The organism is Streptomyces sp. NPDC031132 (assembly GCF_055570595.1).
On record NZ_JBVIGX010000039.1, the window covers coordinates 1 to 54,796 of the forward strand.

Below are 54,796 nucleotides of genomic sequence, written 5' to 3' on the forward strand. Positions count from 1 at the left end.
GGGTGATTGTGTGTCGTCGCGACTCCCTCCCCCCCCATCCCCCCCCCCCCCCCCCCCCCCCCCCCCCCCCCCCCCCCCCCCCCCCCCCCCCCCCCCCCCCCCCCCCCCCCCCCCGCCCTGGATACGTCGTCAGCCGACCGGAACGGCAGCGGACTCCGGGGCGGACAGAGCGAGTTCGGCCCGGCACGCGGGCGAGCCCGCCGGGTCGAACCGGGGGATGCGGTGCGCGGGCACGATCCCCGGGAGCAGGAAGTTCCACAGGTCGACGACCCGGGTGTGCAGGTCTTCGCGGCCGGTGCGGACGTGCGAGGTGACCTGGATTCCGGTGAACGAACCGACGAGGAGCGTCGAGAGGTCGTACACGTCGAGCGCCGGGAAGAGGTCGCCGCGCTCCTGGGCCGGCTTCAGGCAGCCGTGGGCGGTGTCGATCCAGGCGTTGTACGGGGTCGGGTCCGGATTGGTGAAGGAGCCGAACTCGATGACCAGGCGGATTCCGGCGCGGATGCGGACGTTGGCGCACAGTCCGTGAGCCATCTGGTGCGTCAGGTCGATGACGGTCTGCAGGCCCGGTTCCTCCACGGCGGGGACGCCTGCGGCGACCTGGAACTGCTCGTCCATCAGGGCGCGGGCGAGGGTTTCCTTGGACTGGAAGTGGAAGTACAGGGCGCCCTTGGTGACGCCGGCGTGCTTGACCACGTCGCTGAGGCTGGCGCCGCCGAAGCCGAAGCGGTCGAAGGCGATGGCTGCGCCGTCGAGGATCGCCTGCCGCGTGATCTCGGCGCGTTCCTGGCGTGCCCTTGCCATGGTGTCTCCCTGCAGCTTGCTTGCCGCCCGCAGTTGCCTGGCGGTTGGTGCCTGTTGCCGGGGTGCGAGCTGTGGTCGTCGCTGCGGCGGAGGTCGTACAAGGTCAATCTAGTGGGGCGGCGGTAAAAAAAACCAGTCGACAAGTACTTTTTAGCGGAGGGGGGACCGTTAACGGCGTTAACGCCGTTAACGGTCCGCGGGGGTGGGGGTTAGGACCAAGGGGTGCCGGCCTGCTGGCGGGTGGCCAGGTTGAGGCGGTTCCAGACGTTGACCGTGGAGATGGAGAGGATGAGGGCGGCGAGCTGCTGCTCGTCGTAGTGCTTCGCCGCCTCGTCGTAGACCTCGTCCGGGACCGCATTGCTGCGGTCCGCGACACGGGTGACGGCCTCCGCCAGGGCGAGGGCGGCGCGCTCGGCGTCCGTGAAGTAGGGGGTGTCGCGCCAGCCGGCGATCGCGTGGATCCGCTCGTCGGTCTCGCCGAGCTTCTTCGCTATCCGGGGGTGCATGTCGAGGCAGACGCCGCAGGCGTTGATCTGGCTGGCCCGGATGTGGGCGAGCTCGAGGGTGCGCTCGCTGACGCCGGTGGCGACGACGGCCTTGCCGATGGCCGTGAGGCCGGCCATGGCGCCGGGGACGACGAGGGCGGGGTTCCCCATGCGTGCGGTCATTGCGTTCTCCCGTGGGTGGGTGCGGTGCTGCGCGGTTGGCTTCGCTTCGTTGTCTTCACTGCACTGACGGATGGGCGGACGGAAGTGTGACCGGCTCGGGGAAATTTCTTTCGGCGGCGGGCTCGCGGCGTTAACGGCGTTAACGGTGTGGACGCCGCGACTCCTGGAAGTGTGGGGCGGTTCGTTGCCGGGGCGGCGGCCTCGGCGGAAGCCTGTGGCGGTGGGAGCGTCACGTGATCCGCTCGGAGCCGTGCTGATTGCCGTACCCGTCGTCGTTCTCGCGTGCGGTGTGGCGGCCGGCGTGATGCGCAGGCTCGGACAGACGGCCGTGGTCGGCGAGATTCTGGTGGGGATCCTGCTGGGGCCGTCGCTGCTGGGGCGGCTCTGGCCGGCGGGGAGCCGGTGGCTGCTGCCGGGCGAGGTCCTTCCGTACCTGGAGGTGCTGGGGAACCTGGGGCTGCTGGTGTTCATGTTCCTGGTAGGCCTGGAGCTTGATGTCGGGCTGCTGCGGGGACGCGGGCGGGCCGTGGTGGTGGTGAGCCAGGCGAGCGTGTGGATCCCGCTGGGGCTCGGGAGTCTGCTGGCGCTGGCGATGTACGGGTCGTTCGCGCCGGAGGGGGTCGGGCGGGCGGAGTTCGTGCTGTTCGTGTCCGTCGCGATGAGCGTGACGGCGTTCCCGGTGCTGGCGCGGATCCTGAAGGACCAGGGGCTGTACGGGACGCCGGTGGGGGCGCTGGCGATGGCGTGTGCGGCAGTGGCCGACGTGGTGGCGTGGTGCCTGCTGGCGTTGGTGGTGGCCATGGCGCAACCGCTGGGGGGAGGGGGCGGGGGCGCTCGGGGGATCGTCGGGATGGGGGTGCTGACCGGGGTGTTCCTCGCGGGGATGTGGTGGGGGGTGCGGCCCGTGCTCGGGTGGGGGATGGGGCGGTGGGGCAGCGATCCTTCCGCCTCCGGTGCGGGTGCCGGTGCCGGTGGGGTCGTGGGGTTGTGCAGTGGGGTCTGCCTGGCGGCGTACACCACCCATGCGATGGGCGTGCACGCGCTGTTCGGGGCGTTCGTGTTCGGGGCGGTGGTACCGAGGACGGCGGTCGTCGAGCAGGCGGCGGAGCGGATGCGGGAGTTCGCGGTGCCGGTGCTGCTGCCGCTGTTCTTCGTCGGGAGCGGGCTGAAGACGGACGTGGGGCTGCTGGGTGGCGGGACAGCGTGGTGGTGGGCGGGGGCGGTGCTGGTCGTCGCGGTCGCCGGGAAGTGGGGCGGGGGGACCGGGGCGGCGTTGCTGGCGGGGCAGCCGGTGCGGGACGCGGTGGCGCTGGGCGCGCTGATGAACTGCCGGGGGGTCACGGAGCTGGTGGTGCTGAACGTGGGGCTGGGGCTCGGGGTGATCGGGGCGGAGCTGTTCACGGCGCTGGTGCTGATGGCGTTGGTGACGACGGCGGTGACGGGGCCGGTGGTACGGGCGTTGCGGGAGCGGGAGGGCAAGGGGGCGGTCAGCCTTCGGCGTTAACGGCGTTAACGGTCTGCCGCCGGAAGGGCGGTGGGCGTTGACGGCGTTAACGGTCCGCCCGGGGTGGGCGTCGGCATTAACGGCGTTAACGGTCCCCGGGCCTCGGGGCGGCGTCCGGGCGTAACGGGCCTCGCGGGGTCGGGCATCCGGCGTTGACGGCGTTAACGGTCTGCGCTCGGGCCGGCCCCGGGCATTAACGGCGTTAACGGTTCAGGCCCCGGGTCGGGCCCTTCGGCGGTGAGGGTGCCCGCTGGGCTCGGCGGCTCCGACCGTTAACGGCGTTAACGCTCGGGCGGACCCGCGCCGGGGCGTTAACGCCGTTAATGGCGTGGGCCCTCCGGGCGGGGCGCCGGCGTTAACGCCGTTAACGGTCCGCCCGGAGTGGCCGTCGGCATTAACGGCGTTAACGGTGGGTGGGCTTGGCATGCCCGCCCGAGTGGTTTTGGGGAGTGGGCGCAGGCGTCTCGGGTGGATGTGGCCGAGCGGCTGGATCGGGTGCGGTGGCCCGATGAGCTGCCGGGCGGGGGCGGGCTTGCGGGATGCCGCTCGGGGGACCGGGACCACCGGGTCTGCCGCGCGGATCTCCTACGAGCGCGCGCATGCGCCGCCCGAGGTGTCGGCCACGCCGACTGCCTTGGCCGACTTCCCCCGGGACCACTCCATTCCGCTGCGGCACGTCGCCGCGCGCACCGGCGCCGTCGTGCGCTGGACCTCGTACGACCGGGGTGGGTACTTTCCCGCGATGGAGGGGCCGGAGCTGCTGGTCGCGGACATCCGGGCGTTCTTCCGGGAGCTGCGGTCCGGCATGTGAAACTGCGGGTACGGGAGACCGTACGGCTGTGATCATCGGGCGATGATCGATGAACAGCGGACCCGGCCCGTGCTGGTGGGCGACGAGCGCGCCACCCTGACCAGCGTTCTGCAGTGGCAGCGGGACACCCTGATGATGAAGTGCGCGGGGCTGACGGACGAGCAGTTGCGGCGCAAGGCCGTCGCACCGTCCGGGCTGTCCCTGCTCGGGTTGGTGCGGCACCTGGCGGAGGTCGAGCGGGGCTGGTTCCGCAACGTCCTGAACGGCGAGGACGTACGGAGCTACTTCCCGAAGAACGAGGCCGGGGAGTGGACGGACTTCCACGTCGAGGACGCGGACCCGGCCGAGTCGTTCAAGGTCTGGGAGGAGACCTGCGCGCGGTCCCGGGCGATCGTGGACGCCGCCGGTTCGCTCGATGTGACGGGGCATTACGGCGACGAGGCGTACTCGCTGCACTACGTCCTGGCCCACATGATCGAGGAGTACGCCCGGCACAACGGGCATGCGGACCTGCTGCGCGAGGCGATCGACGGCGTGACCGGGGAGTAGCCGGCGCCCTCAGGAGGTGTGCGGGGCGGTCACGGCGTCCAGGGCGGTGAGGGCCAGCGGCCACGGGAAGTGGGACGGGGCGTCGGGGCCGGCCGGGCCGGGAACGAAGCCGTCCTCGCCGTAGAGGACGCTGACGCCGGCGCCGCGCAGGGTGGCCAGGGACTGGTCGAACTGAGGGTGCGCGGCGAGAGCGGCATTCGTGCAGGGCATGGTGACGACGGGGGTGCCCTTGCCGATCGCCTCGGCGGCGACGCCGACGGCGAAGCGGTCGGTGAGGCCGAGGGCCCAGGAGTTGAGGGAGTTGAAGGTCGCCGGGGCGAAGAGCAGGGCGTCGGCGGCCGGCCATACGTCGGGCTCGCCGGGGAGCTTGTACTGCCAGCGCACGGGGTGGCCGGTCAGCGCGGCCAGGCCGTCGAGGCTTCCCGCGAGCCAGTGCGCGGCGGTCGGGGTGAGGCCGAGACAGACGTCCCAGCCGCGGGACTGGGCGTCCTCGATGACGTGGGCCACGTCGAAGACGGGCGGGGCGGCGGAGCAGAGCAGGTAGAGCGTCCTCGTGGGGGTCATACCGCCATGTGATCACATGAGTTGATCTCGACCATAGTTGAGGTGACGCGATCGGCCATGTGAGCGAATCTCGGAAGGTTGTTCCGATGGTCGTTCAAGTGGTTGTTCCACAGCTTTTTTGGCCGCGGGCGATGAGTTTCGGGCGGGGCCGGCGTCTACCTCTGTGACAGCGAAGCACGACGTACGGACGAGGAGCACCACAGACATGAGCGAGCCGGTGAAGGGCCCCGCCAGCTACTTCCCTTCGATCGAGAAGAAGTACGGACGCCCCGTCGCGGAATGGAAGGACCTCATCCGGTCCTCTCCGCTGACCAAGCACATGGAGCTCGTCTCCTGGCTCAAGGCGGAGCACGGGGTGGGGCACGGCCACGCCAACGCCCTGGTCGCGCACACCCTCGGCGAGGACGCCGGGCGGGCCTGAGGAACAGGCCGCCGGTGGACGTACGCGTATGGAGCTGAGCTTTTCGGCGATGTTCCGTCTCGCGGCGCCGGGCTTGACTGGAGGCATGACACAGACACCGCAGAACACGAAGCCCGCCGGCCCCGCCACCCTGGTCATCGGGGGCAACGGGAAGACCGGCCGGCGCGTCGCGGAGAAGCTCCGGCTCCAGGACCGCCCGGTCCGGATCGGCTCGCGTACCGGAGCCCCCGCCTTCGACTGGAACGCCCCCGTCACCTGGGGCCCGGCGCTGGAGGGCGTCGACCGGGCGTACGTGACCTACTACCCCGACCTCGCCTTCCCCGGGGCCGCCGAGCAGATCGGCGCGTTCTCGCAGGCGGCCGTGGCCGCCGGGGCGCGCCGGCTGGTCCTGCTGTCCGGCCGGGGCGAGGAGGCCGCGCAGCGCGCCGAGGAGAGCCTGAAGGCGTCCGGGGCCGACTGGACGGTCGTCAGGTCCAGCTGGTTCAACCAGAACTTCGACGAGAGCTTCTTCCTGGAGCCCGTACGGGCGGGGGAGATCGCCCTGCCGACCGCGGACGCCGTGGAGGCCTTCGTCGACGCCGACGACATCGCGGACGTGGTGGTGGCCGCGCTGAGCGACGACCGGCACATCGGCAGGACGTACGAGCTGTCCGGGCCGCGGCTGATCAGCTTCACCGACGTCGCCGCCGAGCTGTCGAAGGCGACGGGGCGCACGATCGCGTACGTCCCCGTCTCCCAGGAGGCGTACCGGGCGGTGCTGCGCGAGCACGGCCTGCCGCAGGAGTTCGCCGATCTGTTCACGCTGATCCTGGACGGGCGCAACGCGCATCTGGTGGACGGGGTGGAGGAGGTGCTCGGCCGGAAGCCGAAGGACTTCGCCGAGTTCGCCCGCGAGGCGGCGGCGACCGGTGCCTGGGACGTCTGAGTCCCTGTTGCGGGGCAGGTCGCCGGGAGAGGATGGCCCCATGGACACGCTGAGCGGCCTCCTCGAAGGCCCCAAGGCCCGGGGCGCTTTCCTCCTCAAGTCCGTCTTCAACCCGCCGTGGTCGGTGCGGATCGAGGACCGGGCCCCGCTGTCGGTGGTCACGATGGTGCACGGGGACGGCTGGCTGCTCCCCGACGGGGGCACGCCGGTGCTGATCGGCCCCGGGGACGTGGCCGTCGTACGGGGGCCCGAGGCGTACACGCTGGCGGACGCCCCCGGGACGCCGGTGCAGATCACGGTGGATGCGGAGCAGCGGTGCAGCACGCAGGCGGGCGAGGACGTCAGCGAGACCATGGCGCTGGGCGTGCGGACCTGGGGCGCGGAGTTCCAGGACGCCGGGTCGGCGGTGATGCTGAGCGGCACCTACCAGGCGCCGAGCGAGATCGGCCGCCGGCTGCTGGGCGCGCTGCCGACGGTGCTGGTCCGGCCGGCGGCGGCCGCGGACACCACGCTGATCGGGCTGCTCGCCTCGGAGATCTCCCGGGACGAGCCGGGCCAGGAGCTGGTCCTGGACCGGCTGTTGGACCTGCTGCTGATCGGGGTGCTGCGTACGTGGCTCGCGGACCCGGGGTCGGGGGCCCCGGGCTGGTACCGGGCGCAGGGCGATCCGGTGGTCGGGCGGGCGCTGCGGCTGCTGCAGGAGAACCCGGCCCACGGCTGGTCGGTGGAGGAGCTCGCGCAGAAGGCCGGGGTCTCCCGGGCCTCGCTGGCGCGGCGGTTCACGGACCTGGTCGGGGAGCCGCCGATGGCGTACCTGACGGGGTGGCGCCTGGCCCTGGCGGCCGATCTGCTGCGGGAGCCGGACGCCACGGTGGCGACGGTGGCCCGACGGGTGGGCTACGGCTCGGCGTTCGCGCTGTCGACGGCGTTCAAGCGGGTCCGCGGGGTCAGCCCGCAGGAGTTCCGTACGGGGGCCGCCGCCCTCGTCGCCGCGCCGGCGGGCGCCGGGCCCCCGCGCACGGTGGTCCTGCCGGACGGGACCTAGGCACCGTCCGGCAGGTCCAGTACGCCGACGGTCTGGCCGCCGCTCAGTTCGCCGGTGAGGCGGAAGCCGAGGCCCCGGTAGAACGGCTCGGGCGTGCCGGGGCCGGGCTCCCAGGTGACGTACGCGCGGTCGGCGCCGCGGCGCCGGAGCTCGGCGGTGACGGCCCGGACCGCGAAGCGGCCGTAGCCCTTGGCCTGGTGGGCGGCGCCGACGTTCAGGCGCCAGATGCCCGAGCGGATGTCGGCCGGGTCCCGCTCCGGGGCCCAGGCGATGTCGACGAAGGCCATGACGAAGCCGACGACCTCGTCGCCGTCGACGACTGCGCGCGGCCAGGCGGTGTCCCCGTGGACGTAGGCCTCGGCCAGGGACTTGACCACGGGGGAGACGAGGTGGGCCTGGTCGGGGCGGACCTGTACCGCGCACACCGCGTCGAAGTTGGCTGCGGTGACCGGCTCCAGGCGGAGTGCGGAGGTGCTCATGGCCGCACCCTACCGAGGGCGTGTCCTGCGCGGACACCGGAAATTTCGAGATCAGACCAGAACCTGTGGCAGTACGTCTCCAGCTCGACCACATCGACCGGATCGACCAGATGGGAGCCTCTCGTGCAGACGAACACAGCCGGCGGCAGCAACCGGATCGCGACCGTCCTGCTCATGGTCTCGACCGTGCTCGTGGGCCTGATGGCGGGCCTGTTCTTCGCCTTCGACGTCTCGGTGATGCCGGGACTGGCGCGGGGCGACGAGCGGACGTACGTCACCGCGATGCAGAACTTCAACGCGGTCATCGACGGGAGCGGGCTGTTCGGCACCGCCTTCGTGGTGGCCCTGCTCGCCGCCGTCGCCTCGGCGGTCGTCGAGTACCGCAAGGGCCGGCGCGGGGTGGCGGTCTGGGTGGCGGCGGCGGCCGCCCTCTACCTCGTCGTGCTGGTGATCACCTTCACCGTGAACATCCCGCTGAACAACGAGCTCGCCGACGCGGGCGATGCGGCGAAGCTGACCGACTTCTCGATCGTGGACAAGTTCAAGGGGACCTGGGTGACCACGAACATCATCCGTACCCTGCTCTGCACGGCGGCGCTGACGGCCCTCGCGCGGGCGCTGGTGCTGTACGGGCGGGCCACCGCGCGCTGAGCCGCAGCGGCCGCAGCGGCCTCAGAGGCGTCCGTGCAGTACGAGGGCCCAGGCCAGACAGCCCAGGGCGATCGTGCACAGCAGCGTCCGCCAGCGGTTGGCCGGCACCCAGCGCGAAGCGAAGGCGCGGCGGACGGCGGCCGGATCGGCGATCCGCTCGACGGGGCCGGCCTGGTCCAGGGCGTTGTTGAGCGGGATGTTGACCCTGCCGGTGACACCGAGCTGGAGGGCGTACGCGACGAGCGCACCGATCAGCGGCGGCGCCACCTCACCTGCGCCGGAGGCGAGGTACAGGGCCAGCGCGAGGCCCGTGAAGAGCAGGGAGCCGAGGAAGCCGGTCATGAACCAGCCGTTGATGATGGCGACGTTGACGCGCTGCATGACCGAGATGAACGTCCGGTCGTCCGAGCGCCCCAGCGCCGGCATCACCGAGACGTCGAAGGCGAAGAACAGGCCCGCCATCAGGCCCGTCGTGATCGTCGCGGCGATGAGCGAGACGAGCCCTGCGATGTCCACGTCCGTTTCCCCCTGTTGGTGGTCTGCGCATGGTCTGTTCGCGCTCATGCACGGGTCATCGAATCGTCAAGGCTGCCGATCGTAGGGGCAGCGTGGCCACGTGTCGCGGGGGATTCGCGAGGATTCACGGGATGTGCGCCGTCCGGGGAACGGAACCGCTCCCCGGAACGACTCCCTCAGCAGGCACCATGCACCTGCCGTCGTTTACGCACCGCGCACTCCCTGGAGGGACACACGTGAAGGACTCGAAGGACAGGCTGGAAGACCTGCGGGCCGAGATCGAGCGCCGCAACCCCGCACAGCCCGAGTTCCACCAGGCGGTGCGGGAGGTCCTCGAGACCCTGGCCCCCGTCTTCGCCGCCCGGCCCGAGTACGCCGACCCGGCCGTGGCCCTGGTGGAGCGGCTCACGGAACCCGAGCGCCAGATCCTCTTCCGCGTCCCGTGGCAGGACGACCGGGGCCGCGTCCACGTCAACCGCGGCTACCGCGTCGAGTTCAACAGTGCGCTCGGCCCGTACAAGGGCGGCCTGCGCTTCCACCCGTCGGTGGACATCGGCGTGGTGAAGTTCCTGGGCTTCGAGCAGATCTTCAAGAACGCCCTGACCGGCCTGGGGATCGGCGGCGGCAAGGGCGGCAGCGACTTCGACCCGCACGGCCGGTCGGACGCCGAGGTCATGCGCTTCTGCCAGTCCTTCATGACCGAGCTGCACCGGCACATCGGCGAGCACACCGACGTGCCCGCGGGGGACATCGGCGTGGGCGGCCGCGAGATCGGCTACCTCTTCGGCCAGTACCGGCGCATCACCAACCGCTGGGAGGCCGGCGTCCTGACCGGCAAGGGCCAGGGGTGGGGCGGCTCCGCGATCCGGCCGCAGGCGACCGGCTACGGCAGCGTGCTGTTCGCCGCCGAGATGCTGGCGGTCCGCGGCGAGTCGCTGGACGGGCTGACCGCGGTGGTCTCCGGCTCCGGCAACGTCGCTCTGTACACGATCGAGAAGCTGCAGCAGCTCGGCGCGAACCCGCTGACCTGCTCGGACTCGAAGGGCTACGTCGTCGACGAGAAGGGCATCGACCTGGCGCTGCTCAAGCAGATCAAGGAGGTCGAGCGCGGGCGCGTGAGCGAGTACGCGGCGCGGCGCGGGTCCTCGGCACGGTTCGTGCCCGGCGGGCGGGTCTGGGAGGTGCCGGCGGACGTCGCCTTCCCCTCCGCCACGCAGAACGAACTGGCCGCGCAGGACGCCCGTACGCTCGTCGCGGGCGGGGTCAAGGCGGTCTCCGAGGGCGCCAACATGCCGACCACTCCCGAGGCCGTGCGGATCCTGCAGGAGGCCGGGGTCGCGTTCGGGCCCGGCAAGGCGGCCAACGCGGGCGGGGTGGCGGTCAGCGCCCTCGAGATGAGCCAGAACGCCGGCCGGGTGGCCTGGAGCGCGCAGCGCGTCGAGGACGAGCTCGCGGGCATCATGCGCTCGATCCACGCCGTCGCGTACGAGACCGCCGAGCGGTACGGGGCACCGGGCGACTACGTCACCGGCGCGAACATCGCCGGGTTCGAGCGGGTCGCGGACGCGATGCTGGCGCAGGGCGTCATCTGACCGGGCGGGGCCCGGGGCTTCGGCTCCGGGCCCCGTGCGGGGGCGGTGGGGCGCAGCGCTGCTGCGCGGCGCGCGCGGCGGCGGGCTTCGACTCCGCCTCGAGTGCAGGCGGGCCGGTGTTGCCCGGTGGGCGGGAGCCGGGCCGTAGCCTGGGGCCGACCAGGCCTGAGCAACACCGAGGGGGACGTGACCGTGACCGTGCTGACCGCTTTGGACGGGGTGTACGGGGACCGGAGGGACGCGATCGGCGTCGCGGGGCGGACCGCCTCGTACGAGGAACTGCTCGGCGCGGCGCGCGCGGTGGCCGCCGACGTGGCCGGGGCGAAGGCCTTCGCGGTGACGGCGACGGCCTCCCTGGAGACCGTCGCCGCCATGGTCGGCGGGCTGCTGGCCGGGGTGCCGTTCGTACCGCTGCCGCCCGATGCGGGGCCCGCCGAGCGCGAGCACATCCTGCGGGACTCCGGCGCGGTGCTCGTGGACGTGGACTTCGCCCGGCGCTCCGACTGGAACGGGCCCGCCGCCGCGCCCGAGGACCCGGCGCTGGTGCTGTACACCTCCGGGACCACGGGCGCGCCCAAGGGCGTGCTGCTGACCGGCGCGGCGCTCGCCGCCGACCTGGACGCGCTCGCCGGAGCCTGGCAGTGGAGCGCCGAGGACACGCTCGTGCACGGGCTGCCGCTGTTCCACGTGCACGGGCTCGTGCTCGGCGTGCTCGGGGCCCTGCGCACCGGCAGCCGCCTCGTGCACACCGGGCGGCCGACGCCCGAGGCGTATGCGGCGGCGGGCGGGAGCCTGTACTTCGGGGTGCCGACCGTGTGGTCCCGTATCGCCGGGGCTCCGGAGGCCGCGGCCGCGCTGTCCGGGGCCCGGCTGCTGGTCTCGGGCAGCGCCGCGCTGCCCGCGCCGGTCTTCCGGGACCTGGAGCGGCTGACCGGGCTGCGGCCCGTGGAGCGGTACGGGATGACGGAGACGCTGATCACCGTCAGCGGGCGCGCTGGCGGCGAGGTCCGGCCCGGTACGGTCGGCACCCCGCTGCCGGGGATCCTGACCCGGGTCGCGGCCGAGCCGGGTGCCGAGATCGGGGAACTCCAGCTGACCGGTCCGACGTTGTTCGCGGGATACCTGGGCCGTCCGGAGGCCACGGCGGCCGCGTACACCGAGGACGGGTGGTTCCGTACGGGCGACATCGCGGCCGTCGACGAGGCGGACGGGGTGCACCGGATCGTGGGGCGGGCCTCCATCGACATGATCAAGTCCGGCGGCTACCGGATCGGCGCCGGGGAGATCGAGAACGCCCTGCTGGACCACCCCAAGGTCAGCGAGGCCGCGGTGGTGGGGGTGCCGGACCCGGACCTGGGGCAGCGGATCGTCGCCTTCGTCGTCGCGGAGGGGGTGACGGGCGCGGAGCTCACGGAGTTCGTCGCCGCGAACCTGTCCGTGCACAAGCGGCCGCGCGAGGTGCGGTTCGTGCCGGCGGTTCCGCGCAACGCGATGGGCAAGCCGCAGAAGAAGCTCCTGCTGACGGGGGAGTTCGGGCCGCAGGAGGGCTGAGGGCGCGGGCCGGGGCGCGGGGCCCGTGCCCCGGGCGCGGGGCTTGCGCCCGGTGCCCGGTGCCCGGGGCGGCCTAGCGGGCTTCCCGGACCAGGTGCCGGGCCAGGAGCTCCAGGGCCTCGGTCACCTCCGGGAGGCGGGCGGCCTCGGTGGTGCCGAGGGCCTTCGCGAGGGCCTCCTCGACCTTGGAGGAGCCCGCGGCCCGGACGGCGGCCACGCGGTCGGAGACCGTCGGGGACGGGCTGACCAGCGTGCGGCGGCGGTCGGCGGGGTCGGGGGCCGTCCGGACCGAACCGGCCTCGCGCAGGCGGGCTACGGCGGTGGAGACCTGGCTCTGGGGCAGCCCGGTGCGCTGGGCCGTCTCGCCGACGGTGGTGTCGGGGTGCGCGGCGATGTCCCCGGCGACGATGACCACGGAGCGGGTGCTGCCCGCGTACTGGCCCGGTCCGCCGGGGGGTTCGGGCAGGGCTTCCTCGCCGAGCTTCATCAGGGCGCGGCCCAGCAGGAACAGTTCGATTCCATCCATGGAGGCAAGATACATCAAGGTGGATACATCTCTCTTGATGTATCTGTTTCGATGGATTAGGCTGGTCGCAGAGCAGCGGGCGAAGGCCGTTGCGGCAGACATCTTGGGGGAGTCGTCATGTCCAACACCGTTCAGAGCAGCAGCAACACCACCACGGGGATCGTGGCGGTGGCCGGCGCCACGCTGCACTACCAGGTCCAAGGCTCCGGCCCGCTGCTGCTCATCGCGCAGAGCGGAGAGGGGGATGCGGACCGCACGGTCGACATGGTCCCCCATCTCACCGACGCGTTCAGGGTCCTGACGTACGACCGGCGCGGCCTCTCCCGCAGCCGCCTAGAGGAGCCCGGGCGGACCACGTCGCTCGCGGAGCACGCCGAGGACGTGCACCGGCTGCTGGCGGCGGTCACCGACGAGCCCGCTCTGATGCTGGGATGCAGCATGGGCGCCCTGATCGGGCTGCATGTGGCCGTGCGGTATCCGGGGCAGGTGAGCACCCTGGTGGCCCACGAGCCGGTGTCCCCGCTGCTGTTGCCCGCGGAGCTGCGGAGCCGTCACGAGGCGGAGCTCGCCGGGCTGCAGGAGCTGTACCGGGCCGGCGGGCTCGGCGGGGTGTTTGCGGAGATGGCCCGGGTGGTGGGCATAGACCCCTCCCGGCAGGACGCCGAGCCGGGCCTGACCCCGCAGCCGATCGACGCCCAGCGCCGCGCCAACTTCGACTACTTCATCGAGCACGACTTCTCGGCGGTCATCGGGGACACCCTCGACCCGGCCGAACTGACCCGCACGCAGACCCGGATCATCCCGGCGGTCGGTGCCGGGACGCCGGCCGGGGTGTTCGACCACCGGTGCGCCGTGGAACTGGCGGACCTCCTGGGTGCCGGGATACGGACCTTCCCGGGCGGGCACAACGGGAACACCACGCACCCCAGGGCCTACGCGCAGGAGCTCCGGTCCCTGCTCGCCACGACGCGTTGACTCACGTCGCTTGCTTCCTGCTAAATCCCCGGCCCAGGCGGGCTCGAGCGGCCCGGAAGGGGCGGGTGCGGGGGCAGCGACTGAACGGGAGCGACTGAACGATCGCTGGGTCGCTGGGCGTGGCCGGGGAAAGATGCAGGTCAGAGGGCTGATGCGGGTGCGGCAGCGACTGAAGCGACTGAAGGCTCAGGTATATGGAGACATTGGCGTGCGTGCGCGTGTGTGCGCGTGTGCGTCATATATAGGCGACTTGAGTCGCTTCGGTCGCTGTTCTGCCTTGCGCAGGCCTGTGACCTGGTGTTCTGTGAGCTACTCGGCGAGCGACTGAAAGAGATTCGGTAGCTGACCGGTCAGTCGCTCGGTCGCTGGGGCTCTCTGTGGACACGTACACCTGTTCTGGCTCATATGCCTCTCGTCCCTCAGGGGTTTCGATAATCTGATTTTGGGCGTTGAGTCGCTTCAGTCGCTGATGGGGGAAGTGAATGGCAGCTGAGCTGCGGGTTTCGCGCAGCGACCCACGGCAGTTCACCAGAGCTGCACCGGTCGCGTCGCAGCCTCTGACGACTGCCAGATGGTGTGCGCGTCAGGGGTGGCCGGTTCACCCCCTTGCCCCGGGTCGCAAGACGCCGGTGGGCAACTGCGACGCGTGCCGCACTCCGGGCCACAACCGGGGGGCGTGCGACTGCCTCCGGGCGGGCCGCTCGTGCCATGGATTCCATGCAGCCACGCTCGACTCCGAACGGATCGAGCAGTGGTGGGGTGCTCGCCCTGACCTCGGGGTCGGTGTCGCCACGGGCCCCGCGGGCCTGGTCGTCATCGACATCGACGCGCACGCGCGCGAACTCCCCGACCGTGAACGGCTCCTGCCCGGTGTCGGGATAGCCGACACGGTCGACCTGACCGGGCTGGCCAACGGCTTCCACACCCTGGGCGTGCTGGCGGCTCTGCGGGGCGCCGCCAGTCCGGCGGACGACGAGTCGACCCTGCGCGTGCGTACGCCCTCCGGGGGCCTGCACGTCTGGTACCGCAACGCCGGAGGCCACCGGTGGCAGTGCTCCGCGGGATCGGGCGGTGGCCGGGCCCTGGCCTGGCAGGTCGACGTACGGGCGCACGGCGGGTACATCGTGGCTCCGGGGACCGTGACCCCGGCGGGCGTCTACCGGCCCGTGGGGGCCACGCGCGTGCCTGCGCCGCTGCCGGCCTGGCTCGCCCGGGAACTGGAACGCACCGGGCACCTGCCCTCCGCGGCCGCCCACGGGGCCCGTCCCGTACCGCCGCGCGCCCGGCAGGCCGTGATCGCTGCGGGCGGGGGACGCGGTGCGTCGGAGAAGGTCCTGGCAGGGGTGCTCGCCGAAGTCGCAGCCTGCGCCGCCATACCCGAAGGGGCCGCGTTCTCCGAGAAGTTGAACCGCGCCGCCTTCACGGCCGGCGGGCTCGTCGCCGCCGGGCACGCCGGCGAGGCCGAGGTCCTGCGGGCCCTGCAGGATGCGGCCGAGCTGGCCCGCCCGGGGCAGGAGCACCGCTGCCGCGCCATCATCCGTGGCGGGCTCAGCGCGGGACTGGCACGTCCGCTGGCCCTCCGAGGCCGCGTGTGAGCGTGGAGAACGACAGCATGCTGTCCGGCTTCGACGTGCAGGCCGTCGCCGCCCAGATCCTTGCGCAGCCCGTCCCCGCTCCCCGGGAGCCGGTGGAGTCCAGGGGGAGCTCTGCCGGCCGGGAGGTGGCGGGCGCTGCCCCGGCTGCCCCGCCGTCCCCGGCCGCGGACGGCGAGGCGACGGCGGACGGACTGCTGCCGGACACCCTCACCGACCGCGGCAACGCCAAGCTGTTCGTCAAGCTCTACCGCAACGACTACCGGCACGTTCCCGGGATCGGCTGGTTCCGCTGGGACGGCACGCGCTGGCAGATCGACGAGGACGACACCGTGATGTGGTCCGCGGGCGACCTCGCGGAGTCCATCGCGACCACCGACCCCCGCGGCGTCTACACCCCGGCCGCGCTCCAGCAGCACCGCCGCCGCACGCTCAGCACCAGCGGGATGAACGCGATGCTCACCCAGGCCAAGTCCGCCCCGGGCATGGTGCTCAACGCGGCCCGGCTGGACGCCGATCCGTACGCGCTGTGCACCCCCGCGGGCGTCGTGGACCTGCGCACCGGGCACATACGCCCCGCCGAGCCCACGAAGGACTTCCACTCCCGCTCCACCTCGGCGGCGCCGCAGCCGATGCCCACGCCGCGTTGGAACAGCTTCCTGACGGACACCTTCGGCGAGGGGCCGGAGGGCGCGGAGATGATCGGCTTCCTGCAGCTGCTGCTCGGCTACTCCGTCACCGGGGACGTCGGCGCCCAGGTCATGCCGTTCCTGTTCGGGTCCGGCAAGAACGGCAAGTCCGTGCTGCTGGACGTGCTGATGAAGCTGCTCGGGGACTACGCGGACGCGGCGCCCCCCGGGTTCCTGATGTCACGGCCGTACGAGGGGCACCCGACCGACCTCGCCGAGCTGCACGGCCGGCGCGTGATCGTGTGCAGCGAGGTCAAGCCGGGCGACCGCTTCGACGAGGCCCGCGTCAAACTGCTCACCGGCGGCGACCGCATCAAGGCGCGCAGGATGCGGCAGGACTTCTTCAGCTTCGAGCCGACGCACAAGATGTGGCTGCTGGGCAACCACCGGCCCGAGGTGGGCACCGGCGGGTTCGCGTTCTGGCGGCGGATGCGGCTGATCCCGTTCGAGCGGGTCGTCTCCGACGACCGCAAGATAGACAACCTGGCGGACGTCCTCGTCACCCAGGAGGGTCCGGGCATCCTCAACTGGCTGATCGAGGGCGCCCGTCGGTACGTCGGCGGCGACAAGGACCTCACGGGCCCCGAGCGGGTGCGCATCGCGACCACGGCGTACGCGGAGACCGAGGACCACACCGGGCGCTTCATCGGCGAGACCTGCCGCCTCGAGGCCGATCTGCGGGCGGAGCAAGCGCAGCTGTACGCGGCCTACAGGGGCTGGTGCCAGAATGAGGGGGCCCCTGCGATCTCTTCCCGGGCCTTCGCGGCGCGCGTTCGCGAGGTGGTGGGACTGGCCTCGCCGAAGGAAATGATCCTGTCCAACCAGCGCAAGTACTACCCGGGCATCGGCCTGCTCGCGGACGAGGAGACAGCATGAGCGCCCTCATCGCAGAAGACGAGATCGTCCACGAAGTGGACCTCGTCTGGCTCGAGGACATCAGCCGGCTCGACTACGTCCGTCAGAGCCTGGACCGGCTGCCGACCCGGCGCGGCAGGCCCGCGTACCACCGTGACGGCCGGATGGTCGGCTACGCCCTGCTGGGGCCGAAGGCCAAACCGTCGCGCTCCTCCGGCACCTTCCGGCGCCGCGTGTTCTGGCTGCTGCCCCACGACCGGGACACCGCCCCCGACGGGCTGTACGCGCGGGGGGCGCCGGCGGAAGCCGTGGACGCCCGGACGCTGGCGCCGGGCATCAAGGGCCGCAAGACCGAGCGCTCGGAGGGCGGCCCCATGTCCTCGGCGGTGCGCGAGCTCCGCCCCTGACCTGTGCCGCATCGCCGACGGGGCTGTTTTTGCCCCGGAGCGTGAAAAAAAACAGCACAGCCGGTATATTTTCGCTGCCGTACGGGACATGGGCCAACGGGAGGGCACCGCTGTGCAGGGGGAACGCCGGATAGAGGCGCAGGTGGCGGTGGTCGGCGGGGGGCCCGTCGGGATGCTCGTGGCCGCAGAGTTGGCCGCGTACGGAGTCGACACGGTCGTCCTCGAATCGGCGGCCGAGGTGTCCGAGCGCCCCAAGGCGACCACACTGCACGCCCGGGCGGTGCAGTGCCTGGCCCGCCGCGGCCACCTGCCGGCGCCGACGGCCCCGTACGACCGTGCCGCGGGCGCCAGCCCCTTCCACTTCGCGGGTCTGCCCGGCCTGGTCATCACGGCTCCCGAGAACGAGCCGGAGCCGATCCTCAAGTGCCCGCAGGCGCAGCTCGAGCGCCTCTTCGAGGGGCGCGCCCGCGCCGCGGGCGCACGGATCCTGCGCGAGCACCGGGTGACCGGGCTGTCCCAGGAGCCGGACGGGGTGCGGATCACGGCCGAGGGGCCGGCCGGGCCGGCCGTCTGCACCGCCCGGTACGTGGTGGGGGCCGACGGGGCCCGCAGCATGGTCCGCGAGCGGGCGGGCATCGGCTCCGACACCCATCCGGCAACGGTGTCGGCCCTGATGGGGGCCGTCACGCTCGCCGACCCGGATGCACTGGCCGCGGGCTGGCACCGTACGCCCCGCGGCTGGCTCGTGGTCAAGCGCGACCCCGAGGGCATGACGCACATCCGGACGCTCAACTGCACCGGGGCGCACTCGGACCGGCACCTGCCGCCCACCCTGGAGGAGCTGCGCCGGGAGGTGGCCTGGATCGCCGGACGCGAGATCGAGATGGAAGAGCCGCGCTGGCTCGGCAGGTTCAGCGACTTCACCCGGCTGGCCACGACCTTCCGGGCGGGACGGGTCTTCCTCGTGGGGGACGCGGCGCACGTGCACTTCCCGATCGGCGGGCAGGGCCTGAGCACCGGAGTGCTGGACGCCCTCAACCTGGGCTGGAAGCTGGCGCTCGCCGTGCGCGGTGAGGCGGGCCGGGACCTGCTCGACACCTACGACCCGGAGCGCCGGCCGGTCGCCCGGCGGGTCATCGACAACACGCGGGCCCAGCTCGCCCTGATGCGGCCGGGGCCCGAGGCCGACGCCCTGCGCGGGGTGTTCACGGGTCTGCTGGCGGCGGACCGGGCCACCGGGCACCTCAGCGGCATCATCAGTGCCCAGGACACGGTGCTCCCGGAGCGTGCCGGGCGGCCCGCCGCCGGCGAAGGAAGGTTCCTGCACAACGTCGCGCTCACCACCGCGACCGGCGAGACCGACGTGATCGGGCTCCTGCAGGACGGCCGGCCGCTGCTGCTGCTCTTCGGCGAGCAGGGCAGCGGCTACCGCGAGGAAGCGCGGGGCCGGGAGCGGATCCTGCGCGTCGTGCGCGCCCGGGCCACCCCCGACGTGCCGTACCAGGCGCTGCTGGTGCGGCCCGACGGCTACATCGCGTGGGCACCGGGCGGCGACGACCTGGCCGTCGCGCTGTCGGCGTACTTCGGCGCGGGCGCCCGCGCGGGGCGCCCGTGACGGAGCCGGGGGCTGCGACCGGCCGCTCAGGCGATGGCGCCCGCGCTCTCCAGCTCGTTCGCCGCCTTGAGGGCCTCGGCGTAGACGGTGGCTCCCCGGGACTCGGTGAGGTCGAGCGAGGCCAGGACGGAGGGCACGGTGATGCTGGGCAGCAGGTGCCGCATCAGTGCGGAGGCCCTGACCGCCAGGTCGCGGTAGTCGCAGATGGCCTGGGACATGGACTGGACCCCGGCGAACGAGCCCACGATGATGTCGGCGGTCTCGGACGGCACGACGTGCGGCAGCAGCTCGCCCTGCTCCTGGGCCTTCTGAAGCGCAGCGGTGACGACCTCGGCCCAGCGCACGAACGGGCCGCTGCGGTCGAGGCCCTGCGCAAGCTGGTCCATGGTCAGCCGTACGCCGGCGCGCACCATGGGATCCGTCTGCAGGCGGTAGGCGTGCAGCATCACCATGTCCAGGATCTCCTGCACCTTGGAGGTGCGGTCGGGGACCATGATCCGCTGATCCTGCTCGGCGAGTACGCCTTGCGCCAGGTCTTCCTTCGACTGGAAGTGGAAGTACAGGGCTCCCTTGGTCACCCCGGCCGCGGTGAGGATCTGGGAGATCGTGGCCGCCTGGTACCCGGAATCCTCGAAGACCTTGGCTGCCGCAGAAAGGATCGCCTGCCGTGTACGGATGGCCCGGACTTGCTCAGCCACTCTGGCTCCTCCCTGCTGTGGTGGTGCGTCAGTAAAAAACCGCTCAGTTCGTATCTTACAGCGGGTAACCATCTTCGGCCGATAGCGGCGGAGGAAAACGTCAGGTCAGGGAGGAAACATGCTTCTTGTCACAGGCGCCACGGGGACGGTCGGGCGGGAAGTGGTCCGGCGGCTCCCCGCCGAGCTGCCGGTGCGCGTCATGGCCAGGGAACCGGAGCGTGTCACGGGGGCGTCCGCGACGGCCGAGCGAGTCCACGGCGACTATCGGGACCCCGCGTCGCTCGTACGGGCCCTGCGCGGGGTGGGCACCGCCCTTCTGGTGACCAGCCGGGTCGGGGGGGACGACGACGCGGCCTTCCTCCACGCCGCGCGGTCGGCCGGCGTACGGCGCGTGGTGAAGCTCTCCGCCGCGGCCGTGGAGGATCCCGGGGCGGATGACCTGATCACCCGTTGGCAGCGCAGGAACGAGGAGCTGTTGCGCGGCTCCGGGACGGAGTGGACGCTGCTGCGCCCGCGCTCGTTCATGTCCAATGCCCTGTCCTGGGCGGCGTCCGTCCGCTCGGACCACGTGGTGCGGGCCCTGGGCGGGCCTTCGGGCAACGCCTGCGTCGATCCGCGGGACATAGCGGACGTGGCGGTGCACGCCCTCACCCGGGAAGGGCATGCGGGCCGCGCCTACACGCTGACGGGGCCCGAGGCGCTCACTGCGGCCGAGCAGACCGCCCAGCTCGCCGAGCTGCTGGGAAGTCCGCTGCGTTTCGAGGAACTGGGTCCGCAGCAGGCACGTACCGCACTGGGCGAGCGCTATCCGCGAGACCTCGTGGAGGCGCTCTTGGCCGGCGCGGAGCGGCAGCGTGCCGGAGCGAAGGCCCGGGTGGACCCGACGGTCCCCGCACTGCTCGGCCGGCCTGCCGGCTCCTTCCGCGGGTGGGCGAGGGATCACCTGCGCGCTTTCGTGTCGACGTGATGCCGACGGCGGGGTCGGCGGCCGGTCAGAGGTCGCACAACCCCGCGGTCACGATGGAGCTGAAGACGCGATGGCCGTTCTGGTGGCCGGTCACCCGGATGGCCTCCCGTCCTTCGGGGACCACCCCTTTGGGGAGTTCGTGCGTCTCGATGATGCAGGGAGCATCCAGTTCGGTGTACCGCTCGAAGGTGCTGTCCAGGCTGAGAGGAAGGAAGGAGCAGCGTCCCAGCACGGCGGAAGTGGCCTGGCGGGCGGCCTCGAGCAGCACCATGCCGGGTATGTGGTCGACAGGGTGGTCGAAGAGCACGGGGTGTCGGGTGTCCGCTCGCAGGTACCAGCGGTCCGGCCTGTCGGTCGGGGACAGGACGACGTCCATGGGCGACAGGCGTCCGACGCTCTGCGGGGCCGCTGGGGCGGTGAGCGGCAGCTGCCGCTGTTCGCCGCTCACGGCGCGGTCGCCGCGCAGCCGACGGTAGACCGCAGGAGAGATGCACGTGTAGCTGGCAGCGGCCGTCGCGGCCAGTCGACCGTCGCGGCGGATCACGGCCTCGTAGCGCAGGCTCGAGAGCTGGTTGCCGCGCCGTTTGACGTCGGTGCAAGTGACGGCGATGTCGACGGAGGCGGGCGTCCAGCCCATCTCGAGCTGCTGGGGCTCCACCGCGATGCTGAGGTCCCTGAGCAGGAACTGGTGCCCGAACGGGACGCCGAACTCGGCATGGCCCAGCAGGGCGCCGACCTGGCGGAACGTCTCGACGGCAATGAGCGGGTCGTGATGGCTGCCGTGGACCGGAGTGTAGAAGCTGTGGCCGCGGGGCCACTGCGCCGTCACCGTGAAGTGGGTGTCGTCCAGGCGCGCCCAGTCGGTGAGCATGACCTCGGCGACGGCGGCGCGGTGCACCAACTCCTTGGGAACGGTGGTGGTCCAGGTGGTGGGTCGGACGACGGCGGGTCTGCTCGTGGAAGTCCAGCCGTCCCGTCCCGTCATTTCTCCGTTGAACGCGGTTCGTTCAACTTGAAACGTGCTCGCAGACATTGCTCCCCCTGGGCTCCGCTGGCGAGTAGGGCTTGATGTGCCTCTGGCCGGGAAAGATACATACCAACCGGTTTAATTTCTAGCGGTAGCTGAGCCTCCGCTACTGCAAGCACTGCAGAGCCTTCTCCTGGTTGGGTCGTTTCCCCTGGTCAATGGGGTCCTCCCGGCCCGTGGCCCACTGTAGCCCCAGCCGCTTCAGCGGTTCGCTCTCCTGGGTGAGTCGAGCGTGACGACAGTGATTCTCGAGCAGCGTGGCTGAACGTGACCGAGTGTGCCCGAACAGCGCCGGTGACTTGGCCCAGTTTTCGGTCATAACCGAACGGGGCGAGCCCTTTCGGCAAAAACCGCATACGCGGTTTGTTATAGTTGCCCTACGGAGCGGGGTCGCATCCTGCCGGGAGAGGCCTGTCATGACCGTGAGGGGCGCCGCCCGTCAGGTGCAGCTCCCTCGCGCAGCTCCGCAGCACGTACGTACCGCCTGCCCTTCGCAGGCGTCGCAACCCCTCGCAGTGACGGAGCAGTCGATGGTCAAACAGGAGCGCGCGGCGCGCACGCGTGACACCCTGATCCGGTCCGCGGCCCAGATCTTCGACCGGGAGGGTTTCTCGGTGGCGTCGCTCACCGGGATCAGTTCGCTGGCCGGGGTGAGCAACGGGGCGCTGCACTTCCACTTCGCGAGCAAGGCCGCGCTGGCGGACGCCGTCGAGGCGGCGGCGCTCACCCGGCTGCTGGCCGTCACCGATTCAGGGGCCCCGCCCGGGGCGGGCCGCCTACAGCTCCTCGTCGACGTCACCCATGGCCTCGCCGCGGCGCTGCGCACCGATGTGGTGCTGCGGGCCGGCTTCGAGCTGAGCGGGGATGCCTCCCGCGCGCCGCAGTCCGATCTGCGCGAGCGCTGGCGGAAGTGGGTCGAGGAGACGCTGGAACAGGCCGACGCAGAGGGCGAGTTGCGCCCCGAAGTGGCGGCCCGGGACGTGGCTTCCGCCGTGGTGGCCGCGACCGTGGGCTTCGAGGTGCTCGGCGCCCGGGACATGGCGTGGCTCTCGGCCTCCACGGTCACCCGGTTCTGGCGGCTCCTGCTGCCGACGCTCGTACCGGCTCCCCTTCTCGCGGACCTCAAGGCCGAGGGTGCCCGCGAGCGGTAGGGGGCGTGGGCGACACGACCACCCTGCCCCGGCTCCCTCCCGCACCGCGCGGAGGGGCCGGGGCTTTTGCGTGTCCGCCGTGGCCGGTAAGGGGAGACCTTGCGGTCTGTTTTCACCCTCCTCGGTTTGTTCTGGAGGAGATGCAGAGTGGGGTGGGAGGAGGGCCGGCGAGCTTCCGTGATGACAACTCCGCAGGTCGGAGCGGTACATGAGGGATCGTTAGGTGGGCTAAGAAATAAAAACAGCACGGTCGGTTTCGTATTGACAAACCGCCGGTCCTGTTTTTTACTGGCGAAGGCTCATCCACGGACAGGGGAGTACGGCGTGGACATCGAAGTACTGGGCACACTGGCGGTTCGGGAGCATGGAGTCTCCGTTACGCCCACGGCCCCCAAACCGCGACAGGTGCTGGCACTGTTGGCACTTCATGCCGACCAGGTCGTCCCGGTCTCGGCTCTGATCGAGGAACTGTGGGCGGGAACACCGCCGCGCAGTGCCCGCACCACGCTGCAGACCTACGTACTGCAGCTGCGGGCCCTCATCGCGAACGCACTGGAGCACGGTGCGGCCGCCGGCGAAGGCGGCGAAGGTGCCGAGGGCACCGCGGGCGACGCGGAGCGGCGCACCGCCAAGGACGTGCTCGTCACGCTGCCCGGCGGCTACCTGCTCAACAGCGGCGGCGGCACCAGCGACGTCCGCGAGTTCGACCGGCTCGCCGGCATCGGCTACCGGGCCATGGACGCGGGCGACTTCCCGGGCGCAGCCCGGCAACTGCGCGAGGCGCTCGCCCTGTGGTCGGGGCCGGCCTTCGCCGACGTGCACGGCGGGATCCAGCTGGACATGGAGGCCCGGCGGCTCGAGGAGACCCGGCTCTGCGCGCTCGACCAGCGCATCGAGGCGGATCTGCGGCTCGGCCGGCACCGCGAGCTGCTCGCCGAACTGACCGTGCTGGCCAGCCGGTACCGCACCCACGAGAACCTGCACGGCCAGTTCATGCTGGCCCTGCACCGCTCCGGCCGCCGAGGCGAGGCCCTCGACGTCTACCAGCGGCTGCGCGCCACCCTGGTGCGCGAACTCGGGCTCGAGCCCTCGGCCGCCCTGCGCCGGCTGCAGCGCTCGATCCTGATGGCCAGCCCCGAGAGTCCGGTGGCCACGGACACGAACAGCGAGCGACTCGTACGCGTGGGCTGAGATGGCCGTACGCGATACGAGGAACGCGGCCGCGATCGGCTCGCCGGGCCGGACGCGCGCCCGGACCACGGGCCGAGGAGGCAGCGCGATGCAGGACAGGTCGGAGCGGACCCGCAGGAAGCTCGTGCATGCGGGAGCCGAGATGTTCCACCGCAACGGCTATGCGAACGCGACGCTGGGAGAGATCGCCGCGTTCGCCGGAGTGACCAAGGGGGCGCTGTACTTCCACTTCGCCTCCAAAGACGAACTGGCGGAGGCGGTCCAGCTGCGCGGCTGCGAGCTGCTGCACGCGTCGGTGCGCGAACTGCGCGCTTCCGGCCTCTCTCCGCTCCAGACGCTGATCAACACGACGCACTGGCTCGCGCTCAACCTGCGCGAGGAGCCTGCGATCCCGGCCAGCTTCCGCATCACCAAGGAGTGCGCGGGACTCCCCGTGCTCGCCACCGACTTCCACCGGATCTGGCTCGCGGAGGTCTGCGGACTGCTGCGCGAGGCCCGCGACGCGGGTGAACTCCGCGCCGAGGGCCCCTGGGAGAGCATCGAGTCGCTGGTCGCCGCGGCGAGCTGCGGGATCGAGTCGCTGGCCGCCACCGGGATGCCGTACGCCGAGCTCCAGCGCCGGGTGGCCGGGGTGTGGTCGCTGCTGCTGCCCTGCCTGGTGCCCGAGGGCGCGGAGAAGGGCTTCCGCGTCGGGATGCCGGGTACCGATCCCGCACCCCGCCCCGTGGGCGACGCCCCGGGCGAAGCGCTGGGCGCCGCCACGGCCCGCCGGACCCGGCCGGTGCTCTCGGGCAGCACCGCGTGACCGTCTGCCACCGACGACTTGGAGGAGCCTGCGATGACGAATGAACATGCTGCGGACGTACTGACGGACCTCATCGGGGTGCTCGGCGACGTGCTGCGGGTCAAGCCGGAGAAGATCGACCCCGAGCAGACCTTCCAGTCCATGGGGCTCGACTCCCTGCTGGTCGTCGAGTTCGTGGCCGTCGTCAACGCCCGGTACGGGCTGCGGGTGCTGGCGACCGACCTGTACGACTTCCCGACGCCGGCGTCCTTCGCGCGTGAGGTCGCGCGGGCGGCGAGCAGCGCGGCCGCGGCCCCCGTCTCCGCCCCCTTCGCCCACGCCGTCGCCGCAGCGGCGCCGGTCGCCGCTGCCGCCACCGTGCCCGCCGCTGCCGCTGCCGCTGCCGTCCCGGTGCCGGCCACGGGCCTCGAGCGGCAGGTGCCGGCGGCCGCCGCGGCGACCCGGATCGCGGAGGCGCTGCGGGAGCAGCTCGCGGGGATCCTGTGCTGCGACCCCTGGGACATCGACACCACCGCCGCTTTCAACGTGCTCGGTGTGGACTCCATCGTGGGCGCGGAGTTCATCGCGGGCGTCAACCGCACCTTCGGTCTCCAGGAGCGGTCGGTGCTGCTCTACGAGCACCCCAACCTCGCCGCCATGGCCGCATACATCGCGGCGCGCACCGGGGCGGCCGCGCAGGACCTCGCCCCTGCTCCGGCGGCCCTCGGGAGCTCCGCTCGCCAGGCGCCGGAACCGGCGTTCCGCCCGGCCGCCGCCGGGCCGGTGTCCGCCGCTCCCGCACCCACGCCCGCCGCAGCCCCTGCCGTACGGCCTCTGCCGGGCGGCGATCTCGACGTCCTGCTGGACGCGATCCGCGACGACCGGCTCACCGTGGACGAGGCCCTCGTGCTGCTCGCCCGCCGCGGCTGAAGCCGTTTCAAATTTGATGTGAGAAGGAGCGCGTCCAGATGGACGAGAAGGAAGTCCTGACCCGGTTCAAGAACGGCCATCTGGACCGGGCCCAGGTGGCCGCTCTGCTGACCGGCGCCGGTGGTGGCGCCGGCGCCACCACCGGTTCGGGGCCCGTGGTCTTCACACTGCCGGACGCCTGGCCGGAGCAGGACGCCGAGGAGCCGTCCCCGGGCGCGGCGCACCCGGCTCCCGCCCGCAGCACGGATTCCGCGCCCGCCGCCGGGCCGATCGCGGTGGTCGGGATGGCCGGCCGCTACCCGGGCGCCCCCGACCTCGCCTCCTTCTGGCGCCGCGCGCGCGGCGGGCACGACAGCGCCTCCGAGCCGCCTTCCGGCCGGCCCGGCGACGAGCGGGGCCACTACCTGGAGCGCGTACAGGACTTCGACCCGGAGTTCTTCGGGATCGACGCGCACGAGGCCGCCCTGATCGACCCCCAGGAGCGGCTGTTCCTGGAGACCGCCTGGGAGGCCCTCGAGGACGCCGGCTGCACCGGCGGCCGCCTCGACGCCCTGACCGCGCGCGACGGTACGCCGCGCAGCGTCGGGGTGTTCACCGGCGCCGGCAGCGGTGACTACGTACTGCTCGCGGCCCGGACGTGGACGCCCGAGCGGCCCCGGCCGATGCCCGCGGGCGGCCAGTGGAGCCTGCCCAACCGGCTTTCCGCCCTGCTCGGCCTCACCGGCCCCAGCCAGTCGGTCGACACCGCCGAGTCCTCCGTGCTCGTCGCCCTCCATCTCGCCGTCGCCGCCCTGCACCGCGGCGAATGCGCCGCCGCGCTCGTCGGCGGGGTCCGACTGCTGCTGCACCCGTCCAGTCGGCGCCCCGGCGCGGGCGAAGGCGTCGGGGCGCTGCTGCTCAAGCCGCTGGCACGCGCCCTGGCCGATGGGGACAGCGTCCACTGCGTGGTCCGCGGCAGCGCGGTCGGCCACACCGCACCCGACCCGTCCGCAGCCGGACCCGGCCGCAGGTCCCGGGCCGCCGACGCCCGTACGGGGGCCGCCGCGCGCGCCGCCGCGGTCCTGCGCGCGTCCTGCGCCGATCGCGGTACGCGGGCCGAGGCCCCGGCGGACGACCCCGCGCAGCGGGTGCTGCGCGAGGCCCTGCGCGCGGCCGGGGTGGACGCGTCGGCCGTCGCCGTCCGCGAGAACGCCGGGTCCGTACGGGCCCTCGTCGGCGACGCGGGCCCCGCGACCGGGGCCGCCGCCCTGACCCGGGGCGTGCTCCAGCTGCGCCACCGGATCCTGGCACCCGGCCCCGGCCGCGCCGAGGCGGAGCCCTGGGGCAGCGGGGAGAACGGGGACGGCGCGCCCCGCCGGATCTGCGTCGGTGTACGCGGCGCGGGCGGCGCGGACGCCCAGGTCGTGCTCGAGGAGTACGTGCCGGCCCCCGCCGCCGGATCCGCCCCGGACCGGGCTCCCGCGGCCGACGAGCTGTTCGTGCTGTCCGCCCCCACGCCCGCCCACCTGGCCGCCACCGCACGGCGGTTCGCCGAACTGCTCGGCGGAGGGGGCCCGGTGCCCCCGCTCGGGGTGCTCGCCCGCGCCCTGCGCACCGGCCGGGCCGCCATGGACTGCCGGTTCGCGGCCGTCGTCGCCGACACCGGCGAACTGGTGCGGGTCCTGGAGCGGTTCGTACGGGAGGGCGCTCCCTGCGCCGATCTGCGGGACGGCGGCGCCGACCCGCTGGGGCTGGGCGGCGTACCGGAGACGGACGGGTACCTCGCCGCGCTCTGGCAGGCCGGGCACCTGCACCAGCTCCGGGGCCTGTGGCTGTCCGGGCTCGACGTCGACTGGACCGCGCTCGAACCGGCCCACGGGGCAGCCACCGTGGCCGTACCGCTGCCCGCATCCGCATTCCTGCGCGTACCGCTGTGGCTGGGCGGCGAGGAGGCTTCGGCATGACCGCGCTGTCTTTCGACCCGGCGGGGCAGGGGGAGAACGAGCCGGCCCCCGTCAACCTGTGGTTCTGCCCCAACGAGGACCTCGCGCCCGGGATCGCCGCCACCCTGGCCTCGTACTGGCTCGACGAGAACGAGCAGCAGGTGGCCGGCCGCTTCCTGTTCGAACGCGACCGCCGCCAGTACCTCGTCGCCCACGCCCTGGTGCGCCGGGTGCTGGCCCTCGAGACCGGCATCCCCGAGGCCGAGGCGATCATCTGGCGCTCCTCGCGCGGGCGGCCGTTCCTCCAGACGCCCGCCGGGGGCCTGCCGCGCGGCGCCGACACGCTGGACTTCAACCTGTCGCACGCCAACGCGTACAACCTGCTCGGCGTCTCCCGGGGCCTGCGCATCGGAGTCGACGTCGAGCGGCTCGACCGCGGCGAGCGCGGTCTGGACAGCATCATCGCGACGTTCTCCCGCGAGGAGCAGGAGTGGATCGCCCGCGCCGCCCCCGGGCGGCCGCGCGACCGGCGCGTCCTGCGCCTGTGGACGCTGAAGGAGGCGTACTCCAAGGCCCGCGGGCTGGGACTCGGCCTGCCCTTCGACTCCTTCGTGTTCACCCTGGCCGAGGACCGGGGCGTCCTGTCCTTCCGCCCGCCCGCCGACGACTCGGCGGCGCGCTGGCGGTTCCTCGAGGTCGAACCGGTGCCCGACGTGCTGGCGGCGGTCGCGGTCGAGGTCGACGACAAGCGGCCGCCGGCCGTCCATCTGCACCACGGATTCCCGTGGGGGCGCGCCGCGCCGCGCCGCCTGGTCCTGCCGGAGCCCGCCGGGGTCTGACGGCCCGCGACCCCGCGCCATGGCAAATCCGTGACCGGAAAGGATTTCCTTGGAAATCCGCTCGACATTCGTTCGAGGCGCGGGGAGAAAAGCGAACCGGAGTCCGGAATCCAACGGGAAATCAAGGGAAAATCGAGCGGAGCGGCGGCCCGGAGACCGAGAATTCCTCTTCCGGATCTTCGTAGAAAGAGGTGGCCCGTGGACGCCAAGAGCGCCGTCATCGAGGTGGCCGAAGGCGTCCACGCGTACGTCCAGCCCGAGGGCGGCTGGTGCCTGAACAACGCCGGCATCCTCACCGACGGCGGCCACAGCGCGCTCGTCGACACCGCCGCCACCGAGAGCCGGGCCCGGCAGCTGCGCCGGGCCGCGCTGCGCCTGGCACCGCGGCCGCCGCGCGCCGTGGTCAACACGCACTTCCACGGCGACCACACCTACGGCAACTTCGTCTTCCCCGAAGCCCTGACCATCGGCCACGAGCGGACCCGGGCCATGGTGCAGGCGGCAGGGCTGCACATGGCCGGACTGTGGCCGGACGTCTGCTGGGGCGACATCGAGGTCACCCCGCCCGAACTGACCTTCCGGGACCGTACGACGCTCCACGTGGGCGACATCCGGGCCGAGCTCGTGCACATCGGGCCTGCGGCCCACACCACCGACGACACGATCGTCTGGCTGCCCGAGCAGGGCGTGCTGTTCACCGGCGACCTCGTGATGAACGGGGTCACGCCGTTCTGCGTCATGGGGTCCGTGGCCGGCTCCCTGCGCGCGCTGGACCGGCTGCGCGCACTGGGCGCCACCACCGTCGTCCCCGGCCACGGCCCGGTCGGCGGCCCCGAGCTCCTCGACGCCAACGAGGCCTACCTGCGCTGGATCCAGCGCCTGGCCAAGGAGGGCGCCGCCGCCGGCGCGAGCCCGCTCGAGCTGGCCCGCGCCACCGACCTCGGCCCCTGGGCCGACCTGCTGGACGCCGAGCGCCTGCTGCCCAACCTCCACCGCGGATACGCCGAGGAACAGGGCCTGCCCGAGGGATCGCCGCTGGACGTCGGCGCCCTGTTCCAGGAGATGACCGCCTATCACGGCCGCCCCTCGGAGTGCCTCGCCTGAGCCGAGCCGACGCACGGAACCCCCTGCCGCAGACAGCCGGCAGGGGGTTTTCGCGTACGGGCGCCCGCGCGGGTCAGACGAGCTGCCCGCCCGGCACGGGAACGGCGGCCAGCAGGTTGAAACGCCGGATCAGTGCCTCCTGCTCCCGGCTCAGCGACTCGATCCGGTCGCCGAGACGGGCGATCTCGCGGCCGAGTTCGAGGAGGGCCGCATCATGGTCCGGCGAGGCGGCCGGTGCGGCCGGGCTGAGCGGGGCGAGCGCGGGGAGCGGGACAGCCGGGGCGCGCGGGACCACCGGCGCGGGCCGCGGGACCGCGAGGGACGGCGCATGGTGCAGGATCGCCTCCATGCGCTCGCGCAGGGCCGGGCCTGGCTCGACGCCGAGCTCGTCCACCAGCCGCCGGCGGGCCCGCTCGTAGACGCCCAGCGCCTCCGTCTGGCGGCCGCACCGGTACAGGGCCAGCATGTGGAGGTCGTAGAGCCGCTCGCGCATGGGGTGGCTGGCCGTCAGCCGCTCCAGCTCCCGGGTGATCTCGGCGTGCCGTCCGCTGCGCAGGTTCGCGTCGTACAGCGTCTCCAGCGTGGTCAGCCGAAGCTCCTCCAGCCGGTCCGCCTCCACCGTGCAGATGAGTCCCTGCGTACTGCCCTCGAGGGCCGGGCCGCGCCACAGGGCGAGGGCCCCGCGCAGCAGTTCGGCCGCGTGCACGGGGTCGGAGGCGAGGGCCGCGCGGCCCTCGGCGGACAGGCGGTGGAAGCGCTGGGCGTCGGCGGTGGCCCGGCCCGGGTGCAGCAGGTACCCCATGGAGCGGGTCGCGATCCACTCGTGGCCGCCCGCGTCCGGAGCCCCGCCCTGCAACAGCCGGCGCAGCCGGGCCACGTGGGCCTGCAGCGCGTTGGCCGCGCTCACGGGCGGCCGGTCGCCCCACAGTTCGTGGATGAGCCGGTCGGCGGACAGCACATGGCCCGCCCGGACCACCAGGGCGCCGAGCAGCGCCCGCTGCTTGGAGCCGGAGGGCACGATGCACGCCCCCGTACGCCGGTCGAACACCTCGACCGGGCCCAGGATGCGGAAGTCCACCCCTGCGTCGCCGGGAACGTCCCGGGCGCCGTGCGCGCCGAAATCCATGGTGCCTCCTCCCGGCGATCTCGCGGGATCTGCGGAAAGACACGAAGACCGGCGGCCGTAAGCAAATGCGCCGGTTTTAATCCCCTGAGCGGAATCTACCACCGTGTTTTCAACCTGCAACCGTCATGGACGGAGAGCGGCTCGACACCTGCTCGAGAATTCGGGGGCACGGCACTGGATCCCGCTAGCGTGCCGGAGTCGAGGGCTGAAAATCGATGAGAACTCGACAAAATACGGAGGAGACCGTGCAGATTCAGGTTCTGGGTCCGTTGAGTGCCGAGGTCAACGGGGGCTCGATTGTTCCGACGGCCGGTAAGCCGCGCCAGATCCTGGCGCTGCTCGCGCTCTATCCGGGGCGGGTGATGCCCGTACAGACCCTCATGGAGGAGATCTGGGGCACCGAGCTCCCACAGAGCGCGCTCACCACCCTGCAGACGTACATCCTGCAGCTGCGCAGGAGGCTGGGCACCGCCATGGGTCCGGGGGTCCCGGGCAGTGCCAAGGACGTGCTCGCGACGCGGCACGGCGGCTACTTGCTGCAGATTCCGCCGGACGCGGTCGACGTCCACGCGTACGAGACGCTCGTGGCCGGTGGGCAGAACGCGTACGAGGAGGGGGACGACGAGCGCGCGGCCGACATGCTGCGCAGGGCGCTCGGACTGTGGAACGGCCCGGCGCTGGTCGACGTACGGGTGGGGCCGATCCTCGAGATCGAGGTCATGCGCCTCGAGGAGAGCCGGCTCGTGACCGTCGAGCGGCGCATCGACGCGGACCTGCGCCTGGGCCGCCACGTCGAGGTCATCGCCGAGCTGACCGAGCTGATCGCCCGGCATCCGCAGCACGAGGGCCTGCACTCGCAGGCCATGGTCGCGCTGTACCGCTCCGGCCGCCAGGCCACGGCCCTGGACGTCTACCGCAGGCTGCGCAACCGCCTGATAGACGAACTGGGCGTGGAGCCGTCCCCGCAGCTGCAGCGCCTGCACCAGGCGATGCTGACGGTGGATCCTGCGCTGGACGTGGTGGCGGGCCCGCGCCGCGGATCGACGTTCGACCTGTACGCGGCCTAGCCGATCGCGTCCCGGGGGAGCCGAGGCGGGCGACCGCCCGCCGGCTCCCCGCCGGACCGCACCGCCTCCTCGACCCCTGCACACCGATTCGAGCCGGTCTCCAGCGCGGTCGGTGAGGGTCGAGGTCTACGTGGGTTCGGTTCCTGGGAGGTGGCTATGGGCGACGGGCAGGCCGTACGGCTGCACTGCTTCGCACATGCGGGGGCCGGAGTGTCCTCGTTCTACCGGTGGGACAAGCTCGCCGGGAGCGGCGTGAAGACCACGTCCTGGCTGCTGCCGGGACGCGACGAGCGGCGCCGCGAGATCCGGCTGACCGGCCGCGAAGAGCTCCTGGCCGACCTCAAGCCGCTGTTCGAGCAGATCGCCGACGAGCCCGGCACCCCCTACATCCTCTACGGGCACAGCCTCGGCGCGACGGTCGCCCTCACGGTCGCCCACGTCGCGCTGGAACAAGGACTGCCGATGCCCGCACTGCTGGCCGTCGGGGCCAGCCCGCCGCCCGACACCGCGGCCGTCTTCGCGGACTCCGCGGAGCTGCCCGAGGCGGAACTGCTGCGCGTCCTGGACCGGTTCGACGCACTGCCGCCCGGCGTGCGGCCCGGAGACATCTGGTTCCGGTCGGTCTTCCCCGTGCTCCGCGCCGATCTCAAGCTCGCCCGCAACCTGCGGGCCGCCGCCACCGGGCCGGCCACCCCCGGACCCGTGCCCGTACCGCTGCTCGCGGTCACCGGCCACGAGGACCCCCTCGTCGGCGCCGAGGCCGCCGAGGGCTGGAGCCGCTGGACCACCGGACGGTTCGTCCGGCGGGCCGTGCCGGGCGACCACTTCTTCGTCCGGGGCGGCGAACTGCCCCGGATGCTCGGCCGGGCCGCCCGCATCGTGCAGCGCGGCCACCGCGACCAGACAGGACAGGGGGAAGGGCGATGAGACGAGTCGTCATCACGGGCATCGGGGTCGTGGCACCGGGCCGCCCGGGCACCAAGGAATTCTGGTCGCTGCTGACCGACGGCCGTACGGCCACCCGCGCCATCACCCTCTTCGACGCCTCCGGCTTCCGCTCCCGGATCGCCGCCGAGGCCGACTTCGACCCGCAGGAGTCCGGGCTCACCGCCGAGCAGTCCGCCCGCCTGGACCGCGCCGCCCAGTTCGCCGTCGTCAGCGCCCGCGAGGCCGTCGCGGACAGCGGTCTGGCCGGCTCGTACGACGCCACGCGCACCGGGGTCACCCTCGGCAGCGCGCTGGGCTGCACCACCAGCCTCGACGCCGAGTACGGGGTCGTCAGCGAACAGGGCAGCCGTACGCTCGTCGACCACACCAAGGCCGTGCCCCACCTGTACGACCACTTCGTGCCCAGCTCGATGGCCGCCGAGGTGGCCCGTACCGTCGGCGCCCAGGGGCCCGTGGCGCTGGTGTCCACCGGCTGCACCTCCGGTCTGGACGCGATCGGGCACGCCGTCGACCTGGTCCGCGAGGGCAGCGCCGACGTGATGGTCACCGGCGCGGCCGAGGCGCCCATCACGCCGATCACCGCCGCCTGCTTCGACGCCATCCGCGCCACCTCCACGCGCAACGACGAGCCGGAGACCGCCTCCCGGCCCTTCGACCGCACCCGCAACGGGTTCGTCCTGGGGGAGGGCTCGGCCGTCCTCGTCATCGAGGAGTACGAGCACGCCCGCAGCCGCGGCGCGCACGTCTACGCCGAGATCTCCGGCTTCGCCTCCCGCAGCAACGCGTACCACATGACCGGACTGCGGCCCGACGGAGCCGAGATGGCCACCGCCATCACCGCCGCGCTCGACGAGGCGCAGCTGCTGCCCGAGCACATCGACTACATCAACGCGCACGGCTCCGGCACCAAGCAGAACGACAAGCACGAGACCGAGGCCTTCAAGCTCAGCCTGGGGCAGCGGGCGTACGAGGTCCCCGTCAGCTCCATCAAGTCGATGATCGGGCACTCGCTCGGCGCGATCGGGGCCCTCGAAGTGGCCGCCTGCGCCCTCGCCATCGAGCACGACACCGTCCCGCCGACGGCGAACCTGCACGAGCCCGACCCGGCCTGCGACCTCGACTACACCCCGCTGACCGCCCGCAGCCAGCGCACCGACGCGGTCCTGACCGTCGGCAGCGGCTTCGGCGGGTTCCAGAGCGCGATGATCCTGACCAGCCCGAACCTGAAGGCGGACCGATGAACACCGCTGTCGCCGCCCCCGCCCAGGCAGCGGCTTCCGCCGCCGCGGGCTCCCGCACCGCGGCCCCCGTCGTCACCGGCATCGGCGTCGCCGCCCCCAACGGGCTGGGCACCGAGGCCTGGTGGTCCGCCGTCCTGCGCGGCGAATCGGGCATCCGCCCGGTCAGCCGCTTCGACGCGAGCGGCTATCCGGCGAAGCTGGCCGGGGAGGTGCCCGGATTCGTCGACGCCGACCACGTCTCCAGCCGGCTGCTGCCGCAGACCGACCGCGTCACCCGGCTCTCGCTCGCCGCGGCCAAGGAGGCGCTCGACGACGCCGGGGCCGACCCCGCGCAGCTGCCCGACTACGCCGCGGGCGTGGTCACCGCCAACTCCTTCGGCGGCTTCGACTTCGGCCAGCAGGAGCTCCAGGCGCTGTGGAGCAAGGGCGGCCAGCACGTCTCGGCGTACCAGTCCTTCGCCTGGTTCTACGCCGTCAACAGCGGCCAGATCTCCATCCGGCACGGCCTGCGCGGAGCCTCCGGAGTGATCGTCTCCGAGCAGGCCGGCGGCCTCGACGCCATGGCCCACGCCCGCCGCCAGATTCGCAAGGGCGCCGAGCTCGTCGTCACCGGCGGCCTCGACTCCGCGCTGTGCTCCTGGGGCTGGGCCGCCTACCTGGCCGGCGGAGGGCTCACCGACCGGGAGGACCCGGCCCGCGCCTACCTGCCGTTCTCCGAGGACGCGAGCGGCCACGTCGCGGGCGAGGGCGGCGCTCTGCTCGTCCTCGAGGGCGCCGAGGAGGCCCGCCGTCGCGGCGCCCGCGTCTACGGGAGCATCGCCGGGCACGCCGCCACCTTCGACGCCGACGGGACCTCCCGGCTCGGCGCGGCCGCGGAGCTCGCCCTCGCCGATGCGGGCGTGCACCCCGACGAGGTCGACGTCGTCTTCGCCGACGCGGCGGGCGAGCGCAGCGCCGACCGCGCCGAAGCAGCGGCGATCACCGCACTGTTCGGGCCGCGCGGGGTGCCCGTCACCGCGCCCAAGTCGATGACCGGGCGGCTCGCCGCCGGCGGCGCGGCTCTCGACGTGGCCGCCGCCCTGCTCGCCCTGCGCGACCAGGTGATCCCGCCGACCACCGGGACCGAGCTGCCGGCCGACGACTGCCCGCTGAACCTGGTCACCGGAGCGGCCAGCCCCGCACTGGGGCTGCCGCTGCGGACCGCGCTCGTACTGGCCCGCGGCCACGGCGGCTTCAACTCCGCGGTCGTCGTCCGCGCCGCGGACGCCTGACCGGCACCCACCCCACCACTCATCACCCACCAGAACAGAGGGAGACCATGGAACGGCTGCAACTCGACGACCTGAAGCGCATCCTGCGCGAGTGCGCGGGCGAGGACGAGGGCGTCGACCTCGACGGCGACGTCCTGGACCTGAGCTGGTTCGAGCTGGGCTACGACTCGCTCGCCGTCCTGCAGACCACCGGATACATCGAGCGCGAGTACGACGTCCTGCTCGACGAGGAGGGCCTCGACGACGCGGACACCCCGCGCCGCTACCTCGCCATGGTCAACGAGATGCTGGCAGCCCGGGCCGCGGTCTGAACCGGTGGGTGAAGAGCTCGACACCGACGTCTGCGTCATCGGCGCCGGCCCCGCCGGGCTCGCGCTGACGCTCATGCTGCTGCGCTCCGGCATCCGCGTGACACTCGTCGAGCGTTCCACCGGGTTCCGCCGCGACTTCCACGGCGAGCTCCTGCAGCCCGGCGGCCAGCGCGTCCTGGACGAGCTCGGCACCCTCGCCGGAGCCGCGGCCCGCGGGGCGGCGAGCCTGCGCGGTGTCCAGATCCTGGAGCGCGAGCAGGTGCTGCTCGACGTCGACTACGGGCGCCTGCCCGCCCCGTACGACCACCTGCTCGCCCTCCCGCAAGCGCACCTGCTGCAGGAACTCCTGGCCGCTTGCCGCAGGCTGCCCGGCTTCACCGCCCTCGAGGGGCACCGGATCGCCGCGCTCCTGGAGAAGCGTCCGGGCAGCCCGTGCGAGGGAGCCGTCGTGCACGGTCCGGACCGGGCGCCGGTCATCGTGCGGGCCGCCGTGGTCGTCGGCGCCGACGGCCGGTTCTCCAAGACCCGTGCCCTCGCGGGCATCGACGCGGGGCGCACGTCCTTCGCCCACGACGTGGTGCGGTTCTCGCTGCACGCACCGCGCCGGGCCACCGGGCGCGTACGGGTGCACCGCGGGCCGGACAGCGCCGTCCTGGTCCACGACACCCACCCCGACCGGATCAGCGTGGTCTGGGCCCTGCCGCAGGGCGGGGCCCGCGCCGGCGGTCGCGGGATCGGGGACCTCCGGCGGGAGCTGGCCGGGATCCTGCCGCAGTTCGCCGGCCTGCTGCACGCCCAGCTCGGCTCCATGGCCGACCTGACCGTGCTCGACGTGTCCGCCTCGCACGCCCGCGAGTGGGTGCGCGACGGGCTCGTCCTCCTCGGCGACAGCGCGCACACGCACGGGCCGATCGGCGCCCAGGGCATCGACCTGGCCCTGCAGGACGCCGCCGCGCTGCACCCCGTACTCGTCGGCGCGCTGCACGCGGGGGAGCCCACCGTGCAGCGGCTCGCGGCCTACCAGGAGCGACGGGCCCCGGCGGCCTGCGCCGTGCACCGGATGCAGGTCGTTCAGACCCGGGCGATCTTCGGCGGGGGGCCGCCGGCCGCCGCGCTGCTGCGGGCCCGCGCGGCGGGGATCGTCACCCGCACCCCGTTCGGCGCGAGGATCACCCGGCGGTTCGCGCACGGGCGCGACCCGGCCCGGGTCCGCACCGACCTGTTCACCGTCCTGCGCTGACCCGCCGGCCAGACGGGACTTTTGACGACACCCCCTAGAGGTCGTCGCGGGTGACGAGGCGGTGGGAGACCTGCCAGCTGCCGGACGAGTGGACCAGCACGTCCTCCATCACGCACACCCGGTGCACCTTCGACTCGCCGCCGCGCGGCGTCAGGTACACCAGGGCGTAGCTGCGGGTGTGCAGCGAGCCGTCCGGCTGCGGCTGCACGTCGAGCATGCCGAGCCAGTGCCGGAACTGCTCACCGCTGGTCGCATGGAGTTCCGCGTTGCGCCGGACGTTCGAGGCGAGGGCCGCGCGGCCGACCACCGGCGCCGGCAGCGTCGGCACGTCGAAGACGGCGTCCTCCGTGAACGTCCGCGCCCACGGCTCGGCCTCGAAGGAGTCGAAGAGCTGCATCTGGCGGGAGTAGAACTGCTGGACCTCCGCGTACAGCAGGCCGAACTCCCGCCCCTGGGGCGGGCGGGGGGACGCCTCGGTGGCGATCGTCGCGGTCATCGCGGGACTCCGTTCTTCGGTTCCCGACAGCTTCTACGGGGCAGATCGAGCATTCTTCGAAGACTCCTCAAGCGTTCCTGCCCAGGCTGGGCCAACAGGGTCTAGGGCCTGTCCGCCGGACAGGCCCTGTGGGTGCCGCCGCAGCCGCGGCCGCCCCTTCGGGAGCCAGGAGGACAGCACCATGCCGAGATTCGTTTACCCGGAACTCCCGCTGGACGGCCTGCTGCGCCGGGCGGCGGTCCGCGACCCCGCAGGCCGGGCGATCCGCACCGCGACCCGGACCGGCACGCAGACCACGCTGACCTTCGCCGAACTGGACAGCCAGGCCGACCGCTTCGCCTCCTACCTGGAGCACACGTGCGGCCGCCGCGGTGCGCGGATCGGCGTCGCCAACGTCCTCGACCCCGTCTTCGCCGCCGCCTACTACGGGACGGTGCGCAGCGGGAACACCGTCGTGCTGGTCAACCCGTTGATCAAGGAGACGGGCCTGGTCCACGTCCTGCGGACGGCCGCCGTGGAAGTGGCGTTCGTGCCGGTCGCCACCGCCGAGCTGCTGATCAAGCTGGGCGACCAGCTGCCGGACCTGCGCTCCGTCGTCGTGACGGACGCGCCCGACGGGATCGTCCCCGGCGACGCCCTGCCGCTGGCCGCGGCCCTGGACTCGGCACCGGAGCGGACGGCCCTGCCCGGGGCCGTCGACCTCGACGGCGACGCCTGCATCCAGTTCACGACCGGCACCACGGGCCGCCCCAAGGGGGTCCGGCTCACCCACCGCAACCTGGTGGCGAACGCGGCCCAGACCGCCGCCGCGCACGACCTCGGCAGCGACTCGGTCACCCTCAACCACCTGCCGCTCTACCACACCATGCACCTCAACTCGGGGATCTACGCGGGCGCCTGCCAGGTCCTGTGCACCGACCCCGACCCGGTCGCCTCCCTCGCCGTCGCGGCGCAGGCGGAGGCCACCCACTACTACGGGCTGCCCGCCCGCCTGCACGTACTGGCCCAGGACGGGCGGCTCACCGACGACTTCCCGGCCGGGCGCCGCCTGACCGCCGTGCTCTCCGGCGGCACCGCCCTGTCCCCCACCGCCGCCCGCGCCCTGCGCGAGAGCCTGGGCGTGCCCGTCATCCAGGGCTACGGGCTGGCCGAACTCTCCCCGCTCTCCCACTGCCAGGACCCGCACCACCCCAAGAGCGGCTCCGTGGGCCCCGCCGTACCGGGCACCGAATGCCGCATCGTCCACGTGGCCGAGCGGACCCCGCTCGACGTCTACGCCACCGGCGAGGTCCAGGTCCGCGGGCCCCAGCTGATGGCCGGCTACCTCGACGACGGCGCGCCCTCACCGGTCGACGAGAACGGCTGGTTCTCCACCGGGGACGTCGGCTACCTCAGCGAGGACGGCGAACTGTTCCTGGTGGACCGCCTCGGCGACGTCTTCAAGTACGACAACGAACTCGTCTCGCCCACCGCCGTCGAACGGGTCGTCGGCGCCGACCCGCGCGTCGCCGAGTGCATCGCGGCGGGCTGGCCCGACCCGGTGCACGGCGCGGTCGTCTGGACCGGCATCGTGCTGCGCGACCCGACCGCCCCCGGCCTCCTCGACGTCCTCGACTCCGTCGTGGAGCGCGCCAACGGGAGCCTGAACTGGTTCGAGCAGATCCGCCGCGTCGAAGTGATCGACGCCGTGCCGCGCAACCACGTCGGCAAGCCCGAGCGGCGCGCCCTGCGCCACACCCTGCGCAGCCGGGCCGAGGCGGAGACGGCGGCGGAGTGAGACCGCCCCGCCCCCACGGCCCGCGCACCACATCCCGTACGACCAGAGGAGCGACCACTGTGGCGACCAACGCCGGTACATCCCCCACGGCCGGGTCCCCCCGCGTGCTCGTGGTGGGGGCGGGCCCCGTGGGCCTGACCGCCGCCCACGAGCTGGCCCGCCGAGGACTGCGCGTGCGCGTCGTGGACGGCGCCCCCGGACCGGCCCCCACCAGCCGCGCGGTGGCCGTGCACCCGCGGACGCTCGAGACGTTCGACCAGATGGGCCTCGTGGACGGGCTGCTCGCCCGGGGCCGCAAGAACAGGGCCTTCACCATGTTCGCGCGCGGCCGCCGGCTGGTCCGGCTCGAGGCGGACTACCGCTCGATGCCCACCCGGTTCCCGTTCACCCTCGTCATCGGGCAGACCGAGACGGAGGAAGTGCTCCGCGAGGCCGTCGCGCGCCTCGGCGTCTGCGTCGAATGGGGCGTGCGCCTGACCTCCCTCGAGCAGGACCGGGACACCGTACGCGCCCGCCTCGAGCACGCCGACGGCTCCACCGAGGAGTACGAGGTGCCCTGGCTGGTCGGCTGCGACGGCGGCCACAGCACGGTGCGCAAGCAGCTCGGGCTCCCGCTGCTCGGCGAGTCCAGCGAGACCTGGGCGCTGGCCGACGCGGCCGTCTCCCTCGACCTGCCGCCCGACACCATCTACTGGGCCCACACCGGCAGCCAGGCCATGATGATGGTCCCGTACCAGCGCGAGGGGTACTGGCGGCTGCTCGACACCGCCCCCGCCGGCCGGTCGGAGACCCCGCGCGAGGCCGCGGAGCGCTTCTCGGAGAAGCTCAGCACCGGGCTCGGCCGCCCGGTGCAGGTCGCCGAACCCGACTGGACCTCCGTCTTCACCTTCCAGCAGCGCATGGTGCCCCGCATGCACGACGGCCGCTGCTTCGTCGCGGGCGACGCCGCCCACGTGCACAGCCCCGCCTCCGGCCAGGGCATGAACACCGGCATCCAGGAGGCCTACAACCTCGCCTGGAAGCTCGCCATGGCCGCCCTGGGCCAGGCGGGCCGCGAACTGCTCGCCACGTACGGGCAGGAGCGCGTCCCCATCGGCAAGAAGCTCCTGGGCTCCGTTCGCAAGGCCACCTTCCTGGTCCAGTTCAAGAACACCATGGCCGGTGTGGGGCTGCCGATCGCCTTCACCTTCGTACGCAACATCGGGCCGCTGCGCCGGGCCATCCAGCGCAAGGTGCTCGGCGGCATGTCCGGGCTGCTGCTGTCGTACCCCGAGTCCCCGCTGACCACGGCCGACCCGCTGATGGCGGTGGCCGCCGGCTCGCGCGCCGCCGCTGCGGCCGGCCGGCACCCGGACGACCCCGGCTCCGAGGCGCTGCGCGCCGAACTCCGCGACACCCGCTGGTCCCTGGTGTGGGCGGCGCAGGAAGAGCCCGGCGAGGCGGGACGGGTCGCGGCGGCCGCCGCGGCCGCACACGGCACGTGGCTGTCGGTACGGACCGCGGGCGACGGCCTCGGCGGCGGTCCCGCCCCGCTGCCCGACCCGAACGGGCTGCTGCGGCGCTCGCTGGACCTCGGGCCGGGCGGCTGGGTGCTGATCCGGCCCGACGGCTACATCGCCGCGAGCGGCACGGAGCTGACCCGGCGCGGGCTCGCACGGGCCCTTGCGCCGCTGGGCGCGGCCGCCGCGCTGCCCGACGTGATCCGCGAAGCGGTCCGCGCACCCCGGGTGTCCGCGCCGCAGGCGGCGGCCGGGGCAGCCGCCGCATCCTACGGAACCCGCACGTCCGTACCGCTCCTCGACCCTGCTTCCACCGCGTCTCCAGAGCTCCGCGACACGGTCGAGACCTCACGCGTACTGGAGGGGACACGTTGAAAACACCGACCACACCGTCAGCGCAGCCGCAGGCGGCGCCGGAGAAGGCGGTCGCCCTGGTCACCGGCGGCACGAGCGGCATCGGCCTGGCGGTCGTACGTGACCTGGGCCGGCGCGGGCACCGGGTGTTCCTGTGTGCGCGGACCGCGGAAACCGTCAAGGAGACCGTGGAGGAGCTGCGCGCCGAGGGCCTGGAGGTCTCGGGCCTGGCCGCCGACGTCCGCTCCCGCGAGGCGATCGCGGAGCTCGTGGCCGCCGCCGTCGCCGAGTTCGGCCCGATCTCCGTCCTGGTCAACAACGCCGGGCGCAGCGGCGGCGGTCCGACCGCCGACATCAGCGACGAGCTCTGGTACGACGTCATCGACACCAACCTGAACAGCGTCTTCCTGCTGACCCGGGAAGTGCTCAAGCACGGCGGCCTGGCCGGGGCCTCCTACGGCCGGATCATCAACATCGCCTCCACGGCCGGCAAGCAGGGCGTCCTGCTGGGCGCCCCGTACTCGGCGTCCAAGCACGCCGTCGTCGGCTTCACCAAGGCCCTCGGCAAGGAGCTGGCCCCGGCCGGGATCACGGTCAACGCGGTGTGCCCCGGGTACGTGGAGACGCCGATGGCGCAGCGCGTACGGGCCGGCTACGCGGCGGCCTGGGACACCACGACCGAGGACGTGCAGGAGCAGTTCGAGGCGAAGATCCCGCTGGGGCGCTACGCGACCCCGGAGGAGGTGGCGGCCATGGTCGGCTACCTGACCACGGACCTCGCCGCGTCCGTCACCGCGCAGGCGCTGAACGTCTGCGGCGGACTGGGGAACTTCTGATGGCGGCCGAGCGGGTGCACCGCACCGTGCACGAGACCGAGGTGGCCGCCCCCGCGGGCGTGGTCTACGGAATGATCGCGGACGCCGTGCAGTGGCCGCTGTACTTCCCGCCCAACGTGCACGTGGAGCGCCTCGCGTTCGACGGCGTACAGGAGCGGCTGCGGATGTGGGCGACGGCGAACGGCCAGGTCAAGTCCTGGACCTCGCGCCGGGTGCTCGACGCGGCGGCGCGGCGCATCGAGTTCCGCCAGGAGATCCCCGCGGCCCCGCTGTCGGCGATGACCGGCACCTGGATCGTCGAGTCGCTGGGCGCCGACCGCTCGAAGCTGACGCTGCTGCACGACTTCTCGGTCGAGGGCGACCGGCCCCGGGACGTGGAGTGGGTCGAGCGCGCCACCGACACCAACAGCCGTGCGGAGCTGGCGAACCTGGCGCAGCTGGGCGAGCGCTGGGGCAAGCTCGACGAGCTCGTGATGTCCTTCGAGGACCGTGTCGACGTGGACGCCCCGCCGGAGCTGGTCTACGCGTTCCTGGAGCGGGCCGAGCAGTGGCCGGAGCTGCTGCCGCACGTCTCGCGGCTGGAGCTCACCGAGCCCGACGAGCTGCCCGGCGTCCAGGTCATGGCCATGGACACGCTCACCGCCGACGGGTCCGCGCACACCACCGAATCGGTGCGGGTGTGCTTCCCGGCGGCCGGCCGCATCGTCTACAAGCAGACCCGCACCCCGGCGCTGATGTCGGCCCACACCGGCGTGTGGACGGTCACCGGCGGCGCGTACGGCTCGACGGTCACCTCGCAGCACGGCGTCGTGCTGCGCGAGGAGGCCGTCACCCAGGTGCTGGGCGCCTCCGCCGACCTCGCGGCGGCCCGCAGGTACGTCCGCCAGGCGCTGGGCCGCAACAGCACCGCGACCATGACGTACGCCAAGCAGCACGCGGAGTCGGCGCTCGCGAGCTAGGGGGTGTCGGCCTGTCCGGCCATGACCCGCCGGACGCTCCCCGAGCCTCCAGGCTCTCTCGAGCCGGACTCCGGCGGTCGCGGACAGACTCTGTACCCAAGTGTGAGGGAAGGGTGTGGCGATGTCTGTCCAGCAAGTGCACCGGACGTCCTATGCCGTGGATGTGAACGCGCCCGCAGGCGTGGTCTACGGTCTGATCGCGGACACGACGCAGTGGCCGCTGTTCATCCCGCCCAGCATCCACGTCGAGCGGCTCGACTTCGACGGCTTCCAGGACCGGTTCCACATGTGGGTCACCGCGAACGGGAGCGTCAGGTCCTGGCTCTCGCGCCGCACGCTGGACGCGCCCCGGCTGCGGATCGACTTCCGCCAGGAGGTCCCCGCCGCCCCCGTCGTCGCGATGGGCGGCAGCTGGATCGTGGAGCCGCGGGGCACCGACCGTTCGCGGCTGACCCTGCTCCACGACTTCGCGGTCGCCGGCGACCGGCCCGCGGACGTCGACTGGACCAAGGAGGCCACGGACACCAACAGCCGCGCCGAGCTGGCGCAGCTGAAGGAGGCCGCGGAGCGCTGGACCCGGCTCGACGGCCTGCTGCTGTCCTTCGAGGACTCCGTACGCATCGACGGACCGGCCGACCTGGTCTACCAGTTCCTCTACGGGGTCGCCGACTGGCCGGAGCGCGTCCCCCACGTCTCCCGCGTCGCCGTCACCGAGGACGAGCCCGGCGTCCAGCTGCTGAGCATGGACACCGTGACCTCCGACGGGGCGGTGCACACCACGGAGTCCGTCCGGGTGTGCTTCCCGCACGCCGGCCGCATCGTCTACAAGCAGACCGCGACCCCGGCCCTGATGACCGCGCACACCGGCGAGTGGTCGCTGATCCCCGACGAGACCGGGGTCACCGCCCTCTCCCAGCACAGCGTGCTGCTGCGGGAGGAGGCCGTCGAGCGGGTCCTGGGCCCCGGCGCGGACCTCGCACAGGCCAGGACGTACGTACGCGAGGCGCTCGGCCGCAACAGCACCGCCACCCTCAACCTCGCCAAGCGGTACGCGGAGACCGCCATCCGCAGGCTCTAGTGCCGTGGCCGGGAAGGTGAACCTTTCCGGTCGCAGCACTAGTGAGGGTCCGCTCGGGGTGCTCCGGCGGGACTCCGGCGGCGTGTCAGCGGCGCGTCAGCGAAACGTGGGCGTGCCACGCATACTCGACCCCTTTGAACCGTGACGCCGCCCGGCGGGCGCCGAGACGAGGGGGAGTGGATGAGCGTCGCCCTGACCGTGGTCATCGCGCCCGGCTTCGCCCCGGCGCTGGACCTGCGCGGTCCCCTCGATCAGGACGCCCTCGCGGCGGCCCTCGCCGCGCTGCCCTCGGGCACGCCCACCCTGCGCCGCCACACGGCCACGCACCACACCCTGCACCTGCCGCCGCAGCACTCCCCGGCCGGCACGGTGGCCGATCTGCTGACCGCACCCGGAGCCCGGCCGCGGCAGACGCCCGCGCAGGCGAAGGCGTTGCGGACCGCGTGGGAGGGCCCTGCCGCGGAGGCAGCCGGCGGGCAGGACGCACCCGGCCCCTTCGACAGCCCGGCCGTGCATCCCGTGGGCGGGCTCCCCGCGAGCGCGCGCCAGCGCGACGTGCTCCTCGACGTCCTGACCGGCCGGCCCGGCGCCGGCCTGCACGTCGAGCAGCTGCACTGGCGCTGGTACGGGCCGCTGGACACCGGGCGGTTCCACGCCGCCTGGCAGGCCGTCTTCCTGCAGGAGCCCGTGCTGCGGGCCGCGTTCACCGACCGCGCCCGCACGGACGGCCCCGGGACCGCCCCACGCGTCGTCGTGCACCGGCAGGCCGCACCGCAGCTGGTGCACCACCACCACGGCTCCGCCGACTGGCACTCCCTGCTGGTGGGCGAGCGGCTGCGCGCCTTCGACCTGCACCGGCCCGGGCTGCTGCGCATCGCGCTCCTGGACGAACAGGCCGGGCCCGCCGGGCCGACCCGCATCGTGCTCACCTACCACCACGCCATGCTCGACGGCTGGAGCGTGCGCCTGCTGCTGCGCGCCTTCTACCGCGCCTACCTGGCCGAGGGGCGCACCATCGGCGGCGAGCGCCGCCCCGACGTGCGCGACCACCTGCGCTGGCTGGGCGACCAGGACCTCACCCCGCCCCGCGACTTCTGGTCGGCCGCCACGCCCCCGGCCGGCTCCCGCACCCTGCCCGGCCCGACCGCGGCCGGGCTGCCCGCCGGCGACGGGGCCCGCTGGGGCCACGGGCTCGCGCGCCAGCGGCTGACCCCGTACGAGGCCGCCCGGCTGCGTGACTGGGCCGCCGGGCTCGGCGCCACCGAGAGCACGGCCCTGCACGCCGCCTGGGCGCTGCTGCTGTACCGGGACGGCGGATCGGGCCCGGCGCCCGCGCCCGTCGCGTTCGGCATGGCCGTCTCCGGCCGCGGCATCGCCCTGGAGGGCGCCGCGAGCATCCCGGCCCCGCTGCGGGGCGCGCTGCCCGTCCACGTCGACGTGGACCCCGGGGCCCCGATGGAGCGGCTGCTGGGCGACCTGCGCGACCGGGCCCTGGGCGCGGCAGCGTACGAATGGGTCTCGGCGGGCCAGGTCCAGCAGTGGAGCGGGCGGGCCGTCCCCGACGAACTCACGGACTCGATCGTCGCCTTCGAGGCCCCGCAGGGCCCGCCGCCCGCCCCGGACGGCCGGGACCCGCTCTGGACCGATCTCGACGCCGAGGGCGTCCGGGTGGACCTCCCGCAGGCCGTGGGGCCGCACACGCCCCAGCCCATCGCCATCAGCGCGTACCACGACGCCGAGGGCGCCCTGCTGCTGACGGCGGTCAACGACCGGACCCGGATCGCGGATCCCGAAGCGGCCGCGGCGCTCGCCCGGACCGCGCGGCTGCTGCGCGAGTTCCCGGTCCTCGTCGACGGCACGACCAGCGTCGGGGAGGTCCTGCAGATCCTGGCCGGCCTGCCCCTGCCCGGGCCCGTGGCAGCCTCCCCGGTCCCGCCCGGCGGCGGTCTGCGCACGCTGCGCGCGGCCGCGCGGCCCGACGCCGGCACGATCCTGCTCGTACCGCCGCCGGCTGCGCCCGAGGCCTGCTACGACGCCCTCGTACAGGCCTATCCGGGCCCGGAGGCACTCACCACGGTCACCGCCCCGACCGATACGGCGGCGTGCCTGGCCGCGGTGCGACCCGCGCTCGCGGCCGGCGAACCGCTGCTCCTCGGCTGCTTCTCCGGAGGAGGGAGCGTCGCGTACGAGGTGGCGCAGCGCATCGCCGCCCACGGCTGGCTGCCTCCGCTCGTGGCCATCGCGGGCACGGCGGACGGGAGTTCCGCCTCGGCGCACGACCTCGCGCGCACCCTGGAGGCCGCGGCCGGCCGGCCCGGCTGAACGCCGGGGGGTCTGGTCTCCAGGGGCCACTCGGTGCACGGAGTCGGAGCGGCGCTCCGGTCCGGCCGCGCAGCCGTGGCACGCTCCGGTCCGTCGGCCCCGTGCCGTTCCTGCGGGACTTCTCGAGCGGCGTTCGAAGATTCCTTGAGCCCCACCGCGGACCGTGTGCACAGCAGTCGTCACCCCCCCGGGCAGCGGCACCCCGCCGCCCCACACCCCGAGCAGCCGAGGAGAGCGACCATGGTGACCTTCCTCAACAAGCCGACCGTGCACGGTCACACCGACGAGTGCCCTGCCCCGAAGGACCGCCGCGCGACCACGGAGGCGGTGCCCGGTGTCCGATGAGCGCTCCTCGGGCAGCCTGCTCGCAGGACCGGGCGCCGCGCCGCCGAGGGCCGTAGGACGCTCCTCCTCCGCTCCGCGCCCGGCCGATCGGGCCGGCCCCGCGCCCGGTGCGCCGGCGGGCGGGGCGGCGGACCAGGCCGTCCTGTTCACCGCGCACGGCCCGCTGCTGCCCGGCCTCGGCCGGGACCTCTACGGCACCTTCCGCGCCTTCGCCGCCGCCTGGAACGAGGTGGCCGAGGCTCTGGACCCGTGGCTGCCCCTGCCGCTGGCCGCCGTCGTGTTCGCCCCCCGGGAGGGGGTGGACGCCGCCCTGATCCGGGACGCCGCGTTCGCCGAGCCCGCCCTGTTCGCCTACCAGGTCGCCCTGTTCCGGATGTGGGAGTCCTGGGGCATGGAGGCGCGGGCCGTGGCGGGACACGCGGCGGGCGAGATCTCCGCGGCGTACCTGGCCGGCGTGCTCGACCTGGACGACGCGGCGCGCCTGGTCGTGGCCCGCGGACGGCTCGCCCCCGGCGATGCACCGCACAAGGCCCGCGCCGCCTCCGAGAAGCGGTTCCTCCGGGTGGCCAAGGGCTGCCGCATCCACGCGCCCGGCCTCACCCTGATCTGCGCGACGACCGGCGACCTGCTCGGTCCCCGCCCCGGTGAGCGGACCCTCACCGCCGAACACTTCCTGCGCCAGGCCCGTGCGACACCCTCGCCGGCGGCCGCGCAGAGCGCCCTCGAAGCCGCCGGATTCCCCCGCACCCACCCCTGCGGACCCGACGCGCGCAGCACCGCCCTCGGCAGCGAAGTGGACTCCGTGCTGGCCTCGCTCGGCCGCCTCCACGACCACGGCCACCCGATCTCCTGGCCCAGGGTCTTCGCCGAAGCCACGCCCCCGGCCTGAGGTAGGCCGCCTCCCGGAAGCCGCCGCTCCCGGCGGCTTCCGGCAACTCCCGTGCCCGGCTGTACGAAGGCTCGAGCGACCGTCGAGCGAACCCCGTGAGGCTATGGAGCGTCCGGCGGATCGGGGCCGGCCCGGCCCGCCTGGCACCCCCTCAGCAGCCTCGGGGAAGTGGGAGCACATTCCCACGCCGCCCGGCACGCCCGACGCGGAAACGCACCCGAGGCTGCTCAGACACCCGTGCACACGGACGGACCAGCCCCGGACCACCAGCAACGGCGAGTCCCGCGACGAAGGAGCTGATCCCGCGACCATGGCCACCACCGAGATCCACGCGGACTCCGCCATCAGACATGCCGAGCCCATCGCCCCGCTGCGCCGCGCGGCGCGGCTCGAGGCGCAGCTCGGCGACCCGTACGACCCCGCCAACCCGCACGGTCTGGGCGCCCTGTTCGCCGCCGACGAGCGGCGCGAACCGCCCGAGGCCACCGAGCAGCTCCTCACCGAGGCCGGGCTCGGAGCCGAGTTCGTGCCCGCCGAGTACGGCGGCCGGCTCACCCGCGCCGACCACCTGGCCAAGGTGCTGCGCCCGGTCTTCCGCCGGGACCTCGCCCTCGGCTTCGGATTCGGCATCACCTCGCTCTTCGCCACCTCCGCCGTCTGGGCGGCGGGCACCGAGGCGCAGCGCCGGTTCACCGCCGACCTGCTGCTCGGCGGCGGCCGCGCCTCGATCGTCCACCACGAGATGGCGCACGCGAACGACATCCTGCGCGACGAGTTCACCGCCGGCGCCGCACCGGGCGGCGGCTACGAGCTCAACGGCCGCAAGGACGTCATCATCAACGCCGCCCGCTCCGAGGCGTACGTCGTCTACGCGCGCACCGACCCGGCCCGCAGCCCGTACAGCCACTCCGTGCTGCTCGTGGACCCGTCCGAGCTCCGCGGCGTCAACCACCTGCCCCGGGTCCCCACCACCGGCATGCGCGGCAACCTGTTCTCCGGGCTGGAGTTCACCGACTGCGCCGTCCCCGGGGATGCGCTCGTCGGCCGCCCCGGCGAAGGGGTGGCCCTGGCCCTGCGCACGTACCAGGTCAACCGCTGCGTCATCGCCTCGACGGCCGTCGCCGCCGTCGACACCGTCCTGCACTCCGCCGTACGGGCCGCGACCACCGGCCGCAGCCGTCCCCTGGCCCGCCGCTGGCACAAGCCGCTCGCCGGGGTGTTCGCCGACATGCTCGCCTGCGACAGCATGGCCACCGTCGCCCTGCGCGCCCTGAGCCTGCTGCCCGACCGCACCCACGTGCTCGCCGCCGCCGTCAAGTACGTGGTCCCGGACCTGCTGCGGGAGGACCTCGAGGAACTCGCCAGCGTCCTCGGCTCCCGCGGCTACCAACGCGGCACCCCCGCGTACGGCGCCCTCGACAAGCTCGGACGCGACCTGCCTGTGGCCGGCCTCGGGCACGCGGGCACCGCCGCCTGCCAGGCCGTGATCGTCCCCCAGCTGCGCACCCTCGCCGAGCGCGCGTGGTTCCGCGAGGAGGAGCCGCCGCCGGAGCTGTTCCGCACCGGGGCCGCGCTGCCCGCCCTCGACTACCGGCTGCTCGGCATCGCCGACGGCGGCGACTTCCTCGCCGCATCGCTCGTCGAGTCCGCCGCGCGGCTGGCCGGGGTACGCGGGGTCGGGGGCCAGCTGGCCGTCCTCGCCGACCTCGCCGAGGGCTTCGTCACCGAACTGCGCGCCCTGCGCGAACGCTGCCGGGCCATCCCCGCCCACGGCACCCCCGCCGCCCTGTCCGACCCCGCCCTGTGCGTGCTCAGCGACCGCTACGCCCTGGTCCTCGCGGCCGCCTCGGTCCTCGGCACCTGGGAGGGCCAGGACGGCAGCGATCCCTTCCTGGCCGCCCCCGCCTGGGCGGTGCTCGCGCTGTCCCGGCTCGGCGGCCGGCTCGGCATCCCCGTGCCCGATCTGCCCGACGGCTGCCGCGAGCAGGTGCTGGAGGAGCTGATGCGCCGCTACCGCTCGGGCCGCAGCTGCGACCTCGACGCGACGGAACTCGCGCAGTGACCCAGCCGCCTCGGCACGGCACCACGGCATCCCCTGCTCACCGTCCAGCACATCCAGCACCAGGGAAGGACAGCCCGATGACGGAAGACGCGCAGCGCATGACCACTCCGGTCCACGTCACCGGGCCGGCCGGTCCCTGGCAGGAGGTGGAGGACGGCATGGCCCTGCGCGGGAACGCCTCGGTCTTCACCACCTGGGGCGAGTGGCTCACCGCCGCGCTCGCGGAACCTGCGCTGCGCCCGCTGCTCGGCCGCGACTGGCTGCGCTACCGGCAGACCGTCGACCCGACGATCCGGTACCGCTTCGTCGCCTCCCGGCTGGCGGTCAAGTACACGGCGGCGGCCGCGCTCGGCGTCGACCCCGCCGACCTGGACCTCGCGTACAAGATCGGCGGCCGTCCGTACCTGCGCGGCTTCGACCAGATCGACGTCAGCCTCACCCACACCGACGACCTGATCGCCGTGGGCATCAGCCGCACCGGCAGGATCGGCATCGACACCGAACCCGTCGACCGCAGGCTCTCCTTGCAGCTCCTGCAGGACCAGGTGCTGACCGCCGCCGAGCAGGCCGAACTCGCGGCGCTGCCCGAGGCGGAGCAGTCCGCGGCGATGCTGCGGCTGTGGACCCTGAAGGAGGCCTACACCAAGGCGCTCGGCCAGGGCCTGCGGCTGGGCTTCTCCGAGTTCGGTTTCGCGACCGGCAGCGGGGGCGACGCGGGCCTGCTCGCTCCGGACGGGACCCCCGCGGCCCGCGGCGAGTGGGCGTTCGGCACGTACCCGGTGCTCGGCCGGTACCTGGTCAGCATCGCCTGCCACGACACCGGCCTGAACACCTCGCGTGACACCGCCGTCTCCACGATGCTCGACGAAGGCTTCCTGACCACGGTGGCGGGCCTCCTCGAGCGGGCCTGAAAACGCGAGCGGGCCTGAAAACGCGAGCGGGCCTGACACCGCGAGCGGCACCACCGGTGCCACACCGGCGCTGTAGGCGGGTCCGAGTTCTGCGGAGGAGAGTCGTTCCTGCGGCCCGCCACCCGGTCATCCCCCCGGCCGGGAGCATGCCGCTCCTCTTGCCCCGCTGCCCGAACACCCACGCCCGGGCAGCGGGGCACAGGCATGCCCGGCCCCCGTCCCGCCCGCGGCGCGAGCGGCCCCGTACGGAATTCGAGCCGGGCTGTAGCACCGCGGTCGATGCTGGACGATGCGACACCGGCCGAACCCGGTGCCTCTGTGTCGAAAGGGCCCGTATGAGCATCGTCGAGGAAAGACCACTGGAGAGCGTTCTCGCACCGGACGACGGGCTCACTCCTTCGCCTTCCGCCCGTCACCACGAGGACGGCGTCCGCTTCGCGTCCCTGCGCGAGCGCACGGCGGAACTGCACGCCGTACGCGCGCTGGCCGAGGCCGGACCCGGCGAACGAGCCACCGCCGCCCAGCACGCCAAGGGCAAGCTGACCGCCCGCGAGCGCATCGAGCTCCTGTTCGACGAAGGTACGTTCAGCGAGGTCGAGCAGCTCCGCCGGCACCGTGCCACCGGCTTCGGCCTGGAGGACAAGAAGCCCTACACGGACGGGGTCGTCACCGGCTGGGGCAAGGTCCACGGCCGTACGGTCTTCGCGTACGCCCACGACTTCCGCATCTTCGGCGGCGCGCTCGGCGAGGCCCACGCCGAGAAGATCCACAAGCTGATGGACCTGGCCGAGGGGGTCGGGGCCCCCGTCGTGGGTCTGTGCGACGGCGCCGGCGCCCGCATCCAGGAAGGCGTCACCGCGCTCGCCGGCTACGGCGGCATCTTCCAGCGCAACGTCCGCAACTCCGGTGTCATCCCGCAGATCTCGGTCATCCTCGGGCCCTGCGCGGGCGGCGCCGCGTACTCGCCCGCCCTCACGGACTTCGTCTTCATGGTCCGCGGCACCTCGCAGATGTTCATCACCGGCTCCGACGTCGTCCAGGCCGTCACCGGTGAAGCCGTCACGATGGAGGACCTCGGCGGCGCCGACAGCCACGTCGGGGCTTCGGGCGTGGCCGCCTTCGCGTACGACGACGAGCAGAGCTGCCTCGAGGACGTACGCCACCTGCTGTCCCTGCTGCCCTCCAACAACCGCGAGTCCGCTCCCGCCGGCGACCTCGAGGACCCGGTGGACCGCCGCTGCGAGCGCCTGTTCGACCTGGTCCCGGGCAAGCCCACGCAGGCGTACGACATCCGCGACGTCATCGAGGAGATCGCCGACCACGGGGACTACTTCGAGGTCCACACCCAGTGGGCCCGCAACGTCGTCTGCGCCCTGACCCGCCTCGGCGGCCAGGTCGTCGGCATCGTCGCCAACCAGCCGGCGCACCTCGCGGGCGTCCTCGACATCCACGCGTCCGAGAAGGCGGCCCGCTTCGTCCAGTTCTGCGACTCGTTCAGCATTCCGCTGGTCACCCTGATCGACGTACCCGGCTTCCTGCCCGGCGTCGACCAGGAGCACAACGGCATCATCCGGCACGGCGCGAAGCTCCTGTACGCGTACTGCAACGCCACCGTGCCGCGCATCAGCCTCATCCTGCGCAAGGCCTACGGCGGTGCCTACATCGTCATGGACTCCCGCTCCATCGGCGCGGACGTCGCCCTGGCCTGGCCCTCGAACGAGATCGCCGTCATGGGCGCGGAAGGCGCGGCCAGCGTCATCTTCCGCCGCGAGATCAACGCCTCCGACGACCCCGAGGCCACCCGCGCGCAGAAGATCAAGGAGTACCAGGCCGAGCTGATGCACCCGTACTACGCGGCCGAACGGGGCCTCGTCGACGACGTCATCGACCCGGCCGAGACCCGCACGCGCCTCATCTCCACCCTCGACATGCTGCGCACCAAGCACGCCCAGTTGCCGAGCCGCAAGCACGGGAACGTGCCGCTGTGACCGCCGACGACAGGACCGCCCTGGCACTGGCGGCGATGCGCATCACCAAGGGCAACCCGACGGCGGAGGACGTCGCGGCGCTGGCCGTGCTCCTCGCCTCCCGGCTCCGGCACGAGGCGCAGGCCGTGCAGGCGGAGCCCTCGCAGGCGGGGGCCCAGGTGGAGAAGCTGCCCCTGCGCCCCCGGCCGTCCTTCATCGCGCCGGGCGCCTGGGCCTCGTAGGTCCTTCCCCACCGTCCCCGATCAGCGTGGCGACGCCGTCCAGGATCCGCTCGAGTCCGAACTCGAGCGGATCGTCCGCGCGCGGGGTGAAGGCCCCGCCCGCGATGGCCGCGGTCAGTGCCGGGAACCGCTCGCCGTGCCGTTTCCACACGTCCGCCGTGAGCCGGTTCCACTCCTGACGGCCTTCCTCGTCGTCGTCGACGATCTGCTGCGCCAGGCTGCGGACGTGCCCGACGACCAGCAGGAAGGCCGCGTGCTGCTGTGCGTACGGGAGTCCCGTCCCCGACAGCGCGGCCAAGGCGGAGTCGAGCCAGGCCAGCTGACGGGGCCCCATGAGCTGTCGGCGCATCCCGGTGGCGGCCACCATCCACGGCCGGCGCCGGTACTGCTCCCAGCACGCGCGCGCCCACGCGTCCAGCTGCGGACGCCAGCCCCCCGGCACGTCCGCGACGTCGGGAGCCGGTCCGAAGGCGCTGTCGACCATCAGGTCGAGCAGTTCGGCCTTGCCGGGGACGTAGCGGTACAGCGCCATGGTGGTCACGCCCAGGCGCGCGGCGACGCTCTGCATCGACAGCGCGTCCAGCCCTTCCGTATCGGCGATGGCGAGCGCGCTGTCCACGATGCGCCCGACGCTCAGCGAGGGCTTCGGGCCGCGCTTGGGCTGCTCCTGCTCGCCCCACAGGAGCGCCAGGCTGACCGCCGGATCGCGCTTCTCGTCCCTGCTCCTGGCCATGCGGCCCCCGCTCCTCGGATCGCTGCGTACCGGACCCGTTGACGGCACGCCCTGGAACTGTATATAACATAAACGAAATCGCTTACTGCATACACAGTTCTCGTCCGTGAGGGGTCACCATGCTCGCCACCGTCCTCGCCGCCTCCGCCGCCCTCCTCGCCACGCCCGTCGCCGGCCTGCTGGGCCACCGCGCCCTGCGGCGCGCCGGCAACGCCCGGCTCCTGCGCATCGACGGCCCGCGCGGCATCGACGAACAGCACTTCGTCCGGATCGGCGGCATCGAGCAGTGGATCTCGATCCGCGGAGAGGACACGGCCAACCCGGTGGTGCTCGAGATCCACGGCGGCCCCGGCGCCTCCCACTCGGTCTTCGCCCCGCGCACCCGGTCCTGGGAGGAGCACTTCACGGTCGTGCGCTGGGACATGCGCGGCGCGGGCAAGACCTTCGGCCGCTCCGGTCCCGCAGGCCAGGGCGAGATGACCTTCGCCCGCCTGTACGAGGACGCCCTCGAGGTCACCCGGTACGCCCGCGAACGGCTCGGGGCCGAGCGGGTCGTCCTGGTCGCGAGCTCGCTCGGCAGCGTCTTCGGCCTGCGCCTGGCCCGCAGCCACCCCGAGCTGTACTCCGCCTACGTCGGCACCGACCAGAACATCCTGGACGCCGGGCGCGACACCTCCGTCCACGAGGCGCTCCTGGCCCGGCTGCGCGCCGCCGGCCGGCACAAGGACGCCGCCGTGGTGGCGGAGACGGGCAGTGACCCGCACCGGGTGACCGCCGAGCAGCGGGCCGCGTACGACAAGCTGACCGTGGCCTCCGATCCCCTGACGCTCGACACCCTCAAGAGGGTCGTGCTGGGGTCGCTGTGGTTCTCGCCGCTGCACTCGCTGCGCGAGATGGGGCAGTACTTCGCCGGCATGAAGTTCTCCGCGCAGCTCACCCCCACCCTGGCCGCGTTCGACGACAGGGCCGACGGCACCCGCTTCGAGCTGCCGTTCTTCATCTTCCAGGGCGACCGGGACGTCATCACCCCGGCCGAGCGCGCCCGGGCGTTCTTCGACGAGGTCGAGGCCCCGGCCAAGGAGTTCGCGCTGATCGAGGACGCGAGCCACTTCGCGTCGTTCCGCCATCCGGACCGGTTCCTGCACCTGATGCTGACCCGGGTCCGTCCGGTGGTGGCCGCGGCCCCGCGCGCTTAGGCGGGTGTCCTCCGCTACCAGGGCAGCGGACGGCCGTCGCGGAAGAAGCCGCCCGTGGGGCCGGAGTCCGGGAGGGTGGCTGCCCAGACGATCCCCGCGGCCCCTTCCCGTACGGGACGGCCGCCCGGGCCGCCCATGTCGGTCGCGACCCAGCCGGGGCAGACGGAGTTGACCAGGATCCCGTCGCCGCGCAGCTCGGCCGAGAGCATGCGGGTGAGGGCGTTCAGGGCGGCCTTGGAGGCGGTGTAGGCGGGGGTCCCGCCGCCCATGCTCGTCAAGGACGCGGCCTCGCTGCTGACGTTGACGATCCGGCCGTGCCGGCCGGCCCGCAGCAGCGGGAGGAAGGCCTGCGTGGTGCGCCAGGGGCCGTACAGGTTGGTGTCGGCGGCTTCGGCGACCACATCGAGGTCGGCCGTCGCGGCGCGCTGCCAGGTGTCGTACGCGATGGCCGCATTGTTGACGAGGACGTCGAGGCGCCCGAAGCGTTCGTCCGTCTCGCGCGCGGCCCGCTCGGCGCTCGCCGGGTCCCGTACGTCGAGGGCCACCGGACGGACGTCCCCTCCCTCGGCGCGGA

The 54,796-nt window shown here is 73.2% G+C and carries 51 protein-coding genes and 1 pseudogene (1 of these 52 cut by a window edge); 40 read left to right on the forward strand and 12 right to left on the reverse strand.

Features of this window, described 5'->3' with window-relative positions; translation table 11 throughout:
- Window positions 1-129: 129 nt before the first annotated feature.
- Window positions 130-804, reverse strand: a complete 675-nt coding sequence (locus ACZ49B_RS33655) for a ScbR family autoregulator-binding transcription factor (RefSeq protein ID WP_468313538.1) — start codon at window positions 802-804, stop codon at window positions 130-132.
- A 209-nt stretch (window positions 805-1,013) separates the two neighbouring features.
- Window positions 1,014-1,472, reverse strand: coding sequence for a carboxymuconolactone decarboxylase family protein (locus ACZ49B_RS33660; protein ID WP_266674195.1), 459 nt, complete (start codon window positions 1,470-1,472; stop codon window positions 1,014-1,016).
- Window positions 1,473-1,722: 250 nt separating this feature from the next.
- Here ACZ49B_RS33660 and ACZ49B_RS33665 point away from each other — a divergent pair, with 250 nt between their 5' ends.
- From ACZ49B_RS33665 to ACZ49B_RS33675, 3 genes and pseudogenes are all read left to right on the forward strand, one after another.
- Window positions 1,723-2,976 carry a cation:proton antiporter domain-containing protein gene (locus tag ACZ49B_RS33665; RefSeq protein WP_468313541.1) on the forward strand — a complete coding sequence of 418 codons (1,254 nt, stop codon included), beginning with the start codon at window positions 1,723-1,725 and terminating at the stop codon, window positions 2,974-2,976.
- A gap of 553 nt (window positions 2,977-3,529) precedes the next feature.
- A pseudogene (locus ACZ49B_RS33670) lies at window positions 3,530-3,787 on the forward strand (epoxide hydrolase); the annotation flags it as partial.
- Between the two features lie 42 nt (window positions 3,788-3,829).
- Window positions 3,830-4,336: a DinB family protein gene (locus ACZ49B_RS33675; RefSeq protein WP_468313545.1), complete on the forward strand. Its 507-nt coding sequence runs from the start codon at window positions 3,830-3,832 to the stop codon at window positions 4,334-4,336.
- A 9-nt stretch (window positions 4,337-4,345) separates the two neighbouring features.
- Here ACZ49B_RS33675 and ACZ49B_RS33680 read toward each other — a convergent pair whose 3' ends face one another.
- Entirely contained in the window at window positions 4,346-4,900 is a 555-nt protein-coding gene (locus tag ACZ49B_RS33680; RefSeq protein WP_468313548.1) for a flavoprotein, read from the reverse strand.
- 205 nt (window positions 4,901-5,105) lie between these two features.
- Here ACZ49B_RS33680 and ACZ49B_RS33685 point away from each other — a divergent pair, with 205 nt between their 5' ends.
- The 3 genes from ACZ49B_RS33685 to ACZ49B_RS33695 all read left to right on the forward strand — a co-directional run bounded on the left by ACZ49B_RS33685 (window position 5,106) and on the right by ACZ49B_RS33695 (window position 7,291).
- Window positions 5,106-5,321 carry a DUF4287 domain-containing protein gene (locus ACZ49B_RS33685; RefSeq protein ID WP_468313551.1) on the forward strand — a complete coding sequence of 72 codons (216 nt, stop codon included), beginning with the start codon at window positions 5,106-5,108 and terminating at the stop codon, window positions 5,319-5,321.
- 85 nt (window positions 5,322-5,406) lie between these two features.
- Window positions 5,407-6,246 carry an NmrA family NAD(P)-binding protein gene (locus tag ACZ49B_RS33690; RefSeq protein WP_468313555.1) on the forward strand — a complete coding sequence of 280 codons (840 nt, stop codon included), beginning with the start codon at window positions 5,407-5,409 and terminating at the stop codon, window positions 6,244-6,246.
- Window positions 6,247-6,286: 40 nt separating this feature from the next.
- Complete coding sequence (locus tag ACZ49B_RS33695) at window positions 6,287-7,291, forward strand: AraC family transcriptional regulator (RefSeq protein WP_468313558.1); 1,005 nt, start codon at window positions 6,287-6,289, stop codon at window positions 7,289-7,291.
- On the opposite strand, the gene ACZ49B_RS33700 is transcribed toward ACZ49B_RS33695, so the two are convergent.
- Entirely contained in the window at window positions 7,288-7,770 is a 483-nt protein-coding gene (locus tag ACZ49B_RS33700) for a GNAT family N-acetyltransferase (protein ID WP_468313561.1), read from the reverse strand. The two genes, ACZ49B_RS33695 and ACZ49B_RS33700, sit on opposite strands and share 4 nt — an antisense overlap.
- 123 nt (window positions 7,771-7,893) lie before the next feature.
- On the opposite strand from ACZ49B_RS33700, the gene ACZ49B_RS33705 reads away from it, so the two are divergent.
- Window positions 7,894-8,421, forward strand: a complete 528-nt coding sequence (locus tag ACZ49B_RS33705) for an anthrone oxygenase family protein (RefSeq protein ID WP_468313564.1) — start codon at window positions 7,894-7,896, stop codon at window positions 8,419-8,421.
- 21 nt (window positions 8,422-8,442) lie between these two features.
- Here ACZ49B_RS33705 and ACZ49B_RS33710 read toward each other — a convergent pair whose 3' ends face one another.
- Window positions 8,443-8,937, reverse strand: a complete 495-nt coding sequence (locus ACZ49B_RS33710; RefSeq protein ID WP_468313566.1) for an anthrone oxygenase family protein — start codon at window positions 8,935-8,937, stop codon at window positions 8,443-8,445.
- A gap of 188 nt (window positions 8,938-9,125) precedes the next feature.
- On the opposite strand from ACZ49B_RS33710, the gene gdhA reads away from it, so the two are divergent.
- Both gdhA and ACZ49B_RS33720 read left to right on the forward strand, forming a co-directional pair.
- Entirely contained in the window at window positions 9,126-10,529 is a 1,404-nt protein-coding gene (gene gdhA, locus ACZ49B_RS33715) for an NADP-specific glutamate dehydrogenase (RefSeq protein WP_468313569.1), read from the forward strand.
- A 186-nt stretch (window positions 10,530-10,715) separates the two neighbouring features.
- Window positions 10,716-12,080, forward strand: a complete 1,365-nt coding sequence (locus ACZ49B_RS33720; protein ID WP_468313572.1) for an AMP-binding protein — start codon at window positions 10,716-10,718, stop codon at window positions 12,078-12,080.
- A gap of 73 nt (window positions 12,081-12,153) precedes the next feature.
- On the opposite strand, the gene ACZ49B_RS33725 is transcribed toward ACZ49B_RS33720, so the two are convergent.
- Window positions 12,154-12,606: a MarR family winged helix-turn-helix transcriptional regulator gene (locus ACZ49B_RS33725; RefSeq protein ID WP_468313574.1), complete on the reverse strand. Its 453-nt coding sequence runs from the start codon at window positions 12,604-12,606 to the stop codon at window positions 12,154-12,156.
- Between the two features lie 117 nt (window positions 12,607-12,723).
- Between ACZ49B_RS33725 and ACZ49B_RS33730 the strand changes: the two genes are divergently transcribed.
- The 5 genes from ACZ49B_RS33730 to ACZ49B_RS33750 all read left to right on the forward strand — a co-directional run bounded on the left by ACZ49B_RS33730 (window position 12,724) and on the right by ACZ49B_RS33750 (window position 18,739).
- Window positions 12,724-13,581 (forward strand): alpha/beta fold hydrolase, encoded by an 858-nt coding sequence (locus ACZ49B_RS33730; RefSeq protein WP_468313577.1) that lies wholly within the window; start codon window positions 12,724-12,726, stop codon window positions 13,579-13,581.
- Between the two features lie 482 nt (window positions 13,582-14,063).
- Window positions 14,064-15,176: a bifunctional DNA primase/polymerase gene (locus ACZ49B_RS33735; RefSeq protein WP_468313579.1), complete on the forward strand. Its 1,113-nt coding sequence runs from the start codon at window positions 14,064-14,066 to the stop codon at window positions 15,174-15,176.
- A gap of 17 nt (window positions 15,177-15,193) precedes the next feature.
- Entirely contained in the window at window positions 15,194-16,738 is a 1,545-nt protein-coding gene (locus ACZ49B_RS33740) for a DNA primase family protein (RefSeq protein ID WP_468313686.1), read from the forward strand.
- A complete protein-coding gene (locus ACZ49B_RS33745) occupies window positions 16,735-17,124 on the forward strand; it encodes a DUF6009 family protein (RefSeq protein WP_468313581.1) in 390 nt (129 codons plus the stop codon). Before ACZ49B_RS33740 ends, ACZ49B_RS33745 begins: the two co-directional genes overlap by 4 nt.
- Before the next feature lie 88 nt (window positions 17,125-17,212).
- Window positions 17,213-18,739, forward strand: a complete 1,527-nt coding sequence (locus tag ACZ49B_RS33750) for an FAD-dependent monooxygenase (RefSeq protein WP_468313584.1) — start codon at window positions 17,213-17,215, stop codon at window positions 18,737-18,739.
- A gap of 26 nt (window positions 18,740-18,765) precedes the next feature.
- Here the strand turns inward: ACZ49B_RS33750 and ACZ49B_RS33755 are convergent, their stop codons facing one another.
- The gene (locus tag ACZ49B_RS33755) at window positions 18,766-19,437 is read right to left on the reverse strand and encodes a ScbR family autoregulator-binding transcription factor (protein WP_468313587.1); all 672 of its coding nucleotides are present in this window, start codon (window positions 19,435-19,437) and stop codon (window positions 18,766-18,768) included.
- A 118-nt stretch (window positions 19,438-19,555) separates the two neighbouring features.
- On the opposite strand from ACZ49B_RS33755, the gene ACZ49B_RS33760 reads away from it, so the two are divergent.
- Window positions 19,556-20,404: an NAD(P)H-binding protein gene (locus tag ACZ49B_RS33760; protein WP_468313589.1), complete on the forward strand. Its 849-nt coding sequence runs from the start codon at window positions 19,556-19,558 to the stop codon at window positions 20,402-20,404.
- Between the two features lie 25 nt (window positions 20,405-20,429).
- On the opposite strand, the gene ACZ49B_RS33765 is transcribed toward ACZ49B_RS33760, so the two are convergent.
- Window positions 20,430-21,389 (reverse strand): ScbA/BarX family gamma-butyrolactone biosynthesis protein, encoded by a 960-nt coding sequence (locus ACZ49B_RS33765; protein WP_468313591.1) that lies wholly within the window; start codon window positions 21,387-21,389, stop codon window positions 20,430-20,432.
- 557 nt (window positions 21,390-21,946) lie between these two features.
- On the opposite strand from ACZ49B_RS33765, the gene ACZ49B_RS33770 reads away from it, so the two are divergent.
- The 7 genes from ACZ49B_RS33770 (at window position 21,947) to ACZ49B_RS33800 (ending at window position 29,352) form a co-directional block, all read left to right on the forward strand.
- On the forward strand, window positions 21,947-22,582 hold the full coding sequence (locus ACZ49B_RS33770) for a ScbR family autoregulator-binding transcription factor (protein ID WP_468313594.1): 636 nt from the start codon (window positions 21,947-21,949) through the stop codon (window positions 22,580-22,582).
- Between the two features lie 324 nt (window positions 22,583-22,906).
- Window positions 22,907-23,773, forward strand: a complete 867-nt coding sequence (locus ACZ49B_RS33775; RefSeq protein ID WP_468313597.1) for an AfsR/SARP family transcriptional regulator — start codon at window positions 22,907-22,909, stop codon at window positions 23,771-23,773.
- An 88-nt stretch (window positions 23,774-23,861) separates the two neighbouring features.
- Entirely contained in the window at window positions 23,862-24,578 is a 717-nt protein-coding gene (locus ACZ49B_RS33780; protein ID WP_468313599.1) for a ScbR family autoregulator-binding transcription factor, read from the forward strand.
- Between the two features lie 33 nt (window positions 24,579-24,611).
- Window positions 24,612-25,487 carry a phosphopantetheine-binding protein gene (locus ACZ49B_RS33785; protein WP_468313602.1) on the forward strand — a complete coding sequence of 292 codons (876 nt, stop codon included), beginning with the start codon at window positions 24,612-24,614 and terminating at the stop codon, window positions 25,485-25,487.
- 38 nt (window positions 25,488-25,525) lie between these two features.
- Complete coding sequence (locus ACZ49B_RS33790; protein WP_468313605.1) at window positions 25,526-27,430, forward strand: beta-ketoacyl [acyl carrier protein] synthase domain-containing protein; 1,905 nt, start codon at window positions 25,526-25,528, stop codon at window positions 27,428-27,430.
- Window positions 27,427-28,248 (forward strand): 4'-phosphopantetheinyl transferase family protein, encoded by an 822-nt coding sequence (locus ACZ49B_RS33795; protein WP_468313608.1) that lies wholly within the window; start codon window positions 27,427-27,429, stop codon window positions 28,246-28,248. Before ACZ49B_RS33790 ends, ACZ49B_RS33795 begins: the two co-directional genes overlap by 4 nt.
- A gap of 198 nt (window positions 28,249-28,446) precedes the next feature.
- On the forward strand, window positions 28,447-29,352 hold the full coding sequence (locus ACZ49B_RS33800) for an MBL fold metallo-hydrolase (protein ID WP_468313611.1): 906 nt from the start codon (window positions 28,447-28,449) through the stop codon (window positions 29,350-29,352).
- A 73-nt stretch (window positions 29,353-29,425) separates the two neighbouring features.
- Here ACZ49B_RS33800 and ACZ49B_RS33805 read toward each other — a convergent pair whose 3' ends face one another.
- Entirely contained in the window at window positions 29,426-30,478 is a 1,053-nt protein-coding gene (locus tag ACZ49B_RS33805; RefSeq protein ID WP_468313614.1) for an AfsR/SARP family transcriptional regulator, read from the reverse strand.
- A gap of 245 nt (window positions 30,479-30,723) precedes the next feature.
- Between ACZ49B_RS33805 and ACZ49B_RS33810 the strand changes: the two genes are divergently transcribed.
- The 6 genes from ACZ49B_RS33810 (at window position 30,724) to ACZ49B_RS33835 (ending at window position 36,556) form a co-directional block, all read left to right on the forward strand.
- Complete coding sequence (locus tag ACZ49B_RS33810; protein WP_053789484.1) at window positions 30,724-31,545, forward strand: AfsR/SARP family transcriptional regulator; 822 nt, start codon at window positions 30,724-30,726, stop codon at window positions 31,543-31,545.
- Between the two features lie 156 nt (window positions 31,546-31,701).
- Window positions 31,702-32,472, forward strand: a complete 771-nt coding sequence (locus tag ACZ49B_RS33815; RefSeq protein WP_468313617.1) for a thioesterase II family protein — start codon at window positions 31,702-31,704, stop codon at window positions 32,470-32,472.
- Complete coding sequence (locus ACZ49B_RS33820; RefSeq protein ID WP_468313620.1) at window positions 32,469-33,734, forward strand: beta-ketoacyl-[acyl-carrier-protein] synthase family protein; 1,266 nt, start codon at window positions 32,469-32,471, stop codon at window positions 33,732-33,734. Before ACZ49B_RS33815 ends, ACZ49B_RS33820 begins: the two co-directional genes overlap by 4 nt.
- Window positions 33,731-35,005: a ketosynthase chain-length factor gene (locus ACZ49B_RS33825; RefSeq protein WP_468313623.1), complete on the forward strand. Its 1,275-nt coding sequence runs from the start codon at window positions 33,731-33,733 to the stop codon at window positions 35,003-35,005. The genes ACZ49B_RS33820 and ACZ49B_RS33825 overlap by 4 nt, the downstream gene beginning before the upstream one ends.
- Before the next feature lie 47 nt (window positions 35,006-35,052).
- A complete protein-coding gene (locus ACZ49B_RS33830; protein WP_468313625.1) occupies window positions 35,053-35,316 on the forward strand; it encodes an acyl carrier protein in 264 nt (87 codons plus the stop codon).
- A gap of 4 nt (window positions 35,317-35,320) precedes the next feature.
- Window positions 35,321-36,556 (forward strand): FAD-dependent monooxygenase, encoded by a 1,236-nt coding sequence (locus tag ACZ49B_RS33835; protein WP_468313628.1) that lies wholly within the window; start codon window positions 35,321-35,323, stop codon window positions 36,554-36,556.
- 34 nt (window positions 36,557-36,590) lie between these two features.
- On the opposite strand, the gene ACZ49B_RS33840 is transcribed toward ACZ49B_RS33835, so the two are convergent.
- Window positions 36,591-37,052 (reverse strand): nuclear transport factor 2 family protein, encoded by a 462-nt coding sequence (locus ACZ49B_RS33840; protein ID WP_468313631.1) that lies wholly within the window; start codon window positions 37,050-37,052, stop codon window positions 36,591-36,593.
- Between the two features lie 181 nt (window positions 37,053-37,233).
- On the opposite strand from ACZ49B_RS33840, the gene ACZ49B_RS33845 reads away from it, so the two are divergent.
- The 11 genes from ACZ49B_RS33845 (at window position 37,234) to ACZ49B_RS33895 (ending at window position 52,293) form a co-directional block, all read left to right on the forward strand.
- Window positions 37,234-38,829 carry a class I adenylate-forming enzyme family protein gene (locus ACZ49B_RS33845; RefSeq protein WP_468313634.1) on the forward strand — a complete coding sequence of 532 codons (1,596 nt, stop codon included), beginning with the start codon at window positions 37,234-37,236 and terminating at the stop codon, window positions 38,827-38,829.
- Window positions 38,830-38,888: 59 nt separating this feature from the next.
- Complete coding sequence (locus ACZ49B_RS33850; protein WP_468313637.1) at window positions 38,889-40,703, forward strand: FAD-dependent oxidoreductase; 1,815 nt, start codon at window positions 38,889-38,891, stop codon at window positions 40,701-40,703.
- Window positions 40,700-41,518: a 3-oxoacyl-ACP reductase FabG gene (fabG, locus tag ACZ49B_RS33855; RefSeq protein ID WP_468313640.1), complete on the forward strand. Its 819-nt coding sequence runs from the start codon at window positions 40,700-40,702 to the stop codon at window positions 41,516-41,518. The genes ACZ49B_RS33850 and fabG overlap by 4 nt, the downstream gene beginning before the upstream one ends.
- On the forward strand, window positions 41,518-42,477 hold the full coding sequence (locus ACZ49B_RS33860; protein ID WP_468313643.1) for an aromatase/cyclase: 960 nt from the start codon (window positions 41,518-41,520) through the stop codon (window positions 42,475-42,477). The genes fabG and ACZ49B_RS33860 overlap by 1 nt, the downstream gene beginning before the upstream one ends.
- 121 nt (window positions 42,478-42,598) lie before the next feature.
- Window positions 42,599-43,555 (forward strand): aromatase/cyclase, encoded by a 957-nt coding sequence (locus tag ACZ49B_RS33865; RefSeq protein WP_468313646.1) that lies wholly within the window; start codon window positions 42,599-42,601, stop codon window positions 43,553-43,555.
- Between the two features lie 180 nt (window positions 43,556-43,735).
- On the forward strand, window positions 43,736-45,877 hold the full coding sequence (locus ACZ49B_RS33870) for a condensation domain-containing protein (protein WP_468313649.1): 2,142 nt from the start codon (window positions 43,736-43,738) through the stop codon (window positions 45,875-45,877).
- Between the two features lie 334 nt (window positions 45,878-46,211).
- A complete protein-coding gene (locus tag ACZ49B_RS33875; RefSeq protein ID WP_468313652.1) occupies window positions 46,212-47,111 on the forward strand; it encodes an acyltransferase domain-containing protein in 900 nt (299 codons plus the stop codon).
- A 310-nt stretch (window positions 47,112-47,421) separates the two neighbouring features.
- Complete coding sequence (locus ACZ49B_RS33880; protein ID WP_468313655.1) at window positions 47,422-49,173, forward strand: acyl-CoA dehydrogenase; 1,752 nt, start codon at window positions 47,422-47,424, stop codon at window positions 49,171-49,173.
- A 77-nt stretch (window positions 49,174-49,250) separates the two neighbouring features.
- On the forward strand, window positions 49,251-50,084 hold the full coding sequence (locus tag ACZ49B_RS33885) for a 4'-phosphopantetheinyl transferase family protein (RefSeq protein WP_468313657.1): 834 nt from the start codon (window positions 49,251-49,253) through the stop codon (window positions 50,082-50,084).
- A 335-nt stretch (window positions 50,085-50,419) separates the two neighbouring features.
- The gene (locus ACZ49B_RS33890; protein ID WP_468313659.1) at window positions 50,420-52,072 is read left to right on the forward strand and encodes an acyl-CoA carboxylase subunit beta; all 1,653 of its coding nucleotides are present in this window, start codon (window positions 50,420-50,422) and stop codon (window positions 52,070-52,072) included.
- Window positions 52,069-52,293 (forward strand): acyl-CoA carboxylase epsilon subunit, encoded by a 225-nt coding sequence (locus tag ACZ49B_RS33895; protein WP_468313660.1) that lies wholly within the window; start codon window positions 52,069-52,071, stop codon window positions 52,291-52,293. The genes ACZ49B_RS33890 and ACZ49B_RS33895 overlap by 4 nt, the downstream gene beginning before the upstream one ends.
- Here ACZ49B_RS33895 and ACZ49B_RS33900 read toward each other — a convergent pair.
- A complete protein-coding gene (locus tag ACZ49B_RS33900) occupies window positions 52,265-53,026 on the reverse strand; it encodes a TetR/AcrR family transcriptional regulator (protein WP_468313662.1) in 762 nt (253 codons plus the stop codon). The genes ACZ49B_RS33895 and ACZ49B_RS33900 overlap by 29 nt on opposite strands.
- A gap of 119 nt (window positions 53,027-53,145) precedes the next feature.
- On the opposite strand from ACZ49B_RS33900, the gene ACZ49B_RS33905 reads away from it, so the two are divergent.
- Complete coding sequence (locus ACZ49B_RS33905; RefSeq protein ID WP_468313665.1) at window positions 53,146-54,222, forward strand: alpha/beta fold hydrolase; 1,077 nt, start codon at window positions 53,146-53,148, stop codon at window positions 54,220-54,222.
- A gap of 14 nt (window positions 54,223-54,236) precedes the next feature.
- On the opposite strand, the gene ACZ49B_RS33910 is transcribed toward ACZ49B_RS33905, so the two are convergent.
- A protein-coding gene (locus tag ACZ49B_RS33910; protein ID WP_468313667.1) for an SDR family oxidoreductase crosses the window boundary here: on the reverse strand, window positions 54,237-54,796 show its 3' portion. 148 nt of this gene lie beyond the right edge of the window; the window shows 560 of its 708 coding nt (coding positions 149-708); the start codon falls outside the window, past its right edge; its stop codon occupies window positions 54,237-54,239.

Bases quoted from the DNA above. Each gene is read 5' to 3' on its own strand.
- ACZ49B_RS33865 (WP_468313646.1), top strand. From the start codon at position 42,599: ATGTCTGTCCAGCAAGTGCACCGGACGTCCTATGCCGTGGATGTGAAC.
- ACZ49B_RS33790 (WP_468313605.1), top strand. From the start codon at position 25,526: ATGGACGAGAAGGAAGTCCTGACCCGGTTCAAGAACGGCCATCTGGAC.
- ACZ49B_RS33830 (WP_468313625.1), top strand. From the start codon at position 35,053: ATGGAACGGCTGCAACTCGACGACCTGAAGCGCATCCTGCGCGAGTGC.
- ACZ49B_RS33685 (WP_468313551.1), top strand. From the start codon at position 5,106: ATGAGCGAGCCGGTGAAGGGCCCCGCCAGCTACTTCCCTTCGATCGAG.
- ACZ49B_RS33735 (WP_468313579.1), top strand. From the start codon at position 14,064: ATGGCAGCTGAGCTGCGGGTTTCGCGCAGCGACCCACGGCAGTTCACC.
- ACZ49B_RS33750 (WP_468313584.1), top strand. From the start codon at position 17,213: ATGGGCCAACGGGAGGGCACCGCTGTGCAGGGGGAACGCCGGATAGAG.
- ACZ49B_RS33825 (WP_468313623.1), top strand. From the start codon at position 33,731: ATGAACACCGCTGTCGCCGCCCCCGCCCAGGCAGCGGCTTCCGCCGCC.
- ACZ49B_RS33780 (WP_468313599.1), top strand. From the start codon at position 23,862: ATGCAGGACAGGTCGGAGCGGACCCGCAGGAAGCTCGTGCATGCGGGA.
- ACZ49B_RS33905 (WP_468313665.1), top strand. From the start codon at position 53,146: ATGCTCGCCACCGTCCTCGCCGCCTCCGCCGCCCTCCTCGCCACGCCC.
- ACZ49B_RS33655 (WP_468313538.1), bottom strand. From the start codon at position 804: ATGGCAAGGGCACGCCAGGAACGCGCCGAGATCACGCGGCAGGCGATC.
- ACZ49B_RS33805 (WP_468313614.1), bottom strand. From the start codon at position 30,478: ATGGATTTCGGCGCGCACGGCGCCCGGGACGTTCCCGGCGACGCAGGG.
- ACZ49B_RS33740 (WP_468313686.1), top strand. From the start codon at position 15,194: ATGCTGTCCGGCTTCGACGTGCAGGCCGTCGCCGCCCAGATCCTTGCG.
- ACZ49B_RS33885 (WP_468313657.1), top strand. From the start codon at position 49,251: ATGACGGAAGACGCGCAGCGCATGACCACTCCGGTCCACGTCACCGGG.
- ACZ49B_RS33870 (WP_468313649.1), top strand. From the start codon at position 43,736: ATGAGCGTCGCCCTGACCGTGGTCATCGCGCCCGGCTTCGCCCCGGCG.
- ACZ49B_RS33765 (WP_468313591.1), bottom strand. From the start codon at position 21,389: ATGACGGGACGGGACGGCTGGACTTCCACGAGCAGACCCGCCGTCGTC.
- ACZ49B_RS33730 (WP_468313577.1), top strand. From the start codon at position 12,724: ATGTCCAACACCGTTCAGAGCAGCAGCAACACCACCACGGGGATCGTG.
- ACZ49B_RS33785 (WP_468313602.1), top strand. From the start codon at position 24,612: ATGACGAATGAACATGCTGCGGACGTACTGACGGACCTCATCGGGGTG.
- ACZ49B_RS33815 (WP_468313617.1), top strand. From the start codon at position 31,702: ATGGGCGACGGGCAGGCCGTACGGCTGCACTGCTTCGCACATGCGGGG.
- ACZ49B_RS33860 (WP_468313643.1), top strand. From the start codon at position 41,518: ATGGCGGCCGAGCGGGTGCACCGCACCGTGCACGAGACCGAGGTGGCC.
- ACZ49B_RS33660 (WP_266674195.1), bottom strand. From the start codon at position 1,472: ATGACCGCACGCATGGGGAACCCCGCCCTCGTCGTCCCCGGCGCCATG.
- ACZ49B_RS33880 (WP_468313655.1), top strand. From the start codon at position 47,422: ATGGCCACCACCGAGATCCACGCGGACTCCGCCATCAGACATGCCGAG.
- ACZ49B_RS33820 (WP_468313620.1), top strand. From the start codon at position 32,469: ATGAGACGAGTCGTCATCACGGGCATCGGGGTCGTGGCACCGGGCCGC.
- ACZ49B_RS33795 (WP_468313608.1), top strand. From the start codon at position 27,427: ATGACCGCGCTGTCTTTCGACCCGGCGGGGCAGGGGGAGAACGAGCCG.
- ACZ49B_RS33845 (WP_468313634.1), top strand. From the start codon at position 37,234: ATGCCGAGATTCGTTTACCCGGAACTCCCGCTGGACGGCCTGCTGCGC.
- ACZ49B_RS33680 (WP_468313548.1), bottom strand. From the start codon at position 4,900: ATGACCCCCACGAGGACGCTCTACCTGCTCTGCTCCGCCGCCCCGCCC.
- ACZ49B_RS33840 (WP_468313631.1), bottom strand. From the start codon at position 37,052: ATGACCGCGACGATCGCCACCGAGGCGTCCCCCCGCCCGCCCCAGGGG.
- ACZ49B_RS33725 (WP_468313574.1), bottom strand. From the start codon at position 12,606: ATGGATGGAATCGAACTGTTCCTGCTGGGCCGCGCCCTGATGAAGCTC.
- ACZ49B_RS33690 (WP_468313555.1), top strand. From the start codon at position 5,407: ATGACACAGACACCGCAGAACACGAAGCCCGCCGGCCCCGCCACCCTG.
- ACZ49B_RS33695 (WP_468313558.1), top strand. From the start codon at position 6,287: ATGGACACGCTGAGCGGCCTCCTCGAAGGCCCCAAGGCCCGGGGCGCT.
- ACZ49B_RS33760 (WP_468313589.1), top strand. From the start codon at position 19,556: ATGCTTCTTGTCACAGGCGCCACGGGGACGGTCGGGCGGGAAGTGGTC.
- gdhA (WP_468313569.1), top strand. From the start codon at position 9,126: ATGCACCTGCCGTCGTTTACGCACCGCGCACTCCCTGGAGGGACACAC.
- ACZ49B_RS33700 (WP_468313561.1), bottom strand. From the start codon at position 7,770: ATGAGCACCTCCGCACTCCGCCTGGAGCCGGTCACCGCAGCCAACTTC.
- ACZ49B_RS33900 (WP_468313662.1), bottom strand. From the start codon at position 53,026: ATGGCCAGGAGCAGGGACGAGAAGCGCGATCCGGCGGTCAGCCTGGCG.
- ACZ49B_RS33890 (WP_468313659.1), top strand. From the start codon at position 50,420: ATGAGCATCGTCGAGGAAAGACCACTGGAGAGCGTTCTCGCACCGGAC.
- ACZ49B_RS33745 (WP_468313581.1), top strand. From the start codon at position 16,735: ATGAGCGCCCTCATCGCAGAAGACGAGATCGTCCACGAAGTGGACCTC.
- ACZ49B_RS33675 (WP_468313545.1), top strand. From the start codon at position 3,830: ATGATCGATGAACAGCGGACCCGGCCCGTGCTGGTGGGCGACGAGCGC.